We start from the raw sequence: 56,455 nt of genomic DNA, 5'->3' as shown, positions 1-56,455 counted from the left end.
CCGCCTGTCCTCCCCTTCCGTTCCTCTCCTCCTCAAGGAGTTCCGATCCTCATGGCCCGCCCCTTCACCGGACGCCGTACCGCCGTCGCCGCGCTCACCGCCGCCCTGCTCGTCCCGCTCGCGGCCTGCTCGTCCGGCGATTCCGGTGCTTCCGGCGATTCCGGCGACGGCGCGAAGAAGGACACCGCGGGCTCCACGCCCTCCGGGGCGGCGAGCGCCGTGCCGCAGGCGAACCTGACGGTCCTCGCCGCCGCCTCGCTCACCGACGTCTTCAAGACCGCGGGCGCCGCGTACGAGCAGTCCCACCCCGGCACGAAGATCACGTTCTCCTTCGCCGGCTCGCAGGAGCTCGTCGCCCAGGTCTCGCAGGGCGCGCCCGCCGACGTCCTGGTCACCGCCGACACCAAGAGCATGGACAAGGCGAGGGCCGACACCGGCACCCCGGCGATCATCGCGAAGAACCGGCTGGTCATCGCCACCGGCGAGGGCAACCCCTTCAAGATCGACGACCTGAAGGACCTGGCCGACACCAAGCTGAAGGTCGTCCTGGCCGCGCCCGAGGTACCGGCCGGCAAGTACAGCCGCCAGATCCTCGACACGCAGGGCGTCACCGTGAGGGCCGTCTCCCAGGAGCCCAACGTGCGCGCGGTGCTCAGCAAGGTCGAGATGGGCGAGGCCGACGCCGGTCTCGTCTACAGGACCGACGCCGAGAGCGCGAAGGACAAGGTCGACGCCGTCGAGATCCCCGACGGCCGGAACGCGGTCGCGCAGTACCCGGCCGCCACGCTCAAGGACTCGAAGAACGCCGAGGCCGCCGCCGCGTTCGTCGCCTGGCTGTCCGCGCCCGAGGGCCAGAAGATCCTCCAGGACGCGGGCTTCCAGAAGCCGTGACCGCCCCGATCACCCCCAGATCGTGAGGCGCTGTCCGCATCGGGGGACCCGACAGCCCCTCCGCCCCACGTCCTCACCTCTCCAGGATCTCCGATGAAACGAGCAGGCGTACGAACTCCGGGGGCGCGTCCACCCCTCGCACTGGCCGTGCCCGCGCTCCTCGCGGTGGCCTTCCTGGCCCTCCCGCTGATCGGCATCCTCGTCCGCACCGAATGGGCCGGGCTCGCCGACCACCTGACCTCGCCCGGCACCGTCGAGGCGCTGAAGCTGTCGCTGGTCGTGTCCTTCTGGTCGCTCGGGCTGTCGCTGCTGCTCGGTGTCCCCCTGGCCTGGCTGCTGGCCCGGGTGCCGTTCCCCGGCAAGGCGTTCGTCCGCTCGCTCGTCCTGCTCCCGATGGTGCTGCCGCCGACCGTCGGCGGCGTCGCGCTGCTGCTCGCGTTCGGCCGGCGCGGGCTCCTCGGGCCCTGGCTGGAGTCCACCTTCGGGATCACGTTCCCCTTCCACACCTCCGGTGCCGTCCTCGCCGCGACCTTCGTCGCCATGCCGTTCCTCGTCATCAGCCTGGAAGGCGCGCTCGGCGGACTGCGGCCCCGGTACGAGGAGACGGCCGCCTCGCTCGGCGCCTCCCCGGTGCGGGTCTTCCTCACCGTGACCCTGCCGATGGTGGCGCCCGGCGTCCTGGCCGGCGCGGCGCTCACCTGGGCGCGGGCGCTCGGCGAGTTCGGCGCCACGATCACCTTCGCCGGGAACCTGCCCGGCACCACCCAGACCCTGCCGCTCCAGGTCTACCTCCTCCTCCAGGACGAACCCGAGGCCGCGACCTCCGTCTCGCTGCTGCTCCTCGCCATCGCCATGGGCGTCCTCATCGCCCTGCGGGGGCGGTGGACCGGGACTCCGCACGAGCGCGCGCGTGCGCGTGCGCGCGCTCGTGCCGCCGTGGTACCCGTCCCGGACGGTACGGACCCGGCCCCCGTCCCGCCGCCGGAGCAGGCCGCCCCTCCGGGCCCCTCCGGCGGACGCTGGTCGCTGCACGCCGAGGTCACGGGATTCACCGAGCTCGACCTGGACGCCGGCCCCGGCACCACCATCGCCGTCGTCGGCCCGAACGGCGCCGGGAAGACCACCCTGCTGCGCGCCCTCCTCGGCCTCACCCCCCGCGCCCACGCCGACCTCACCCTCGGCGACGAGGACGTCACCGCCCTGCCCCCGCACCGCCGCCGCGTCGCCTGGGTGCCGCAGGACGGCGCCCTCTTCCCCCACCTGTCGGCCCTCGCCAACACCGCGTACGGGCTCCGCGCCCAGGGCGTCCCGCGCGCCGAGGCCCGCCGCGAGGCGCAGTCCTGGCTCGACCGCCTCGGCGTCGGCCACCTGGGGCACCGCAGGCCCGCGCAGCTCTCCGGCGGCCAGGCCCAGCGGGTGGCGCTCGCCCGCGCGCTCGCCGCCCGGCCCCGGCTGCTCGTCCTCGACGAACCGCTCGCCGCCCTCGACCAGACCACCCGCGCGCACGTCCGCCACACCCTGCGGACCCACCTGGCGGGCTTCGGCGGGGTCTGCCTCATCGTCACCCACGACCCGGTCGAGGCCGTCTCGCTCGCCGACCGCGTCCTCGTCCTCGACGGCGGCCGCGCCCTCCAGGACGCCGCCCCCACCGAGGTCACCCGCCACCCCCGCTCCCCCTGGGTGGCCCGCATGCTCGGCCGCAACGCCTGGCCCGGCACCGCCACCCCCGACGGCCTCGCCCTCGACGCGGGCGGCACCCTCGTCGCCGCCGAACCCCCGGCGTCCGGCACTCCGGCGCTCGCGATCGTCGCACCCGAGGCGGTCTCGGTGCACCGCGAGAAGCCCGCGGGCAGCCCCCGTAACGTCTGGCCCGGCACCGTACGCGAGATCACGAGCAGCGGCAGCCGCCTCCGCGTCCTGGTCACCTCGGCCGAGGCACCGGACCTTGTCGCCGAGATCACTCCGCAGGCCGCCGCCGAACTCGGCCTCGCCGACGGGGTGTCCGTCTGGACCAGCGTCAAGGCCACCGAGACCACGATCGTCCCCCTCTGATCCTCTGGATCCCCTGATGCCCTGATCCCATGGTCCCCTGGTCCCCGGGGAGAACCCCCGTGCCGGAAACGGACCCCTCGGCCGTACGCGACCGGCTGCACGGCACCGAGGTCTTCGCCCGCCCGGTGCCCGTCTTCGACCCCGAACGGGCACCGGCCGAGCCCTCCGCGCTGTTCCCGGAGTGGCTGACGGAGGCGGTCGACGCCGGTGTCCCCGACCCGCACAGCATGACCCTGTCCACCGTCGACGAGGCCGGGGACCCGATGCCCGCGTCCTGATCCTCAAGAACGCGGACGCGTCCGGCTTCCGGCTCGCCGCCCACGCTGCAGGCCCGAAGGGCGTGCACCTCGCGGGTGTGCCCCGGAGCGCCCGGCCGCCGACTTCCTCGCCCGCGGGGCCACCGCGAGGGCGGAGGCCCTCCTCGCCCGGCACAGCAGGCCACCTCACCGACCCCGAGGCGGGCGCCCTCGCCCTGCGGGAGAGCCTCGCCCGCGTCGAGGCCGACCCGGGCCTCGTCACCCCTGACCGGACGCTCTACACCGTGGCACCCGGCGTCGTGGAGTTCCGGCAGGCCGCCGCCGACCCGGCCCGCGAGTGCCGCCTGGCACGGCAGCACCGTCGCGAGCCCTCCGCCCTCCCTCCTTCGGAGGCCGGGACGCCACCGCCGTCCGGCGCGCCGCCGGCACCTCCTGGGGACCGGCGGACGCGGCTGCATTTCGATGGACGCCGGGTCGAGCGCGGTGATCTACTTCGCGCCATGGCGACTCTGACGAAGCTTCAGCCCGGTCCTGTCGTCGACGAGACCGTCCGGCTCCTGACCGGGCACTACGTCTTCCCCGAGGTGGCCGGGCAGCTCGCCGACCTGCTGCGACGGCGCCGCGCCGAGGGCGCCTACGCCGTTGACGACGCCGAGGAGCTCGCCCGGCTGGTCACCGCCGACCTGCAGTCCGTCAACGGCGACCCGCACCTGAGCCTGAAGTACCACGCGGACCGGGTGCCCGAGAAGCGGGGGGCGGCGGTTCTGGAGTCCATCCGCAGGGACTTCGACACCTCGATGGGCGGTGCGCCCCGGGTGGAACTGCTTCACGGCGGAGTCGCCGTACTGGAGCTGGGACCGATGCTGTTTCCGCTGGAGTGGGCCGCCGAACCGCTGACCGCCGCGCTCACCCTGGTCTCCCGCGCCCAGGCGCTGATCGTGGACCTCAGGGCCAACCGGGGTGGCGACCCGGACACGGTCGCCTTCGTCTGCAGCCACCTGCTGGACGAGCGGACCCACCTCAACACCATGTACTGGCGCGACGGCGAACGCACCGAGCAGTCCTGGAGCCAGCCGCACGTCCCCGGCGCCCGCTTCGGGGGCAGCAAGCCGGTGTACGTGCTGACCGGCAACCACACCTTCTCCGCCGCCGAGGAGCTGGCGTACGACCTGCAGCAGCTCGGCCGTGCGGTGGTCGTCGGCGAGCGCACCCGCGGTGGCGCGCATCCTCGCGAGGGCTGGACGGTGCACCCGCACCTGGAAGCCTCGATCCCCATCGGCCGTGCCATCAACCCCGTCTCCGGCACGAACTGGGAGGGAACCGGCGTGCAGCCGGACATCTCGTGCGCTGCCGCCGACGCCCTGGACCGCGCGCACGCTGCGGCCCTCGCCCAGCCGGCGGGCTGACCACCGAGGCGTTCGAGGAGCCCGCGGACCCCGGGGGCACCGCCGTCCTGGAGGCCGTACTCGCCGACGCGGTCGGTGCGGCCTCCTGAGCGCCCGGCTCAGCGGCGGGCGGCCCGTCGGCGGGCGATGAAGAGGCCGAGGACGACGCCGACGAGCAGCGTCACGGTGAGCACGCTCCACAGCGGGAGCGTGACCGTCGGGATCCACAGGCGGATCGTGACGGAGCCGGTGTTCGCGGCGATGAACCACACGGCGAGCGCGGCGACCAGCAGGAACGCGATGTTCCGCAGTCGCATGTCCCGCCCCTTGACCGTGACGGTCGCGGGCCCGTGCGGCTCCCTGGCGGTCTTCCGGGACATGGGCCGGTTCCTCTCTCGCGGAGGGAGGTGGTGCCCTTCCCAGTATCGAGGCGGCGGGAGCCCCTGTCCCGGCGGGAGCCAGGGGGACAGGGTCGTCCGGGAAGTTGTCCACAGGCTGCGGCGGGCGGCCCGGGGGAGCGGCGCGGGCGGCTAGGCTCTTCGGGTGGCCCTCATCGACGCTTCTTCCGACGCCTCCTCCTCACCCGGTCCCGACGGTTCCTCCGACGCCCTGGAAGTGCTCCACCGGGTCTTCGGCTACGGCTCCTTCCGGGGCGAGCAGCAGGAGATCATCGAGCACGTGGTGGCCGGCGGCGACGCCCTCGTGCTCATGCCGACCGGCGGCGGCAAGTCGCTGTGCTACCAGATCCCGGCGCTGGTGCGGCCCGGCACGGGCGTGGTGATCTCGCCGCTGATCGCGCTGATGCAGGACCAGGTGGACGCGCTGAACGCGCTCGGGGTCCGCGCCGGCTTCCTCAACTCGACGCAGGACCCGTACGAGCGGCAGACCGTCGAGCAGGCCTTCCTCGCCGGCGAGCTCGACCTCCTGTACCTCGCCCCCGAGCGGCTGCGCACCGAGGGCGCGCAGCGACTGCTCGACCGGGGCACGGTCTCCGTCTTCGCCATCGACGAGGCCCACTGCGTCTCCCAGTGGGGCCACGACTTCCGGCCCGACTACCTCGCGCTCTCCATGCTCCACGAGCGCTGGCCCAAGGTGCCGCGGATCGCGCTGACCGCGACGGCCACCGAGGCCACCCACGGCGAGATCGCCACCCGGCTCGGCCTCGACGAGGCCCGGCACTTCGTCGCCAGCTTCGACCGGCCCAACATCCAGTACCGGATCGCGGCCAAGAACAACCCGACCCGGCAGCTCCTCGACCTCATCCGCACCGAGCACGCGGGCGACGCCGGAGTCGTCTACTGCCTGTCGCGCTCCTCCGTGGAGAAGACCGCCGCCTTCCTCGCCGAGAACGGCGTCGACGCCATCCCGTACCACGCGGGCATGGACGCGGCGACGCGCGCCGCCAACCAGGCGCGCTTCCTCCGCGAGGACGGCGTCGTGGTCGTGGCGACGATCGCCTTCGGCATGGGCATCGACAAGCCCGACGTCCGCTTCGTCGCCCACCTCGACCTGCCCAAGTCCGTCGAGGGCTACTACCAGGAGACCGGCCGCGCCGGCCGTGACGGCGAGCCCGCCACCGCCTGGCTCGCGTACGGCCTCCAGGACGTCGTCCAGCAGCGCAAGATGATCGACGGCTCCGAGGGCGACGAGAACCACCGGCGCGCCCTCGCCGCCCACCTCGACGCCATGCTCGCCCTCTGCGAGACCGTCGAGTGCCGGCGCGTCCGGCTGCTCGCCTACTTCGGCCAGGAGTCCGGGCCCTGCGGCAACTGCGACACCTGTCTGACCCCCGCCGAGTCCTGGGACGGCACGGTCGCCGCGCAGAAGCTCCTCTCCACGGTGTGGCGGCTGGCCCGCGAGCGGCGCCAGAAGTTCGGCGCCGGCCAGATCATCGACATCCTCCAGGGCAAGAAGACCGCCAAGGTCCTCCAGTTCGACCACGACACCCTCTCCGTCTTCGGCATCGGCGCCGACCTCGGCACGCCCGAGTGGCGGGGCGTGATCCGCCAGCTCCTCGCCCAGGGCCTGCTCGCCGTGGAGGGCGACTACGGCACCCTCGTCCTCACCGAGGCCAGTGGCGACGTCCTCGGCGGCCGCCGGCAGGTCCCGATGCGCAAGGAGGCCGCCAAGGCCGCCGCGCCCCGCAAGGAGAGCGGCGGCAAGTCCGGCAAGTCCCGCGTCCCCGTCGACCTGCCCGCCGCCGCCGTGCCCGTCTTCGAGGCCCTCCGGGCCTGGCGCGCGGCCACCGCGCGCGAGCAGGGCGTGCCCGCGTACGTCGTCTTCCACGACGCCACGCTGCGTGAGATCGCGACCACCCTGCCGGGATCCGTCGCCGAGCTCGGCACCGTCGGCGGCGTCGGCGAGGCCAAGCTCGCCAAGTACGGCGAGGGCGTCCTGGAGGCCCTCGCCGAGTTCGCGGGAGCGGCGGACGGCGGGGCCGCCCCGGCGTCCGAGGCGGAGGAGACTCCGGCCGGTCCGGCGCCCGAGGCGGACGCGACTCCCGCCGGCGCGCCGACTGCGGCGGCTGACCAGCGGGCGGCCCGTGCCGCCGGTACGCCGCGTACCTCCGGGACCACGCGTGCCTCCGGGACGGCCGGGCGCTCCGCCCAGGCCGCCGCCCGTCCGGCCGCCGCGACCGCGCCTCCCGAGGACGAGCCGCTCTTCTTCGGTGACGACGAGCCCGAGCCGTCCTGGGACGAGTGGGAGTGACACGCGTCGGGCCCGGCCGGACGGAAGTCCGGCCGGGCCCGCGGGCGCACGGCGGCCGTGGCCGCCGGCCGTCTCACGCCTCGGCGGCGGCCGAGGCCTCCTCCTTGCCCGGTACGCGCCCCGGATCCGGCGCCGCGTCCCGCGTCGGGCGGTCGAGCCGGGCGAGGCCCCGGATGGCCGGCACGCAGAGCATCGCGGCCAGCAGGACGAACGAGACCGCCGAGGAGAAGAGCAGCACCCGGTCCGCGCCGAAGGACTCCGCCGCGGGACCGGCCAGCGCCCGGCCCAGCGGGATCACCATGATCGATCCGGCGATGTCGTACGCGGAGACCCGGCTCAGCACGGCCAGCGGAATGTGGGACTGCACGCTGGTCGCCCACATCACGCCCCAGAACGCGAAGCCGCAGCCGGCCACCACGCCCGTCACCGCCGTGAGGGCGAAGTTCCAGCCGAGAGCCGGGGCCAGCGGGTTGAGCGCGAAGAAGAACATCGCGCAGGCGCCCGCCACCAGCGGCCGGCGCGGCCTGACCCGCATGCCGAGCAGGCCGCCGATGATCGTGCCGAGTCCGTCGGCCGAGGCGATCCAGCCGTAGCCGGTGGCGCCGTGCTGCTCGGTGAGCAGCGCCGCGCCCAGCGGCAGCGACGGCCCGAAGACGAACAGGCCGTACACCGCCCACAGCGAGATCACGCCCCACAGCCAGGTGCGGGACCGGAACTCGTGCCAGCCGGTGGCGAGCCGCCGCCACATCGGATCGTCGCTCTCGTCGACCGCGCCACCCGCGTCCGCGCCGCTCCTGTCCGCGCCGTCCTTGTCCCGGCCGGCCCCGTCCGCTCCGCCGGAGGCGAGCCGACGCAGCGGCAGCAGTCCGCCCGCGCTGACGGCGTACGCCGCCGCGATCACCACGAACGAACCGGCGAGGTCCCAGTACGCCACCAGGAAACCGGCGAGGCCGGGGCCGATGAGCGTGGCCATCGACTCGGAGATGCGCAGCAGCGCGTTCGCCCGCTGGATGTCCTCGGCGACCCGGGGCACGATGCTCGCGAGCCCCGGCTGGAACATCGCGGTCGCCGCGCCGCTCACCCCCATCAGGGCCATGATCTGCCAGAGCCGTACCCCGCCGCCGGCGAAGAGAGCGGCCATGACGAGCATCGTCACCACCCGCACCGCGTCCGCGCCGACCATCATCACCTGCGGGGTGAACCGGTCGGCGAGCACACCGCCGAAGAGGATGAGCACCACGATCGGCGCCATCCACGCGGCGAGCGCGTACCCCACGCCGGTCGCCCCGAAGCCGGCGCCGAGGACCGAGGTGGTCACGGAGACCATCAGCATGCCGTCGGCGAGCAGCGAGGCGCTGCGCGCGGTGAAGAACAGCCGGAAGCGAGGCGACCGCCAGGGGCTGGGCGGTGCCGCCGCCCTGCCCTCCGCCGCGACGGTGTCATCCGTGGTCATTGGCATCTCCCGGCTCCCGGCCGGTCCCTTCCCTGAGAATCCGCCGCGCCGCGGCGGGCTGCCGCGGCGGGCCCTCGACGAACACGTACCGGTGCGGGGCCAGGACCCCGGGCCTGCCCGGCAGGACGTCCATCAGCGCGGCGTGCGCCCGCCGCGGCGTCCACTCCTCCTCCGGCCAGGCCCGCTCGTCCGCGACGATGTACGCGACGAGGCGGCGACCGCTCCCGCCGGCGGCTCCGGCCCCCTCCTCCCCCTCCTCGTCCCTCTCCACCACGACCTCGACCGGCCGTCCCCGCAGCGCCTCGGTCAGGGCGGCGGCGACGGCGGCGGGGGAGACCCAGCAGCCGTCCACCCGCGTCCACTCCGGCCCGCGCGTCACCGGACGGACCCCCGTCACCTCGGTGAGCGGCCCCGGCGTGTCCAGCGGTACGTCGGCCTCCGCGACGGCCTCCAGGAGCCGCACCAGTCCGGTGACCAGTTCCTCGGCCGCCGCCCGGGGGAAGAGCGCCGGGTCGGCCCAGGTCGCCAGGCGCAGGACCGGCTCCGTCTCGTACACGAAGGTCAGCAGCCGGGTCGGCAGCGACTGGCCGTCGCCCCAGGCGAGTTCGAGCTCGGGGGCGTCCCCGTCGGGCGCCGCCGCGCCGGCGAGCGTGCTCGGCAGGGCGCTGATGTCGTTGAAGACGGCGTCGCGCGTGAACCGGCTGCCCCGCTCGGTGGTGACCCGGCCGATCAGCTCCCACAGGTCGAGCGCGTCGAACCGGCTGTGGCGGTACGCGTTCATCGCCGCACCCCACGCCTTGGCGAGCAGCGCGTCGAAGGACGGCGCGCGCACGTCGAGGGCGAGCAGGGCGTCCTGGGAGAGGGTGCTCACCGAGCGGGCGAGCTTCGGCTGGAAGCGGTTCGCGGTGGGCACGGCCGCCACGCACACGGACTGGCCCGCCCGGTGGGCGGTGAGCAGGCACCAGGCGGTGAGCAGCACCGTGCCGGGCAGGGCGCCGGTGCGCCGGGCGGCGGCGGCCAGCGCGCGGGCGCCGCGCGCCGAACGGAGGGTGAGCCCCGGGGTGTCGGTCTCCGCGCCGGTGGCGCCGTCCTCGGCGAACATCGCCTGCGGGCCGGTGCGCAGGATCCGCTCCCAATGGGCCAGGCAGGCGGCAGACTTGCGCCGGCCGGCCGGGCTCCGCTCCTCGGCGGCGAGGTCGAGGGGGGTGAGCGCGGTGACCGGCGGGAGGGGTTCGCCCGCCAGGAGCGCGAGCCAGTCGTCACGGAGGACGCCGAGGGCGCTGCCGTCGGCGACGGCGTGGCTGGCGGCCAGGGCGACGCGCACGGGCCGTCCGGCGCGGGCGAGGATGCGCAGCCGCAGCGGGAAGTCGAGGTCGAGGCGGAAGCGGGTGTCGCGGGCCGCGCGGGCCACCGCCTCGGCGTAGGCGTCGGTGTCCTCGGGGAGTTCGTCGTGGTCGAGGACGGTGACGGTGAACTCGCCTGCCGCTGCCACTACTTGCTCTGCGGGTACGGCGAGCCGGGAAGAGTCGTCGCCCGCCTCGTGCGGGAAGGTGGTGCGCAGGGCCTCGTGCCGGACGGCGAGTTCCGCGAGGGCGCCGAGTGCGCGGTCCATCCCGGTGCCGTCGGGGACCGGCCACACGTCGTGGATGTTGATGGACGCCGGTTCGTCCCGCAGGATGCAGCGGATCATGTTGGTCTGGCCCATGGTGACCGGGCCCCGGCGCGCACCGCCGCCCGCGTAGGCCACGGTCACGGTACGGGCCTCGGTGACGCCGTCGACGGCGGGGGAGGCCGTCATGGCGTGACGGCCGGGGCGGGCGGGGACCCCGGGGTCGGGAGGTGGTTCACGGCGGTGCCTTTCGCGTGCGCGGTCAGGGCGGCCCAGGCGCCGACGAGCAGGGCGAAGTCCGCCATGTCGGCCCGGGCTTCGGCGAGGAACCGCGCGCGCCGCTCGGCGAAGCGGCCTGCGGCGGTCGCGTACCGGCCGCCGAGGGAGCGGTAGCGGCGGTCCAGGACGTCGAGCCGGGCCGCGTTGCCGGCCGGGTCGATCAGGGCGCTCTCCCGGGCGAGGGCGGCGACCGCGGCGGGCCGCACCCGGCCGCGCTCGTCGAGGAGCCCGTCCCCGATGGCCGCCAGGCCCGCGTACACCGCTTCGAGGTGGGCGGCGGCGAGCAGGTACTTGGCGAAGCGGAGCTGGTACGCGAGGAAGCCCTCGTCCGAACGTCGCTCGCCCGTGTAGTAGTTGACGATGTGCCGGTTGTGCAGGACGCCGGGGAGTCCGGCGGCGTGGACCAGGTGCAGGAGGAAGTAGTCGGTCCCGATGGTGTCGGTGGCGGGCGGCAGCGGGACCCGGCCGTACACCTCCCGGCCGAGCGCCACGTTGCACATGTCGACCCGGGTGGGGCCGACCAGGGTCAGGGTCGTCAGGTCGGTGATGAAGGGGGTGGTGCCGGCGCCCCGGAACGCCTCGTCGACGAGGTGCCGGCGCCAGAGCTCCGGATGGCCCGAGGGTACGGAGAGGCCGACGACCTCGCGGTACGCCTCGGGGTCGAGGGCGCGGAGTTCGGCGAGGTCCACGGAGGGCTCGCCGATGAACGAGGCCCCGGCGAGGGCGACGGTCCGGTCGGCGAGGCGCGGGTCGAGCCGGCTGCGGGTCACCGTGCCGGCCACGTCCGCCGCCCGCCGCCCGAGGGCGGCGAGTTCATGGCGGATCGGGAAGACCGGTTCTCCGTCGAGGAGTTGGTAGCGGCTGTCGGAGTCGCGGCGGTGCACGGAGGCACAGCCCAGCGCCTCCGCCAGCAGGAAGGCGCGGTTGGTGCAGGCGCCGTACGACACCCCGGCCGGGAGCATCAGGTCGAGCAGCCGGTCCGGTCCCGCGAGTCCCGCCGCCGCGACGACCTCCCGCAGGAAGGCGCGCTGCCGGTCCTCGTCGAGGTGGTGGACGACGACACCGGGCGCCGGCGGCAGGGCGGCGACCGCGGCCCGGTGCGCGGCGAGGTCGGCGGGCGCCGACGAGTCGAGGATCAGCAGATGCACCTCGACGTCGAACTCCCGTGCACCGTACGCCGCTTCCTCGGCGACCGCCGCGATCGTCGCCGTACAGGCGCGGTTGGTGGGCAGGGTCAGGCAGACGCGGCGCACGAAGGCTCCCCGGTGGGCGCGGTGGGCGCGGCCGGCGCGGCCGGGACGGCGTCGCCGCGAAGGGCGGTCTCGGTGTCCTCCGCCTTCTCGTGCCAGGAGGTGAGGCCGAGCAACCGGGCGCCGAGCGGGGTCAGTTCGGCGGTCGGGTAGCGCTTGGACTCGTGCAGGACCGGGTCGCCGACGAGGGTGCGGTTCCAGCGCGGGGTGCGCAGGTGGCGCCAGGACTCGACGCGGGAGCGGCGCAGCTTCGCGTGCTCCTCCAGGGCGGGCATCATCGACAGGTACTGGACGGCGCGGACCCCGTCGGCGGAGGTGTTGCGGGCGACCCCGTGGGCGAGCAGGCCGTTCCAGATCAGCAGGTCGCCGGGGTGTAGGTCGGGGCGGACGACGGGGAACTCGGCGCGGTCCACGTCGGGGCGGAGGGGGTCGCGGTCCTCGGGCTGGGCGGGCTTCCACTCCTCGAAGCGGCGGAAGAGCTCGGGGTCGCACTGGAAGCCGCCGGTCTCGGCGGTGGTGTCGTTGAGCGCGATGATGCCCTGGACGCGCTGGGGCGGCACGCCGAGCGTGGTGTCGATGTCCCAGTGCAGCTCGATGTCGAAGCCCCGGTCGGTGGGTTCGATGAGGGCGCGGTCGCGGTTGCGGACGTTGGGCGGGTTGAGGTTGAGCCGGTCGAGGGTCACCCACAGTTCCTCGCAGTCCCAGACGTCGACGAACGCGTCGTAGACCCGCTGGGACTGGCGGCTGTCCCAGAGCAGTTGGTGGTGGTAGGCCTCGACGAAGCCGTAGATGTGCAGCTGCTGGTCCAGCTCGGAGCGGAACGGCCGGTCCTCGTACCAGCTTTCCGGCCGCTCGGGGTCGAGCCCCTGGAAGTCCCAGGTGAAGTCGAGGAGCCGGCGGGCCGCCTCGGCCGGGATCGCCTCGCGCACGATCACGTAGCCGTACGTCTGCCAGTGCGCGAAGTCCGCCTCGGAGAGCACCCGCAGCGGCCGGGTCTTCTTCAGCTCCCGCAAGGTCGTCGCGGCGAGATAGGACTCGCCGTCGTCGCTGAAGTACGGGCGCTCGGTGGCCGCGCGGTGCAGGTAGGGGGTGCGCGGGCGGCGCGGGGCGGGTGCGGGTACGGGGGTGGGCGCGGGGGCGGGTGTCGTGGTCACAGGTCCCTCCAGGCGGGAGTCGGACGGCGTGCGGGCTTGGGGGGATGCGGGGGCACGGCGGGACGGGGCTCGGACCCGGCGACGGGGGAGGAGCCACGGGGGGACGAGGGACAGAATTGGTGTAGACCATCCTCGGTGTCAAGTGACCCGCCGGTATGCCCCGCGTGTCGGCCGCATGCCCGAAAGTCGCGCTCGGGAAGGCCTGTTGGGAGGTGATCTTTGGTCTAGACAACCTGTGGCCGACTGGCCTACTGTCCCCCTTGCGCAGAGCCGGCGCCGACCCGACCAGTCGAGCCCGGCGCGACCGCTGCGCCCCGGTCGACGGCGACCGTGAGCGGGGCCCGCTCCGGAGGGCCTGCGCCCCTCACCGAGACCTTCGGCCGACACCTTGGGCCGACGCCTTCGGACGACGCCCTCGACCGACCGCCCATGCCGAGAGGGAACGGTTCCATGAGCACACCCAGCGCCACGACCCCGCCCGCCACCGGCCTCAAGAGCCCCGGACCGGGCCTGATCACGCTGGACCCGGTGCACACCGCCCTGCTGGAGGCCCTCGACAGCCTCCTCTGCGGCCTCGCCGCCCGGCTCTCCGCGCCCGAGGTCACCGGCCCGCCGCTGCTCGCCGCCGACGGCCTCGCCCGCCTCGACTACTTCCGCAACTTCCCCCATCTCGGCGTCGCCGCAGGCCGGTTCGCCCCCGACGCCCACGACCTCCTCGCCGCCGGACAGGCCCCCGGCGACCGGCACCTCGAACCCACCGGCTACCTCCTGCCCTCCGCCACCTGCTACGGCCTGCTGCTCTCCCTGGAGGGCTCCGACGTCGGCGAGGACGGCCTCCGGCTCTCCGCCGCAGGACGCTGCTTCCGCAACGAGACCCACTACGACGGCCTGCGCCGCCTCTGGGGCTTCCACATGCGCGAGGTCGTCTACCTCGGCACCAAGGAAGGCGCCCTCCACCACCTGGAGCAGGGAGGCGAGTTCGTCCAGGAGACCGCCGCACTCCTCGGCCTCGACCTCACCCGCGCCACCGCCGACGACCCCTTCTACGACAAGGGCGGCTCCCGGGCCCGCCTGATGGCCCTCGACCCCGTCAAGCACGAGTACAGCGCACCCGACGGCACCGCCATCGCCTCCGTCAACCGCCACCGCAACTTCTTCGGCGAGCGCCTCGACATCCGCGCCGGCAGCCATGGCCCCGCCTACAGCGCCTGCGTCGCCTTCGGCCTCGAACGCTGGATGCACGCCATGCTCCAGGCCCACGGCGGCCCCGAGGCGGCCCTCGACCGCGTCCGCACCGCCACCGCTTGACGAACCGTCACCGACAACCCCGTACGGAGAACCGCACCATGGACCGCGTCACCGCCTGGATCCAGGACAAGAACCCCGGCCTCGAAGGCCCCGTCGACGCCCACGAGGACCTCATCGAGGCCAGGCTCATCGACTCCATGGACTTCCTGGAGTTCATCGACCTCCTGGAGGACATCTCCGGCACGTCGATCGACCTCCAGGAGGTCACCATCGACGACTTCCGCACCCTCGCCCGCGTCCAGGAACGCTTCCTCGCCCCCATCGCGTGACCCCCGGCGCCCTCGTGGTCGTGGCGACCACCCGGGAGGTCCTCGACGCCCCCGGCCTCGGGCCGCACCTCCTCGCCCCCTGGGAGCTGCGCCGGCTCGCCGCCATCCGCGTCCCCGCCCGCGCGGACGACGTCCTGGCCGCCCGGCTCCTGCTCCGCCTCTGCGCCGCCCGCGCCACCGGCCGCCCGCCCGCCGCGCTCGGCCTCGCCCAGCGCTGCCCCGACTGCGGCCGGGCCGGCCACGGCCGCCCGTACCTCCCCGCGCACCCCGGGCTCGGTGTGAGCGTCAGCCACGCCGACGGCCTGGTCGCGGCGGCCGCCGCCCCCGGCCCGGTCGGCGTCGACGTGGAACCGGCCGCCCGGCGCCCCGGCCCCCTCCCCGTCCTCCGCCGCGTCCTTCCCGGACCCGACCTCCGCGAGGCCCTGGCCGCCCCCGACCCGGGCCCCGCGCTCCTGCGCGCCTGGGTCCGCGCGGAGGCCCGCTTCAAGGCGGGCCGCCCACCCCCGGAGGACGTACATCTCAAGGAGTGGACGGACCGCCACCGTGCCGCCGTGGTCGCGGCGGCGGTGGCGGCGACCGCCGAACCGGTCCTCCTGCCGCCCTCGGCGCTCCTCGCCGGCCGGACCTGATCAGGATCGGGCCCACGGGGGTCAGGCGCCGACACGGGATCAGGCGCGGACGCGGGGTCAGGCGCCGACGTACTGCGCCAGATGCTCGCCCGTCAGCGTCGAGCGGGCGGCGACCAGGTCGGCGGGGGTGCCCTCGAAGACGATCTGACCGCCGTCGTGGCCCGCGCCCGGGCCGAGGTCCACGATCCAGTCGGCGTGCGCCATCACGGCCTGGTGGTGCTCGACCACGATCACCGACTTCCCGGAGTCGACCAGCCGGTCGAGCAGCGCGAGCAGCTGCTCCACATCGGCGAGGTGGAGGCCGGTGGTCGGCTCGTCGAGCACGTACACCCCGCCCTTGTCGCCCATGTGCGTGGCCAGTTTCAGACGCTGCCGCTCGCCGCCCGAGAGCGTCGTCAGCGGCTGGCCCAGCGTGAGGTAGCCGAGGCCGACGTCCACCAGCCGCTCCAGGATCCGGTGCGCCGCCGGCGTACGGGCCTCGCCCGCGCCGAAGTACTCCTCCGCCTCCGACACCGGCATCGCCAGCACCTCGCTGATGTCCCGCCCGCCGAGCTTGTACTCCAGGACCGAGGCCATGAACCGGCGGCCCTCGCACTCCTCGCAGGTGGTCGCCACGCCCGCCATCATCGCCAGGTCGGTGTACGTGACCCCGGCGCCGTTGCACGTCGGGCAGGCGCCCTCCGAATTGGCGCTGAACAGCGCCGGCTTGACGCCGTTGGCCTTGGCGAAGGCCTTGCGGATCGGGTCGAGCACACCCGTGTACGTCGCCGGGTTGCTGCGCCGCGAGCCGCGGATCGGGGTCTGGTCGACCGAGATCACCCCGGCGTCCGCCGGGATCGAGCCGTGCACCAGCGAGCTCTTGCCGGAGCCGGCCACGCCGGTGACCACGGCGAGCACGCCGAGCGGCAGGTCGACGTCGACCTTCCGCAGGTTGTTCGCGGTCGCGCCGCGGATCGCCAGGGCACCGGTCGGCGTGCGCACCGCGTCCTTCACCGAGGCCCGGTCGTCCAGGTGACGGCCCGTCACCGTGCCGCTGCCGCGCAGCCCTTCGAGCGTCCCCTCGTACGAGATCGTGCCGCCGCCCGTGCCCGCGCCGGGTCCCAGGTCGACGACGTGGTCGGCGATCGCGATCGTCTCCGGCTTGTGCTCCACGACCAGGACCGTGTTGCCCTTGTCCCGCAGCCGCAGCAGGAGTTCGTTCATCCGCTGGATGTCGTGCGGGTGCAGACCGGCCGTCGGCTCGTCGAAGACGTAGGTGACGTCGGTGAGCGAGGAGCCCAGGTGCCGGATCATCTTCACGCGCTGCGCCTCGCCGCCCGACAGGGTGCCCGCGGGCCGGTCGAGCGCCAGGTAGCCGAGCCCGATCTCCACGAACGAGTCCAGCGTCCGCCGCAGCGACTCCAGCAGCGGCGCCACCGAGGAATCGTCCAACTCGCCCACCCACACGGCGAGATCGCTGATCTGCATCGCGCAGGCGTCCGCGATGCTGATCCCCTTGATCTTCGAGGAACGGGCCCCTTCGTTGAGCCGGGTGCCGTCGCACTCCGGACACACCTGGGTGGTGGTGGCCCGCTCCACGAAGGCCCGGATGTGCGGCTGGAGCGACTCGACGTCCTTGGCAAGGAAGGACTTCTGCAGCTTGGGGATCAGGCCCTCGTACGTGACGTTGACCCCCTCGACCTTGACCCGGGTCGCCTCCTTGTAGAGCAGGGTCTCCAGCTCCCGCTTGTTGTACTTCCGGATCGGCTTCGCCGGGTCGAGCAGCCCGGAGAGGCGGTAGGTGCGGCCGTACCAGCTGTCCGCCGTGTACCCGGGGATGGTGAGCGCGCCCTCGTCGAGCGACTTGGTGTCGTCGTACAGCTCCGCCAGGTCGATGTCCGAGACCCGGCCGCGACCCTCGCAACGCGGGCACATGCCGCCGGTGATCTGGAAGCTCGCCTTCTCCTTCACCGTCCGGCCGCCGCGCTCCACGGTGACCGAGCCCGCGCCGCTCACCGAGGGGACGTTGAAGGAGAAGGCCCGGGACGAGCCGATGTGCGGGGTGCCGAGCCGGCTGAAGAGGATGCGCAGCATCGCGTTGGCGTCGGTGGCGGTGCCGACGGTGGAGCGCGGGTCGGCGCCCATCCGCTGCTGGTCGACGATGATCGCGGTGGTCAGGCCGTCGAGCACGTCGACGTCCGGGCGCGCCAGCGTCGGCATGAACCCCTGGACGAAGGCGCTGTACGTCTCGTTGATCAGCCGCTGGGACTCGGCGGCGATCGTGTCGAAGACCAGCGAGCTCTTGCCGGAGCCGGAGACTCCGGTGAAGACCGTCAGCCGCCGCTTGGGGATCTCGACGCTGACGTCCTTGAGGTTGTTCTCGCGCGCGCCGACCACCCGGATCAGCTCGTGGCTGTCGGCGACGTGTGCCGTGGGCGGGGTCGCGGCGCCGCTCCGCTTGGCCGTGCTCAAAGGTTTCTCCCTCGTCAGGGGTGGGCGGGTATGCGACCACCTTAGGCGGGCTTCGCGCGGCGGGCAGAGCTGATCGAGGAGCGGCCCGTCGACTTGATAGGCAAGTGCATGCTTGCCTATGGTGGCGGCATGGAGGAGGATCTGTTCAAGGCGCTGGCCGACCCGACGCGCCGGGTGATCCTCGACGAGCTGACCGAACGCAACGGGCAGTCGCTCTTCGAGATATGCGCCCGCCTCGCGACCCGGCACGGCCTCGCCATCTCCCGGCAGGCGGTCAGCCAGCACCTCGCGGTGCTGGAGACCGCCGGACTGGTCACGCCCCGTCGCGAGGGCCGCTACAAGTTCCACGACCTCGACCCCCGCCCCCTTGAGCACATCGTCACGCGATGGCTCACCCCCGCACCCCCCGAGGACACCCCATGAGGATCAACATCACCAGCGTCTTCGTCGACGACCAGGAGACGGCGCTCCGCTTCTACACCGACGTGCTCGGCTTCGCGACCAAGCACGACGTGCCGCTCGGCGAGGACCGCTGGATCACCGTCGTCTCCCCCGAGGACCCCGAAGGCACCGAACTCCTCCTGGAACCGTCCGGCCACCCCGCCGTCCCGCCCTACAAGGCCGCCCTCGTCGCCGACGGCATCCCCGCGACCTCCTTCGCCGTCGACGACGTCCACGCCGAACACACCCGCCTCACCGCACTGGGCGTCCGCTTCACCCAGCCCCCCGTGGACATGGGCCCCGTCACCACCGCCATCCTCGACGACACCTGCGGCAACCTGATCCAGCTCACCCAGTACAAGTAGTCCGCCCACGCCCTTCCCGGGGGCGCTCCACCCGTTCCCGCGTGGAGCGGATATCCCGGATCCCGAATCTTGGATCCCGGATTCCGAATCTTGGATCCAGAATCTTGGATCCAACGTCCTGGATCCAACGTCCTGGATCCGAAATCCTCGATCCGAAATCCTGGAGGGGAAATCCGGGGGCGTCCGGCCCGCCCCGACCGGCAGAATGCCGGTCGTGTACGCACTCCTGCACGGACTCGCCGCGAATCCGGCCCTGCCCTCCGCGTTGCTCGACCGGCTCATAGCCCTCGCGGACGACGAACTCGCGGGCGCCCTGGCCCGCCGGACCGACCTCGACCGCGGTCGGGCGCTCGCCCTGGCCCGGCGAGTCGGGGACGCGGCCGCGGTGTCCCTCGCGTACGAGGGGAGGCTGGCCGCTGCCGACGTCGATCCCGCGGAGTGGCCGGAGGCCGCCCTCGCGCTGCTGGACCGGGGTGCGGCGCCCGCCGCGTGGGCGCGGGCGTTCGCGGGGGACCCGGACCCCGGGCGCCGGGAGCGGCTGGCGGCCTGCCCTGGGCTCCCGCCCGACGTGACCGAACGGCTGGCGCGGGACCCGGTCCCGAGCGTGGTCGCCGAGTCGGCCTGGCTGGGGCCCGCCGACATGGCCGCCCGCCTCGCGGCCCACCCCCACCTCTCGGTGCGCCGCGCGGTGGCGGAGAACGACACGACCCCGCCCGCCGTCCTGGCTTCCCTCCTGACCGGCGAGGGCCTGCCACCGGCCCGCCGATGCCGGGTCTGCGCCGTCGAGGGGGAGACGACGGGGCCCGTCCTGCCGCCCGGTGAGCGCTGCGGCGGCGACCACGAGTCCGCTGTCGTCCACCTGCGCGAGTCCCTCCTGCGCAACCCGGCCACTCCGCCGCAGGCCGCCGCCCGCTTCGCCGACGACCCCCACCCGCTGCTGCGCTGGGCGGTGGCCGGGAGAGCGGACCTGTCACGGGACGCCTGCGTACGGCTCGCCGCGGACCCGCTTCCCCTGGTCCGCGCCGCCCTCGCCGAGAACCCCGCCCTCGACGGCGACCTCGTACGGAGCCTGGCGGACGACCCCGATCCCGAGATACGCCGTGCGGTCGCCCGGCACCCCCGCGTCCCGCTCGACGTGCTCGTCCCGCTGGCCCGTACCACCGCGCTCGGCACCGTCCTCCTCCCGCGGATCGCCACCGCGTCGGCCGACGAGACCGGGGAACTGGTCGCCTCCGCCGAGCCGGCCGCCCGGCGGCTCGTCGCCCTCCGGCGCGATCTGCCGACAGGGGCGCGGGACCGGCTGGCCGACGACCCCGACGCGAAGGTGGCGGCGGCCGTCGCCCCGCACCCGGGTCTCTCCGAGGCGCGGCTGCGGGCCATGGTCGTACGGCACGGGCGCCAGGTGATGGCCGGGGTGGCGGCCAACCCGGACACGCCCGCGGCCCTGCTGGAGGAACTCGCCCGGCACCAGCCGCCGGTGCGCGGAGCGCTCCGCGAGATCGACCGGCACCGCGCCGTCACGCCCCCGGCGCTCCTCGTCTGCCTGGCGGACGCCCGGGCGCGCCCCTTCGCCGCCGGTCATCCGGCGCTCCCGCCGGCGGTACTCCGCGGACTGCTCGCGGACGCGGACGCGGACGAGGCCGTGCGGGAGGCGGCAGCGGCCCATCCGTCCCTGCCGCCCACCGAGATGGCGAGGCTCCTGCCGGAGCCGTGAGCGGCCGCCCGGCCGACCGGGCGCGTCGGCCGCCGCCCGGCCCCGTCCGTCAGTCGCTGACCGCGAGCCGTACCGCGAACGCGCCGATCACCGTGCCCGTGACCCGGTCCAGGACGCGCCGGGCCCGCGCGCCGCGCAGCCAGGTGCCGAGGGCGGAGGCGGAGGCGATCAGGACCGTCGACCAGACCACGCCGAGGACGACGTGGACGGACGTCAGCGCGAGGCCCATCGCGAAGTGCGGGGCCTCGGCTGGGATGAACTGCGGAAGCACGGCGACGTAGAAGACGCCGACCTTGGGGTTCAGCAGATTGGTCAGCGTGCCCTGGTGCCACCCGCCCGTGAGCGTGTCCGCGCCGCCGACCTCCACCTCCGCGCTCGCGTCCGCCCCACGGCGCCGGAACGTTTCGGCGATCATGCGCCCCGCCATCCACAGCAGATAGGCCGCGCCCGCCCACCGGAGGATCTCGTACGCGAGGTGCGAGGCGGTCAGCAGCGCCGTCACGCCCAGCGAGGTCAGCGCGCCCCAGATCAGCGTGCCGGTCTGGATGCCGAGGACGACACCCCAGGCGCGGGTGCGGCGGCCGAGCGCGGCCGTCCGCAGGATGAGGGCCGTGTCGAGGCCCGGAGTGAGAGTGAGGAGTCCCACGACGAGAGCGAAGGACCAGAACGCGGTGCTCGATGCCATGGAAGGCCACCGTAGCGCAGCGCCCCGCGCTCGCAGCACCTCCCTTCCGCCGTCCGTGCCCCGCCGCACACTCGCGCCCCGCCGCGGAGTCTCACAGCCCTCGCGCCACCCCACGCCCCAGCGCCCGCACAACCCCCACCGCCACCCCCCACCCCCTTCGTAGGCTGCCCCCATGAGAGAACTCTTCCTGGCGGACCGTCAGGCCCACCTGCGCTGGATCGACCTTCCGGGGGAGGGGCCCGTGCGGGTCTTTCTTCATGGGCTCGGGTGTACCGCCGCCTCCGACTTCGCGCACATCGCGACGCACCCCGCGCTGGGAGGCGGGCGGGCGCTGCTCGTCGATCTGCTGGGGCACGGGCTGAGCGACCGGCCGGGGGACTTCGACTACCGGCCCGAGGGGCAGGCGGCGGCGGTGGCCGCGCTGCTCGACCATCTCGACCTGCGTGGCGTCGAGTTGGTCGGGCACTCGATGGGCGGTGCCGTCGCGATCCACCTGGCGGCGGCCCGGCCCGGGCGGGTCGCCCGGCTGGTGGTCGCGGAGCCCAACCTGTACGGGGGCGGCGGCGCGTTCAGCGGGCCGGTGGCGCGGCAGCCGGAGGAGGCCTTCGTCCGGAGCGGGTACGCGAAGCTGCTGGCCCTCGCCGAACGGGCCGACTACGCGGCGCGGTTGAGGCTCGCCGACGCGCGGGCCGTGCACCGGTGCGCGGTCGCGCTCGTCGAGGGCGGCGACCCGGAGGCCGGCGAGGTGCTGCGGGCGCTGACGCTGCCCCGGGCGTTCCTGGTGGGGGAGAAGAGCCTGCCGGACCGGGCCGCCGAGCAGGCGGCGGAGATGGGCGTGCCCGTCCTGGAGGTGCCCGCCGCCGGGCACAACCTGATGCTCGACAACCCCGACGGCTTCGCCTCCGCCCTCGCCCGCGCCCTGACGCTGCCGGGGTGATTCCCGGCCATCCACCGACCCGGCCGGGCCCAGGGTCTTGCGCGGGCTCCCCGCCACTCTCTACGCTCGGCCCGCCGATAATTAGGAACCTTTCCTAACGAGCGATCGCCCTGGAGAGAAAGGGAGTTGTCATGCGCCGACGAAGCGCCATCCCGCTCGGACTCGCCGCTCTGCTGGCCCTGCCCGCACTCACCGTCCTGCCCGCGAGCGAGGCCGAGGCCGTCGACGCCCTCGTCTCCGCGGGCAAGCCGGCGACGTCCTCGTCCGTGGAGGGCTCGGGCTTCGCCCCCGGCCTCGCCGTGGACGGCAGCCGCGCCACCCGCTGGGCCAGCCTGGAGGGCGTCGATCCGCAGTGGATCCGGATCGACCTCGGGGCGAACCACACGCTCTCCCGGATCAAGCTCGACTGGGAAGCCGCCTACGCGAAGACGTACCGCCTCCAGACCTCGGCCGACGGCTCCACCTGGACCGACGTCTACGCGACCACGAGCGGCGACGGCGCCGTCGACGACCTCGCCGTCTCCGGCACCGGCCGGTACGTCCGCATGTACGGGACCGGCCGCGGCACCCCGTACGGCTACTCGCTCTACGAGTTCGAGGTCTACGGCTCCCCGACCGGCGGCGGAGGCGGCACCGGCCCCGGCGTCCCCTTCGGCAGCCACCTCAAGCCCTACGCCGCCGGCATGCTCAAGCCCTCCGGCACCCAGTCCGGCATCGACCAGAAGGTCGTCGACTACTACAACCGCTGGAAGTCCGCCTTCGTCCGGCAGAACTGCGGCAACGGCTGGTACCAGGTCATCTCGCCCGACGCCGACCACCCCTACGTCGCCGAGGCCCAGGGCTACGGCATGGTCATCGCCGCCACCATGGCGGGCGCCGACCCCGACGCCAAGAAGATCTTCGACGGCCTCGTCAAGTGGAAGCTCGACCACCCCTCGTCCATCAACCCCGACCTCCTCGCCGCCGAACAGGACGTCGACTGCCGCAGCGTCAACGGCGGCGACGGCGCCACCGACGGCGACATGGACGTCGCCTACGGCCTGCTCCTCGCCGACAAGCAGTGGGGCAGCGCCGGCACGTACGACTACAAGGCGCTCGCCCTCAAGCACATCGCCGCCATCAAGAAGGACGAGCTGAACCCCACCACCAAGCTCCTCAAGCTCGGCGACTGGTCCAGCTCGGGCGACCAGTACTACTACATCTCCCGCACCTCCGACTGGATGGTCGACCACTTCCGCGCCTTCCGCGCGGCCACCGGCGACACCACCTGGGACGCGGCCCGCACCGCCCACCAGACCCAGATCGCCAACCTCCAGTCCGGCTACGCCCCGGGCACCGGCCTGCTCCCCGACTTCGTCGTCAACACGAACACCAGCCCCAAGCCGGCCCCGGGCGAGGTCCTGGAGGACCCGAACGACGGCCAGTACTGGTGGAACGCCTGCCGCACCCCGTGGCGCATCGCCGACGACGCCGTCACCAGCGGCGACGCCAAGTCCCTCGCCGCCGCACGGAAGCTGAACGGCTGGATCAAGAGCAAGACCGGCGGCGACCCCAACAAGATCGCCATGGGCTACAAGCTCAACGGCACCCAGATCTCCGCGGGCAGCGAGGCGGCCTTCTTCGCCCCCTTCGCCGTCGCCGCCATGACCGACTCCGGCAGCCAGGCCTGGCTCGACGCCCTCTGGAACAAGATGACCGCCACCCCGATCGACACCGGCAGCTACTTCTCCGCCAGCATCCAGCTCCAGGTGATGATCACGGTCTCCGGCAATCACTGGGTCCCGTAGCGGCCCACGACTCTCACCCGTAGCGGCCGCCCCTCTCACCCGGGGCTGACCAGGCCCTTCCGAGGATCGACGCGGACCCCCGCCTGCCAGACGGCGGGTCCGCACCCCTCGCCGTTCGGGGTCGACCCGCTCAGCGTGACCCTCGCCGAGGACTCGCGGACGATCCGGCCGCCTTCGGCCGGGTCCCGTCCCCGCCCGCCGGCTCGTCGTCGGCCGGTTCGCCGTCGGGTTCGCCGTACGGGGCGATGACCGCGAAGCGCACCGTCACCTCCCGCGGCCCGTCCTCCTCCGGCAGCGGCACCTGGAGGAAGGTGGTGGAGCCGTCGCCCGCCCGCCGGCTCCTCGCGCTCTCGGCACTCGGCGTCGGCGCAGATCCTGTAGCGCGAGCCCGCGGGGAAGTCCGCCGGGCTCCAGGTCGCCGTCACGCCCGACTCCGCGCCGACCAGCGTGCACCGGTGCACGCCCTGGCAGCCCGCCGTCAGGAGGGCCGCGGCGGACGCCACCAGGGCGAGTGCGGCGCGGCGGGCGAGGGGGCGGGGTGCGGTCCCCGCGGACGTGCGAAGCATGACCAAGCAAGTACCCGGATCGGAGCGGAAGTTCCAGACGCCTTCACGCTCCTCCCACCGGAAATCCCGCCGCGATCACCGGAACTCCCGGCCCTGATCACCGGAACTCCCGGCCGTGATCACCTGAACGAGTGAGCGCGGCTCGGGAACGCCCCCGCCCATGCCCGATGCTGGCCCGGTACCCACCTCGATCCCCCTCTCTCCCCCCGAGGAGCCGGCCGGCATGACGCACCCCACGCCCCCGGGCGAACGCCCCGACGAGAAGGCCCTGTTGATGGCCGCGGGCCTCGCCGACCTGGTCGTGGAGACGATCGGCACCGCCGCCGGTTCGCTCCGCTCGCTCCTCGGCCGCGCCGACTCCGCCGACCTCGCCCAGGACGCCGCCGCCGACCTCCGCGCCCGGGGCCGGCTGGCCCTCGACCGCCTCGCCGCCGACCGCGACGGCCCCCGTTCCGTGCCGCACATGGAGCTCCTCGCCCGCGAGGCCGCCGCCCGCCGGGCCGCCGCGCAGGCCCCCGCCGCCGATCCGGACACCCGACAGGCCCGGCAGGTCCGTACCGAGGCGGCCCCCGATGCCTGACGTCTGGGTGCCGGAGGAGTTCAAGGCGCGTACGGACGCGGTCCTCGCCGGTTTCCTCGACGACGAGGCCACCGCACTCCTCGCCGTCGACGACGCGCTGGACCCGCTCGCCGAGGCCCTGCGCACCACCGCCCGCCACGGCAAACGCCTCCGCGCCGCGTTCTGCTACTGGGGCTGGCGGGCCGCGGGGCAGCCCGACAGCGACGCCCTGATGCGGGCCGCGGCCGCCATGGAACTCGTCCACGCCGCCGCCGTCGTCCACGACGACCTCATCGACGACAGCCCCCTGCGGCACGGCAGACCCACCGCCCACCACCACTTCGCGGCCCTGCCGCACCTCGGCCGAAGGCCCCGTGCGGCGGCCCGCGCGCTCGCCCTGCTCCTCGGCGACCACCTGATGGCCCTCGCCGGCCGCCTCTACGCGGAGTCCGGGCTGCCCGCCGCGTACCTCTCCCGGGGCCGGCCCCTCTGGGCCGCCCTCGCGCGCGAACTCGTCGCCGGCGAGGCCCTGGAGATCCTGCACACCGGCGGCCCGCCGGACACCGGGACCTCCCTCAAGGTGATCTGCTACAAGACCGCCAAGTACACCGTCGAACACCCCCTCCTCCTCGGCGGGCTCCTCGCCGGCGCCCCCGCCGCCCTCCGCGAGGGGTTCTCCCGCTACGGGCTGCCGCTCGGCGAGGCGTTCCAGCTCCGCGACGACCTCCTCGGCCTCTTCGGCGACCCCGCCCGCACCGGCAAGGCGCCCCTCGACGACCTCCGCGCCGCCCGGCCCACCGTCCTCCTCGCCGAGACCTGGAACGCCGCGGATCCCGCGCAGCGCGAGCTGCTCCGCCGGACCCTCGCCGGGGACCGGCGGCCCGACGACGGCGAACTGCGCGAGGTCCGCGCCCTCATGGCCGGACTCGGCGCGCCCGCACGGGTCGAGCGCATGATCACCGGCCGCGTCGAGGAGGCCGTCCGCACCCTCGACGAGCTCGACCTGCCGGCCGCCGCCCACCGCGCCCTCACGGACCTCGCCCACCGCGCCGCCGTCCGCCACCACTGACCTCCCCACCGCCCCCTGGAGCGCCCGCCGTGCCCGGCACCCACAGCACAGCCACCCACACCACAGCCACCCTCACCCCCACCCCGTACACCGACGCCTCCCTCGACGCCCTCCGCCACAGCGGCGACGAGCTCGCCGACGCCGTCGTCGCCACCCTCTTCGAACGCGGTGAGGTCGGCCTCTTCAACTCGCTCATGCGGTACGTCTCCGTCTCCGGCCAGGAGCTCCCCGCCGGCCTGCCCGACGTGGCCCGGGAGTACCTGGAGGCGACGGCCGTCCCGCCCGCCTGGGTCGACTGGAACGAGATGGAGAAGGCCCGGCTCTTCTTCACCGACAACAACGTCCACATCAACACCGCCCTCTCCTTCGCCTCCATGCCCGCCTGCTACGTCGTCCCGCGCGTCGCCCGGCTGCTCTCCGCCACCCACGGCCTGCACTACCCGAGCAAGCGCATGGCGGAGACCGGCCAGTTCACGACGTACCTCATGCGGCCCGACGCCTTCGAGGCCGGCGGCCGGTTCGTCCCCGCCGCGCAGAAGGTGCGGCTCCTGCACGCCTCCATCCGCCACCACCTGATCCGCGCCGACCGCTGGGACACGGCCGCCGACGGCGTGCCGATCTGCCAGGAGGACATGATCGGCGGGCAGATGTTCTTCTCGATGCTCGTCCTCGACAGCCTCCACCGGCTCGGCGTCCACATGTCCACCGAGGGAGCGGAGGCGTACTCCTACGCCTGGCGGGTGGTCGGGGCGATCCTCGGCGTGGACCAGACGGTCGTACCGAAGACCCTCGACGAGGCGCGCGCCTTCCTCGACCTCTACCTCCTCCGCCACATGGGCCCCTCGGAGGAGGGCGTGGTGCTGACCCGGCAGCTGATCGACCTGTACGAGGACGTCGTGCCCGGCACCTTCTTCGACCCGGTGGTCTCCGCCCTGATCCGCCACCTCGTCGGCGACACGGTCGGCGACTGGCTCGACGTGCCCCGCAGCCGCTGGGACACCGCGGTGAAGGCGCTGCCGCCGCTGCTCGGAGTCCTGGAGTCGGTGGAGGACGCGTCGCCGTTCGCGGCCTGGGCGCTGGACCGGATCGGCCACCTGACCTCGGTCTTCGAACTGTCCACGCTCACCCGGGGCCGGGTGATGCACTACGCGGTCCCGGAGCACCTGAGGAAGGAGTACGGCGTCGACACGGGCGTCGCCCGCCACCACCGCTGGACGCCGCCCCCGTCCACCGTCTGAGCCGCCGCCCCGGCCCTCTGCTCGCAGGGCGGGGCGTACTGGCCGAAAATGGACTCACCCGGTGAAGGTGAGGTGTGCATGGACGGCGGGGAAGGCCAGGAGGGTGCGCCCGGCAGCGGTCCGCCGACGGGTCGGCCGGGCCGCCTCAGGGTGGACGTACGGTTCGACCGGGGCGGGGAGACCGTCGTCGTGGCACCGCTCGGCGAACTCGACCACGACACGGCCGAACCGCTCGGCACCGCCCTGGAGAAGCACGCCGACGCGGCACGGCTCGTCGTCGACTGCGCCGGGCTCGACTTCTGCGACTCCACCGGCCTGAACCTGCTGCTCAGGGCCCGCGCCCGGGCCCTGGAGGCGGGCGCCCGCCTCGACCTGGCCGGACTGCGCCCCCCGGTGGACCGGATGTTCGAGATCACCGGCGCGCTGCACGTCTTCCGGGTGTACGCGGACGCCCACGAGGCCCTCGCGGACGACCCGCCCGACGGCCGGGGCCCGGCAGCCGACGGCCCCGGTGACGCTTCGGCCCCCCGGGCGGGCGGTGCCCGCCCCAGGGATCCGGACGGCCGTCCCGGGAAGCCGGACGGCCGTCCCGGGGATCCGGTCTGACGGGCCGCCGGTCATCATGCGCGAGCGCGAGAGCGACGAGACCCGAGGCGGCGGCACACCCGTGGCGCAGACCCGCCGCCTGCTGCTGCGCGGCAGCGTGGGCGCGGTCTCCCGCTGCCGCGACTTCACCGCGGAGGCGCTCGCCGAATGGGGCTGGACCCCCGCCGAGAGCGCCCTGGCCCGGGAGCGGGTCGAGGACGTCCTGCTCCTGGTCTCCGAGGTGGTGACCAACGCCTGTCTGCACGGCGGCGGCCCCGAGGAGTTCGTGCTCCGGCACGCGGACGGGCTGCTCCGGGTCGAGGTCGCCGACCGCAGCCCCGACCATCCCCGCCGACTCGCCCCCCGTTCGCCGTCCCTGCCCGGCGGACACGGGCTGATGGTCCTGGACCGGCTGGCGACCGACTGGGGATCCTCGGACCGGGGGCCCGGGGCGGCGGGCAAGGTGGTGTGGCTGGAGGTCAGCAGGCCGTCGCGTCCTCCGTGGCGTCGTCGTCCAGCAGACCGTCCCTGAGCTCGCCGAGGATGCGGGCGAGCAGCCGGGAGACGTGCATCTGGGAGAGTCCGATCCGCCTGCCGATCTCGGCCTGTGTCAGCTCCTCGCCGAAGCGCAGCGACAGGATCAGCCGGTCGCGGGGGCACAGCCGGTCGAGCAGCGGTCGCAGCGAGCTCAGGTCGTCTATCAGCTCGTAGGCGGGTTCGTCGACGGCGGTGCGCCGTCCGGCCGTCCCCTGGGGGGCCTGCGACTCGGCGTCGCCGACGGGGGCGTCGAGGGAGTGGGCGGTGTAGCCGTTGGCGGCGAGTTCCCCCTCCGCCACCTCCTCCGGGGTGAGGTGCAGCCGTTCGGCGAGCTCGGCGCGGTCGGGCCGGTGCCCGTCGCGCTGTTCCAGGGCGTCGGAGGCCTTGGCCAGGTCGATCCGCAGCTCCTGGAGCCGGCGCGGCACGCGTACCGCCCAGCCGGTGTCCCGGAAGAATCGTTTCATCTCGCCGACGATCGTCGGCAGCGCGAAGGCGGAGAACTCGACCCCGCGGTCCGGGTCGAACCGGTCGATCGCCTTGATCAGCCCGATCGTCCCCACCTGCACGATGTCCTCCACCGGCTCCGGACGGCCCCGGAACCGCCGGGCGCCGAACTTCACCAGGCTCAGGTTCAGCTCGACCAGGGTGTTGCGCACGTACGCGTGCTCGGGGCTGCCCTCGTCGAGCTCCCGGAGCCGTACGAACATCGCCGCGGAGAGGGTCCGCGCGTCGTCGGTGGAGGACGAGAGCGGATTCTCCGGCTCCGGCAGCCCCCCGAGTGCCCGCCGGCGCGTGGCGGCGGACGTCGACGTCGCTTCGCGTGCGGGCGACGGAAGCGGGGGTGCGTCTACGACTCGACCCGTGGCCATGACATTCCTCCTTGTAAAGAGGATTCCCACTCGGCACATTTTGACCCTTTTGGCCCTTGAGTAAAAGGTCGGGTGGACCGTGCGCCGTGAGAAGCCGTGAGAACTCGGGTGGCCCCGCTCCGCCCCCGACCGCTCCGCGCCCGACCGCTCCGCCCCCGACCGTTCCGGCGGGTCTGAAGCCGTCCCGGGCGGGTAGCCGCTCGGGGGAGCGACCCCGCCGTCGCGCGCGGGATCCCGGACCGGAGGAGGTGTCCGCGATGGACGAGGCCCGGCTCTCCGCGCACGAGCGGCGCGTACTGGCCGAGATCGAGGCGGACCTGAGCGCCGACGACCGCCTGGCCAGCCGCATGGGGGAACACCGGCAGGTCCCCCGGCTGCCCCGGATCGCGGGGCGCGGCGGAGTGGGCGCCGTGGCTCTCGGGGCCCTGACGCTCACCCTGCTCGTCCTCGCCGTGGCGACCTCGACACCGGCCCTGATCTGGGCCTTCGCCGCCGCGTGGGTGGTGACGCTGATCCTGCTCCTGCGCATGGTGGTCCGCTGGACCCGGCGCCGGGCCGGCGGCGGACGGCACGACGACTGATCCGGCCGGTCCCGGAGGGACGGGGCCGACCGGGACGGGGACTCGGTCACGGCCCGCCCGGAGGCGTCAGGTGTCAGCCGTCCGCGCCGCCCCGGTCCGGCGCGGGCCGGGCGCCGACCACGCCCCGTACGACCCCCAGGGCGACCAGGTCGTCCGGGCGCAGGCGCAGGTCGTCGGCGGTGGCGTCCGCGTCCTCCGGGGCGCGCTTCAGGATGGCGGTGGCGAGTTCGGGGGCGATGACGGAGAAGTACGAGTCCGGGGTCGCCCAGGTGTTGCCGGGCGCCGCCAGCGCCAGTGCGCCGCCCGAGCCGCCCTCGCCCACGAGCAGCGCGGTCACCGGGACGGGGGCCTCCGCGACGGCGCCGAAGAGCTCCGCGATCGCCGGGCCCGCGCCCGCGCGCTCCGCCTCGGCGTCGTTCGCGGCGCCCGGGGTGTCGATCAGCGTCAGGACCGGGATCCCGAGGCGGCCCGCGAGCCGTACCAGCCGGGCGGCCGTGCGGAAGCCGGCCGGCCGGGTCGCCGTCCCGCACTGCGCCGCGTACGCGGCCGTACGCCCGTCCGGCAGGCGGCCGAAGCCGCACCGGGTCCCCGGATCGGTGCCGCCGACGCGGTCGCCGGACAGCTCCGCCCGCTCGGTGAACACCTCGGCGAGGTAGCGGTCGGCGCGGGGCCGCTCCGGGTGGCGGGCGCGGGCCACCGCGTCGCGCCCGCTCGCGGCCGGGTCCGTGGCGCCGAGCGCGTACGGCGGCGGGACCGGCCCCTCGGCCGGCCGGGTGAGCAGCGACAGCCAGCGGCCCAGCACCTCCCGCAGCTCCGCCGCGGGGACGACCGCGTCGACGTGTCCGTGCGCGAGCTGGGACTCCGCCGTGTACGCGGCCGGGTCGGCGTCCCCGGGCCGGACCCGGGAGCCGGCGAAGCCGACCTGCGCGCCCGGCAGCGCGAGGACCACGTCCGAGCCGGCCCCGAGGGTGGCCCAGCCGCCGCCGGTCGTCGGATCGCGCAGGACGGCCAGCTGCGGCAGCCCGGCGGCCCGGGTGAGCGCCGACTCCCCGGCCAGCCGCTGGAGCTGGACCAGCGCCCGCATGCCCTCGTGCATCCGGCTGCCGCCGGTCGCCAGGAGGACGGTCACGGGCAGCCGGTGGGCGCGGGCGTGCGCGTGCGCGGCGGCGACCCGGTCCCCGGTGCCCTCGCCGATGGAACCGCCCAGGTAGCCGAACTCGAAGGAGACGAGCACCGTACGCGTGCCGCCGACCGTGCCGGTGCCGCAGACCACGGACTCGTCCTCGCCGGACCGGGCGGCCGCCGCGGCCCGCGCCCGTCCGTACCCCGGCCAGTCGATCGGCCCGTCGCCGCCGGGCCCCGCGGCGGAGGGGAGCTCGGTGAAGTCGTCGGTGACGAGGGCCAGTGCCTCGCGCGCGCTCGGAGCTGCTGTCATCGGGGGCCTCCCGCCCGTAGGGCCTGTCTGACGATTCCCGCCGGGTCCGACGCGAATGATCCGACTGATCCGACGCGAATGATCGGACAGGCACTGGCCGGGTACGCCGGGTCACGCCGCCGGGTGCCGTCACCGTACCGCCGAGTAGCCGGCCGGGAAGGCCCCGCACTCCCGGTGCGGCGAAGATCACTCCGCCCGGCCCGCCGACCGTCCCGCGGCCCGTCCTCCCTCTCTCCAGCCCAGCGCCAGCGCCCCGCCCAGGCGAGCGAGGCGAGCACGCCGACGGTTCCGTACAGCCGCCGTCGGCGCGCGGATCGCCCAGGACCAGCAGGCCGCAGCCGGCCGTCGTCAGCGGCACCACGTACCGGACCTCGCCCGTGGCGAGCGCGCCCGGACCGGCCCGCCGCACCAGCAGGATCTCGGCTCCGGCCGGCGTGAGCGTCCGCCCGGCGGGCGGGGCCATGCGGTGCTCCTGACGTCGGCGGCGGAGCGGTACGGCGGGAAGGCCGCCCGGACCGTACGGCCCGCGCCCCGAGAGGCCGACGCACGTGCGCGGCGAGAGGCCGACGCCCGCGCGCGGGGCGCGTCAGCGCGTCAGCGCGTCTGCGCGTCAGGCCATGATGCCGCTGCCGTGCGGCGCGTACAGGTCGAGCAGCCGCACCCGCGTCACCTGGAGCCGGTGCGCCAGGATCGACCCGACCCAGTAGTAGACCGCCGACCCGAACTCCACGTCCGTGTGGCACATCGCCCGTACCGCCGTCGCGTCGAACTCGTACGCCCTGACGGGGGTCATCGCCTCCGCCCCCGACTGGCACAGATACGGCGGGAACAGCCAGGACAGGCCCACCAGCTCGCCGTGGCGCAGCGTCTCGATCACCGGCGCCCCCCGCCCCGGCACCTTGGCGTCCAGATTCACCGCGCCCGTCTTCACGATCCAGAACCGGTCCGCGTGCCGCTGCTCCTCGAAGAGCCGGTCACCGGAATCGAAGTAGACGTCCTCGGCGAAGGCCATCAGCCGCTCGCGGTGCTCCGCCGGCAGCGAACCGACCTTGGGTGCGGCACTCCTCATGACGGGCCCTCCTCCTCGCGCGTACGCCTCCGATTCCCAGTCTCCGCCCACCGCGCCCGGAACGCAGGCGGCGCGGGCGCGGGCTCACCCCACCGGCGGCAGACGCCGCCGGGGTCCCCCACCCGTCCCGGCGTGCGCCGGCACCCGGGGAGGCGGAGCATGAGACCGAGGAGGAAGCGGCACGAGGGGGCGTGAGCCAGGAGGGCGACAGGAGGGTGACATGCCCGTCCCGGAGGTCCCCGTCACCGAGCACGACCCCGTCGCGGGCGACGGCGACGCGCTCGTCGTGCTGCGCGGGGTCGACAAGTACTTCGGGACGCTGCACGTCCTCCAGTCCATCGACCTCACCATCCGGCGCGGCGAGGTCGTCGTCGTCATCGGCCCGTCCGGCTCGGGGAAGTCCACCCTCTGCCGCGCGATCAACCGCCTGGAGACCATCGACAGCGGCGAGATCCGGGTCGACGGCCGGCCGCTGCCCGCAGAGGGCAGGGAACTCGCCCGCCTCCGGGCCGACGTCGGCATGGTCTTCCAGTCGTTCAACCTCTTCGCCCACAAGACCGTCCTGGACAACGTCACCCTGGGACAGATCAAGGTCCGCAAGAAGGACCGGAAGGCCGCGGAGGAGAGGGCCCGTTCGCTCCTCGACCGCGTCGGCGTCGCCGCGCAGGCCGCGAAGTACCCGGCTCAGCTCTCCGGCGGCCAGCAGCAGCGGGTCGCCATCGCCCGGGCCCTCGCGATGGACCCGAAGGTGATGCTCTTCGACGAGCCGACCTCCGCCCTCGACCCGGAGATGATCAACGAGGTCCTGGAGGTCATGCGGCAGCTCGCCCGGGACGGGATGACCATGGTCGTCGTGACCCACGAGATGGGCTTCGCCCGCTCCGCCGCCAACCGCGTCGTCTTCATGTCCGACGGGCGGATCGTCGAGGAGGCCACCCCCGAGGAGTTCTTCGGCAACCCGCGCAGCGCCCGCGCCCGCGACTTCCTCTCCAAGATCCTCCACCACTGAGCCCCCACGGGGTGATCACATGAACCCGCTCAGGACCACCCGGACCCTCGTCGCCTCCGCGACGGCCGTCGTCCTCGCCCTCGGCACCGCCTCGGTCGCCCAGGGAGCCGTACCGGCGGACCACGACGACGACGATCAGATCACCATCGGCATCAAGTTCGACCAGCCGGGCATCGGCCTGAAGACCCCGGACGGCACCTACACCGGCTTCGACGTCGACGTGGCCACCTACATCGCGAAGCAACTCGGCCACGAGCCCGACCAGATCGTCTGGAAGGAGGCGAAGAGCGCCGACCGCGAGACCATGCTCCAGCGCGGCGACGTCGACTTCATCGCCGCCTCCTACTCGATCAACGACGAGCGCGCCGAGAAGGTCGACTTCGCCGGCCCCTACCTCCTCGCCCACCAGGACGTCCTGATCCGCGCCGACGACGACTCCATCAAGCAGCCGTCCGACCTGAACGACAAGCGGCTCTGCTCCGTCACCGGCTCCACCTCCGCGCAGAACGTCAAGGAGGAGATCGCCCCCGACGCCCAGCTCCAGGAGTACGGCGGCTACTCCGAGTGCCTGACCGGCCTGGAGAACGGCGTCATCGACGCCCTCACCACCGACGACTCGATCCTCGCCGGCTACGCCGCCCAGGAGGGGTTCAAGGGCAAGTTCAAGCTCGGCGGCTTCGAGCTGAGCAACGAGAACTACGGCATCGGCGTCCAGAAGGGCAGCGACCTCAAGGGCGAGATCAACACCGCTCTGGAGAAGATGGTCGAGGACGGCTCCTGGGACGAGGCCGTCGAGAAGAACTTCGGTCCGGCGAACTACCAGAACGAACCGGCCCCGAAGATCGGCGTGATCGTCGAGTAGGCCGGCCGCCGTGTTCGACTTCCTCGAAGGCTACGACCTCCTGGGTGCCTTCTGGGTGACCGTCCAGCTCACCTTCTGGTCCGCCCTGGGCTCCCTCGTCTGGGGGACGCTGCTCGCCGCCATGCGCGTCGGCCCCGTCCCCCTCATGCGGGGCTTCGGCACCGCCTACGTCACCATCGTCCGCAACATCCCCCTCACCGTCATCATCGTGTTCACCTCCCTCGGCCTCTTCCAGACCCTCGGGATCAGCCTCGGCGCCGACCGCTTCACCACCATCAACTTCCGGCTCGCGGTCCTCGGCCTCACCGCCTACACCAGCGCCTTCGTCTGCGAGGCGCTGCGCTCCGGCATCAACACCGTCCCCCTCGGCCAGGTCGAGGCCGCCCGGGCGATCGGCCTCAGCTTCCCCCAGATCCTCCGGATCATCGTGCTTCCGCAGGCGTTCCGGTCGGTCGTCGGCCCGCTCACCAACGTCCTCATCGCGCTCACCAAGAACACCACCGTCGCCGCCGCGATCGGCGTCGCCGAAGCCGCCCTGCTCATGCGGGAGATGATCGAGAACGAGGCCCAGCTGATCCTCATCTCGGCGATCTTCGCCTTCGGCTTCATCTGCCTCACCCTGCCCACCGGCCTCCTCCTCGGCCGGCTCGCGAAGAAAGTCGCGGTCAAACGGTGAAGCGCGCCTCCAAGCCCGCCAAGCCCGCCAAGCCCGCCAAGCCCGCCTCCAGGCCCCGGACGAAGGCGAAGGACGAATCCGCCACCGTCCTCTACGACGTCCCCGGCCCCCGCGCCCGCCGCCGCAACCTCCTCTGGACGCTGCTCTTCCTCGCCGCCCTCGCCGCCGTCGTCTGGTGGGTGATCGCCGGACTCGACGCCAAGAACCAGCTGGAGGCGGAGAAATGGGAGCCGTTCTTCACCGACGGCCGCGTCTGGGAGACGTATCTGCTGCCCGCCCTGAAGAACACCGTCATCGCCGCCGCCCTCGCCATGGTCCTCGCCCTGCCGCTCGGCGCCTTCCTCGGCATCGCCCGCCTCTCCGACCACCGCGCCGTCCGCGGCGTCGCCGGCACCGTCGTCGAGTTCTTCCGCGCGATCCCCGTCCTCATCCTGATGCTCTTCGCCAACGCCGCCTACGCCGAGTTCACCGACATCAGCCCCGAGACCCGCCCCCTGTACGCGGTCGTCACCGGACTCGTCCTCTACAACGCCTCCGTCCTCGCCGAAGTCGTCCGCGCCGGCATCCTCGCCCTCCCCGCCGGCCAGACCGACGCGGCCAAGGCCATCGGCATGCGCAAGGGCCAGACCATGGCGTACGTCCTCCTGCCCCAGTCCGTCACCGCCATGCTGCCCGCCCTCGTCAGCCAGCTCGTCGTCATCGTCAAGGACACCGCCCTCGGCGGCGCCATGCTCGGCTTCGCCGAACTCCTCGCCTCCGTCCGCCCCCTGAGCGCCAACTACGGCGCCAACACCATCGCCTGCTTCACCGTCGTCGCCGTCCTCTTCGTCCTCCTCAACGTCGCCCTCACCACCTTCGCCTCCTGGCTCGAACGCCGCCTGCGCCGAGGCAAGCGCACCACCGGAGCCGTCGTCACCGCCGAAGCCGTCGAGGACCTCGCCACACCCGGAGAACCCACCGGCCCCAAGCCGTGACCACACCGTGGGCCCGCCGCCACCCGGGCGTGCGACACCGCGCCCGACACGGCACAGCGTCCTGACCCTGGACCGCGAGTCGACCCGGGAGGAGTTCGAGGACGCGGCCCGCGACGCCTGCTGACCCCGCCTCCCGATCCGTGACGAACCGACGTCACGGGAGCATTCGGGCCGGACATGAGGGACACTGCTCCCGTGCGTGGACATCTACCGGACGAGAACCCGGGTTTCACAGGCCGCCGCACGGAACTGACGCGCATCACCGCCGCGTTGGCGGAGCACCGCCTCGTCACCGTGACCGGCGTCGGCGGCGTCGGCAAGACCCGGCTCGCGCTGCGCGCCGCCCACCGCGTGCGCCACCGCCACCCGGACGGCGCCTGGTGGACCGACCTCGGACAGCTCGACGGCGAACGCCTCCTCGTCGCCCTCGTCTCCGACTCCGTCGACCTCGCCGACCACACCCCCGGCACCGACACCGGCGCCCTCCGCCGACGGCTCGCCGAATCCCGCCTCCTCCTCGTCCTCGACTGCTGCGACCACCTCGCCGACGCCTGCGGCCGGCTCGTCGGCGAACTCCTCGACGCCGCCCCCGGCCTCACCGTCCTCGCCACCTCCCGCCGCCCCCTCGGCGTCACCGGCGAGCACACCGTCCTCCTCGACCCGCTGCCGCCCGCCGGCGACGACGCCCTCGCCCTCCTGACCACCGCCACCGGCGAGGAACTCCCCGCCGGACCCGCCGCGGAGATCTGCGTCCGCCTCGAAGGCATACCCCTCGCCCTGGAGCTCGCCGCCGCCCAGATCCGGCTCCAGGGCGCCGAAGCCGTCCGCGACCAGCTCGGCAGCCGCCTCACCGCACCCCACGGGGCCCGCTTCGACCTCCTCGCCCACCCCGGACGCGTCTGGCCCGCCCGCCACCGCACCCTGCGCGCCGCCATCGGCTGGAGCCACGAACTCGCCGACCCCCTCGAACGGCTCCTCTGGGCCCGCCTCTCCGTCTTCCGCGGCCCCTTCGACCTCGCCACCGCCACCGCCGTCTGCACCGGCGGCCCCCTCACCCCCGACACCCTCCCCACCGCCCTCGCCGGCCTCGTCCGCGCCTCCGTCGTCCGCCCCGCCGACGGCGCGGGCCGCCACCGCCTCCTCGACACCATCCGCGCCTACGGCGCCGGCTGGCTCGACCGGCTCGGCGAGACCGGCACCGTCGCCGACCGGCACGCCGCCCACTTCGGCGCCCTCGCCGCCCAGGGCCGTACCGCCTGGCACGGCCCCCGCCAGCTCCCCTGGCACCACGCCGTCGACACCCACCACACCGACCTGCGCACCGCCCTCGACCACCTCCTGCGCACCGACCCCGACGCCGCCCTCGACCTCATCGGCTCCGTCGCCTTCGCCTGGTCCTGCCGAGGCCGACTCCGCGAAGCCCGCGCCGGCCTCGAACAGGCCCTCCGGCTCAGCGAGGCACGCGGCCGCGCCCGCACCCGCGCCCTGTGGGCCCTCGGCTTCACCCTCGTCCTCCAGGGCGACCTCGGCCCCGCCCAGGACGCCGGCGAACGCTGCGCCCGCGAAGCCCGCCACACCGAGCACCCGCCCGAACGCCCCTGGGCGCCCTCGGAGCCGTACGGCCCCGGCGAGCTCACCCTCGACGCCGCCGCCCTCGCCGGCCTCCTCGCCCTCACCACCGGCCGCGCCCGCGCCGCCCTCGTCGTCGTCGACCAGGTCCTCGGCTCGGCGCACGGCAGCACCGCCGGCTCCGCCGCCACCCTCCGCTGCCGGCTCGTCCGCGTCTTCGCCCTCACCGGCCTCGGCCGCCTCGCCGAGGCCCGCACCGACGCCCTCGCCCTGCGCGCCCTCTGCGACACCCTCGACGAGCACTGGACCCGCACCGCCCTGGAGTACCAGCTCGCCCTCGCCGGCCTCCTCGAAGGCGACCCCGCCACCGCCGCCGACCACGCCCGCGCCATGCTCGCCGGCACCCGCGCCCTCGGCGCCGGCCTCGCCACCGCCCTCGGCCTCGACGTCCTCGCCACCGCCCACGCCGCCGCCGGCGACGGCGAACGCGCCGCCGACGTCTCCGGCACCGGCGAGGCCCACTGGCGGGCCACCGGCCAGCCCCGCCGCGGCCTCCCCGGCCTGCGTGCCCTCCACGCCCACCACACCGCCGGCGTCCGCGCCGCCTTCGGCGAACCCGCCTACGAGGAGATCTTCCTCCGCGCCCTCACCGACCGCCCCCAGGCAGGCCTCGACCGCGCCCTCCGCACGACCTGACCGCCCACCGGGCGGACCCGCCCCGCACGGCGCACCATGAGGACATGGACCGCACGCCGGGCGACCTCGGTGCCGTCAGCGGACCGGCACGCCTCGCCGGACCCGACGAGGGCCTCACCCCGCAGGAACTGGCCCTCGCCACCCGCAACCACGGACTCCCGCTGGAAGCCCTCCGGTACGACGTCACCCCGCCCGGCCTCCACTATGTCCTCGTCCACTACGACATCCCCGCCACCGCCCCCGACGACTGGCGGCTCACCCTCGGCGGCCGGGTCCTCCGCCCGCTCGACCTGGACCTCGACGCCCTCCGCGCCCGCCCCGCCACCACCCGCCGCGTCACCCTGGAGTGCGCCGGGAACGGCCGCGCCCGGCTCAGCCCCCGCCCCGTCAGCCAGCCCTGGCTCGTCGAGGCCGTCGGCACCGCAGACTGGACCGGCGTCCCCCTCGCCGCCCTCCTCGCCGAGGCAGGCCCCGCCGAGGACGCCGCCGAGGCCGTCTTCACCGGCGCCGACCACGGCGTCGAACGCGGCGTCGAGCAGGACTACCGCCGCTCCCTGCCGCTCGCCACCGCCGCCGACCCCGCCCGCGACGTCCTCGTCGCCTACGCCATGAACGGCGCCCCGCTGCCGCCCCAGCACGGCAGCCCGCTCCGGCTCGTCGTCCCCGGCTGGTACGGCATGGCCCACGTGAAGTGGCTCCGCGACATCACCCTCACCGCCACCCCCTACACCGGCTTCCAGCAGACGGCCGCCTACCGGCTCCGCCAGGAACCCGACGAGCCGGGCGAACCCGTCACCCTCATCGCACCCCGCGCCCTCATGGCCCCGCCCGGCTTCCCCGACTTCCTCTCCCGCGCCCGCGTCGTCCGCCCCGGGCCCGTCCCCCTCACCGGCCGCGCCTGGTCCGGCCACGGCCCCGTCACCCGCGTCCAGGTCAGCGAGGACGGCGGCGCCGCCTGGACCGACGCCGAGGTCGCCCACGACCCCGCCCACCCCTGGGCCTGGGCCGCCTGGCACACCACCTGGAACGCCACCCCGGGCCTGCGCCACCTCACCGTCCGCGCCACCGACGCCACCGGCCGCGTCCAGCCCCTCGCCGCACCCTGGAACCGCGGCGGCTTCGCCAACAACCTCGTCCAGCGCGTCGAGGTGCTCTGCGCCCCGGGCCCCTGACCAGGCACGCGCACCGCACCCCGTAAAGTCGGAACCGTCGCCCGCACCCCTTCCGACGACGAGGAGCCCTCCGTGACCGACCCGGCGCCCATCGCCCGCCAGCAGCAGATCGCCCGGGAGCTCCAGGTCCCCGAGATCTTCGACCCGCTCGTCGAGATCGAGCGCCGGGTGGCCTTCCTCGCCGAGCGCCTCACCACCACCGGACTGCGCTCCCTCGTCCTCGGCATCAGCGGCGGCGTGGACTCCACCACCGCCGGCCGGCTCTGCCAGCTCGCCGTCGAGCGCGCCCGCGCCGCCGGCCACGAGGCGACCTTCTACGCCATGCGCCTGCCGTACGGCGTCCAGGCCGACGAGCAGGACGCCCAGACCGCCCTCGACTTCATCCGCGCCGACCAGGTCCTCACCGTCGACGTCAAGGCGGCCAGCGACGCTGCCCTCGACGCCGCCAGGACCGCCGGCGTCACCTTCCGCGACGCCCACCACGAGGACTTCGTGCACGGCAACATCAAGGCCCGCCAGCGCATGATCGCCCAGTACGCGGTCGCCGGCGCCCACGACGGCCTGGTCGTCGGCACCGACCACGCCGCCGAGGCCGTCTCCGGCTTCTTCACCAAGTTCGGCGACGGCGCCGCCGACCTCGTCCCGCTCACCGGCCTCACCAAGCGCCGCGTCCGCGCCGTCGCCGCCGAGCTCGGCGCCCCCGCCTCCCTGGTCTGGAAGGTCCCGACCGCCGACCTGGAGACCCTCGACCCGGGCAAGCCCGACGAGGACGCCCTCGGCGTCACGTACGACGACATCGACGACTTCCTGGAGGGCAAGCCGGTCGCCGAGGCCGCCCACGCCTCCATCGTCCGCCGCTACGAGCTCACCGAGCACAAGCGGCAGCTGCCGATCGCGCCCTGAGCCGTCCCGAGCGTCCCTCGCCGAACAGGCGGATCCTGGAAGGGGAGCCCCGTCACCCGGGGCCCCGGAAGGGAGCACCATGTTCGGCGAGACGACGGCGTACAGCAGCTTCTCGGTGGACGACCTGGACGCCGCCCGGCAGTTCTACGGCGACCGGCTCGGCCTGGCCGTGGAGGACACCGGGACCGGCGACATGCGGATGCTGTTCCTGACCCTGCCCGGCGGGGCCCGGGTCTTCGTCTACCCCAAGGAGAACCACACGCCGGCCTCCTTCACCGTCCTCAACTTCGAGGTCGACGACATCGACCGGGCCGTCGACGACCTGGTCGCCCGGGGCGCCACCTTCGAGCGCTACCCGGAGTTCGAGGCCGACGAGAAGGGCGTCGTCCGGGGCCCGGGCGAGGGCGGCCCGGCGGGCATCGCCTGGTTCACCGACCCGGCCGGCAACGTCATCGCGGTGATGCAGGCCTCCTGAGCCCGCCACGCCGGTCCGTGATCCACTAGGGGTGACCGCGCAGGAACACCCGCAGGAGCACCGTTGACCACCTACCGTCAGCCCGGCGTCGTCGTCACCGACCACCACTTCCCCGTCCCCCTCGACCACACCCGCCCCGACGGCGAGCAGATCGAGGTGTACGGCCGCGAGGTCGTCGCCTCGGGTCTCGGCGACCGGGACCGCGAGCGGCTCCCCTGGCTGGTCTACCTGGAGGGCGGCCCCGGCTTCGGCGCCCGCCGGTTCATCGGCCGGCAGGCGTGGCTCGGCCGGGCCGTCCGCGAGTTCCGGGTCCTCCTGCTCGACCAGCGCGGCACCGGCCGCTCCACGCCCGCCAACCGCCAGACCCTCCCGCTGCGCGGCGACGCCGCCGCGCAGGCCGACTACCTCGCGCACTTCCGCGCCGACGCCATCGTCCGGGACTGCGAGCTGATCCGCCGCCGCCTCACCGGCGGCGCCCCCTGGACGGTCCTCGGCCAGAGCTTCGGCGGCTTCTGCGCCGTCCACTACCTGTCCACCGCCCCCGAGGGCCTGGAGCGGGTCCTGATCACCGGCGGCCTGCCGTCCCTCGACGCCACCGCCGACGAGGTCTACGCCGCCGCCTATCCGCGCGTCCGCCGCAAGAACGAGGCCCACTTCGCCCGCTACCCGCGCGACGCCGAACGCGTCCGCGCCGTCGCCGCCCACCTCCTGGAGCGCGAGGTCACCCTCCCCGGCGGCGGCCTCCTCACCGTCGAGGCCTTCCAGTCCCTCGGCATCCTCCTCGGCTCCGGCGAGGGCACCCACCAGCTCCACCACCTCCTGGAGGGCGCCTTCGTGCCGACGCCCACCGGGCCCGCCCTCGCCGACGCCTTCCTGGAACAGGTCCAGGCCCACCTCTCGTACGCCGGCCACCCGCTGTACGCCGTCCTCCACGAGGCCATCTACGCCCAGGGCCAGGGCCCCACCGACTGGGCCGCCGAGCGGGTCCGCGCCGACTTCCCCGAGTTCGACGCCGCCGGCGCGCTCGCCTCCGGCGCCCCCGTCCTCCTCACCGGCGAGACCGTCCACCCCTGGCACTTCACCACCGACCCGGCCCTCCGCCCGCTGCGCGAGACCGCCGCGCTCCTCGCCGGACGGGACGACTGGACACCGCTGTACGACCCCGAGCGGCTGGCCGCCAACCGGGTGCCGGTGGCCGCAGCCGTCTACCACGACGACATGTACGTCGACACCGCCCACTCCCTGGAGACCGCCCGGGCGATCCGCGGGCTGCGCACCTGGGTGACCGACGAGTTCGAGCACGACGGCGTCCGTGCGGGCGGCCCGCGCGTCCTCGACCGCCTCCTCGCCCTCTCCCGCGACGAACTCTGACGGGCGGGCGTACGGGTACGGCCCCGGGTCCGGCGCGCGCGAAAGTCCCAGCGCCGGACCCCGATCGCCCATGGTCCCGGCCCGTCACGGGCGGCTAGAACTCGGTGCATGAGCGCACACGTCACCGCCGAGATCGCCGGCCAGCCCGACTGCTGGCGCCGCGCCGCCGCCCTCGCGGGCCCGGTCGCCGACCGGCTGCCCAAGCCCGGCGAGCGAAGCGAGATGGGGGTCCCCCGGACGGAGTCTGGGGGAGGGTCGCCGTCGTCGGCTGCGGCACCTCGTACCTGATCGCCCGCGCCTACGCGGCCCTGCGGGAGTCCCTCGGCGCGGGCGAGACCGACGCCTTCCCGGCCTCCGAGCGGACCCCGCTCGGCCGGGGGTACGACCGGATCGTGGCCCTCACCCGCTCCGGTACCACTACCGAGGTCGTCGACCTCCTCGGCGGTGCGGCGGGCCGCCTGCCGGCCCTCGTCCTCACCGGCGTCCCGGACAGCCCCGCCGCCCGCCTCGCCGACCACGTGGTCGACCTCTCCTTCGCCGACGAACGCTCCGTCGTCCAGACCCGGTTCGCGACCACGGCCCTCCAACTCCTGCGCGCCGGGCTCGGGGTGGACCTCGCCCCCTCCCTCGCCGACGCCGAGCTCGCCCTGTACGAGCCGCTGCCCGAACACTGGCTGAGGCGCGTCCAGTTCACCTTCCTCGGCACCGGCTGGACCGTCGGCCTCGCCGACGAGGCGGCGCTCAAGATCCGTGAGGTGGCCCGCGCCTGGACGGAGTCGTACCCGGCGATGGAGTACCGCCACGGCCCGATCAGCGTCAGTGACCGGACCAGCCTCGTCTGGTGCCTCGGCCCCGTCCCGGCCGGGCTGCGCGAGGAAGTCGAGTCCACCGGCGCCCTGTTCACCGCCGACGCCGTCGACCCGGTCGCCGCCCTCGTCCGCGCCCAGCGGCTCGCCGTCGCCCTCGCCGCCCGGCGCGGACTCAACCCCGACCGCCCCCGCCACGTCTCCCGCTCCGTCATCCTCGCCGGAGCGTTCCGCCCGACCGCGGCCGACGCGGCCCGTATCCTGCGGGCATGATCGACACCGAAGCCACCGACCCGCCGGAGCTGCCGGAGCTGCCGGGCGACTGGCGGCGCGCCCTCGCCGTCGTCGCCCACCCCGACGACCTGGAGTACGGCTGCGCGGCGGCCGTGGCGAGCTGGACCGACGCCGGCAAGGAGGTCGTCTACCTGCTGGTCAGCCGGGGCGAGGCCGGCATCGACACGCTCGCCCCGGACGTGTGCGGCCCGCTGCGCGAACGGGAGCAGCGGGCGAGCGCCGCCGTCGTCGGCGTGGACACCGTCGAGTTCCTCGACCACCGCGACGGCGTCATCGAGTACGGCATCGCGCTGCGCCGCGACATCGCCGCCGCGATCCGCCGCCACCGCCCCGACCTCGTGGTGACCCTCAACCACCGCGACACCTGGGGCGACGGTCCCGGCGCGCCCCGGAACACCCCCGACCACGTGGCCGTGGGCCGCGCCACCCTCGACGCGGCGTCGGACGCGGGCAACCGCTGGATCTTCCCCGAGCTGACGGAGCGGGGTCTGGAGCCCTGGGACGGCGTCCGCCACGTCGCCGTCGCCGCCTCCAGCACCCCGACCCACGCCGTCGACGCGGGTCCCGGCCTGGAACGCGCCGTCGAGTCCCTGCTCTGCCACCGCGCCTACATCGAGGCCCTGACGGACCAGGAACCGGAGGAGTACGTCGGGGAGTTCATGACGTCCGCCACCGCCCGGGACGCCGCCCGCTTCGGCGGCCGCCCGGCGGTGACCTTCGAGGTCTTCCCCCGCTAGGCCGTGTCTTCCGGATCATGCCGGGCCCGCGGCGCCTGGCACCGCGCCTCGCCGCGTTGTCGTCAGTTGCCGATGTCCCCCAGCTACCGCTGGGAGGTGCCCCCACCGCATGGACTCCCTCCTCCGCCTTGCGACGCACGGCACCGGACGCCGCGAGCTGATCCGGCCTGATCCGAAAGACACGGCCCAGGGCCGGACAGGCCTCAGGCGGGGCCTGTGGGCCGGTCGGCCGTCGGCGCCGGCGTCAGGACGGCGAACTCGGCGCCGGAGGGGTCGGCGAACCAGGCGAGGCGGCCGACGTCGGGGATGTCGGCCGGCGGGAGCAGCACCGTGCCGCCGGAGGCGGTCACCGCGCCCGCCGTCGCGTCGGCGTCCTCGACCGCGAAGTAGGGGATCCAGCGGGACCGTTCGGCGGAGTCCCGGAGTTCTGCCGCGCCGCCGAAGGAGGCGTCCTGCTGGTCGCCGTCGGCGGTGGAGATCACCCGGTACGTCATGCCGGGCGCCGCCATCTCCGCCCACCGCCATTCGAAGAGCGAGCGGTAGAAGTCGAGCGCGGCCTCCGGGTCGGGCGTGTGGAGCTCCACCCACACCAGCGTGTTGGTGGACGAGGTGCGGTCCAGGCCCTTCACCGAGCCCTGCTGCCAGACGGCGAACTCGGCCCCGGCGGGGTCGGTGAGCGCGGCCATCCGCCCGGCGTCCATCACGTCCATGGCGCGGACGCGGATCCTGCCGCCCTCGGCGGCGGCCACCATCTGCGTCGTCTCCGCGTCCGTCGTCCGGAAGTACACGGTCCACGCACTGCGGGCCCCGTCCTCGGTGAGCGGTCCGAGGGCGGCCACGGTGGCTCCGTCCTGCTGGAAGAAGCCGTACCCGCCGCCCTCCGGGCCCGCCGAACGGTACTCCCAGCCGAGCACGGCGGCGTAGAACTCCGCCGCGGCGGTGGTGTCCGGGCTGCCGAGGTCGATCCAGCAGGGGGAACCGTGGGTGTACCGGGTGTCGAGCATGGGCGGGTGCCGTCCTTCCGTCGTCCTGCCTCCGGGCCGGGTTCCGGCCACCATGGCCGATCCTGAGCCCCCTGCCGGAGCGACGCGACCGCTGCCGGTCCGGTTCATCCGACCGGCGCACGGCCGCGGCCCCGGGCTCACCGGACCGGCCCGACCGACACGACGCCCCTGGCACCGCTCAGCCGTCGCGTCCGTCCGCCTTCGCCGCGAGGTCGTCCATCAGCAGCTCCCCGTTGATCACCGTGCCGGCCCGGTAGCCGAGGCTCGCCGCGTTGACGACCTGCTCGGTCGGGCCCGTCACGTTGCCCGCCGCCCACACGCCGGGCACGCTCGTCCGGCCGGTCTCGTCCACCTTCACGAAGGAGCCGAAGGGGGTCTCGTACAGTTCCGCGCCGAGCTGTCGGAGCACTCCGTCGCGGGCGACGAGCCGGGTCGCCGCCGCGAAGACGACCTCGCAGGCGACGGTCCGGCCGTCGGCGAGCCGGACCCCGGTCAGCCGGTCGTCCGCGACCGCGATCCTCTCGACCGCGCCCTCCACGGTCCTGACGCCCGCCGCGTCGAGCAGCCGGGCGTCCTGCTCCGTGAGCGCGGCGCCGTCCAGGAAGAGGGTGACGTCGGGGGACCAGTGCGAGACCATCAGCGCCTGGTGGGCGGGCATGGCCGCGTGCGCGATGACCCCGAAGGACCGGTCGCGGACCTCCCAGCCGTGGCAGTACGGGCAGTGCAGCGCGTCCCGGCCCCACCGCCCGGCCAGGCCCTCGATCTCCGGCAGCACGTCGACGAGACCGGTCGCGACGACCAGCCGCCGGGCCGACAGCGCGGTGCCGTCGGCGAGCGTCAGGGCGAAGCCGTCACCGTCCCGGACGGCTCCCGTCACCTCCCCGGGCCTGACCTCGACCCCGTACGCGCCCAGCTCGCGGCGGCCGGCCGCGAGGAACTCCGCCGGGCTCATCCCGTCCCGCGAGAGGTATCCCTGCATGTGTGCGCTGGGCGCGTTGCGCGGCTCGCCCGCGTCGACGACCAGGGTGCGGCGCCGCGACCGGCCGAGGATCAGCGCGGCGCTCAGCCCGGCCGCGCCGCCGCCGACCACCACGACCTCGTACCTGTTGTCATCCGTGAGTGCGTTCATGCCGCGAGCCTCGACCCGGCACCGCCTCGGTGGCAAGGAAACTTGCCGTTCCTGCAACACTGGACGCATGACCGAAGACGACCGCATCGACGCCGTCCTCACCGAGGTCGGCCCCCGGCTGCGCCGGGTCCGCCGCGACCGCGGGGTGACCCTGGCCGAGCTCTCCACCGCCACCGGCATCTCCGTCTCCACCCTCTCCCGCCTGGAGTCCGGGCAGCGCAGGCCCAGCCTCGAACTGCTCCTGCCGCTCGCCCGCGCCCACCAGGTCCCGCTGGACGAGCTGGTCGGCGCCCCGCCGGTGGGCGACCCCCGGGTGCGGGCCCGCCCGATCGTCCGGCACGGCCGCACCATGTACCCGCTGACCCGCCAGCCCGGCGGCCTCCAGGCGTACAAGGTGGTCCAGGAGAAGGCCTCGGAGCAGCCGGACCCGCGGGTCCACGAGGGATACGAGTGGCTGTACGTGCTCTCCGGGCGGCTCCGGCTCGTCCTGGGGGAGCACGACGTGGTGCTGGCCGCCGGCGAGGCCGCCGAGTTCGACACCCGTGTGCCGCACTGGTTCGGCCCGACCGCCGACGGGCCGGTGGAGTTCCTCAGCCTGTTCGGGCCGCAGGGCGAGCGGATGCACGTACGGGCGCGGCCGAAGAAGTCCGGCTGAGTGGTTCCCCCAAGGCCAAGCGACCGCTTAGTATGCGACCGACCGCTCGGTACGGACGGAGGCTCGACGGATGCAGGCATGGCGAGTGCACGAGAACGGCGAACCCGGCGCGGTGATGCGCCGCGAGGAGGTGGACGTCCCCGAGCCCGGCCCCGGCCAGGTCCTCCTCAGGGTCCGCGCCGCCAACGTCAACTTCCCCGACGCGCTGCTCTGCCGCGGCCACTACCAGGTCCGCCCCCCGCTGCCCTTCACCCCCGGCGTCGAGCTCTGCGGCGAGACCCGGGACGGGCGCCGGGTCATCGCCACCGCCGCCCTCCCGCACGGCGGCTTCGCCGACCACGCCCTCGCGGACGCCGCCACCCTCCTCCCGGCCCCCGACGCCCTCGACGACGCCGAGGCCGCCGCCCTCCACATCGGCTACCAGACCGGCTGGTTCGGCCTCCACCGCCGCGCCGCCCTCAAGCCGGGCGAGACCCTCCTCGTGCACGCCGCGGCCGGCGGTGTCGGCAGCGCCGCCGTCCAGCTCGGCAAGGCCGCCGGCGCCACCGTCATCGGCGTGGTCGGCGGCCCCGCCAAGGCCGCCGTCGCCCGCGACCTCGGCTGCGACGTGGTGATCGACCGCCGCGCCGAGGACGTCGTCGCCGCCGTCAAGGCCGCCACCGGCGGCCGCGGCGCCGACGTGATCTACGACCCCGTCGGCGGCGACGCCTACCAGCAGTCCGCCAAATGCGTCGCCTTCGAGGGCCGGATCGTCGTCGTCGGCTTCGCGAGCGGCACCATCCCCACCCCCGCCCTCAACCACGCCCTGGTGAAGAACTACTCGATCCTGGGCCTCCACTGGGGCCTCTACGCCCGGCTCGACCCGGCCGCCGTGCTCCAGTGCCACGACACCCTCACCACCCTCGCCACCAAGGGCACCGTCAAGCCGCTCGTCGCCGAACGCGTCCCCTTCGCCGGCGCCGCCGACGCCGTCCAGCGCGTCGCCGACGGCACCACCACCGGCCGCCTGGTCGTCCTCCCGGAAGGAGCCCGCGCATGACCGACGCCGCCGAACTCCAGGCGCGCACCCGGGCTTTGCTCGCCGAGCACCCGCCCGCCGACACCGACCGCCTCGACTTCCTCCGCGCCCGCTTCGACGCCGGCCTCGCCTGGGTCCACTACCCCGTCGGCCTCGGCGGACTCGACGCGCCCCGCTCCCTCCAGGCCGTCGTCGACGCCGAACTCGCCGCCGCCGGCGCCCCCGACAACGACCCCCGCCGCATCGGCATCGGCCTCGGCATGGCCGCCCCCACCCTCCTCGCGTACGGCTCCGAAGAGGTCAAGTCCCGCTTCCTCAAGCCCCTGTGGACCGGCGAGGAGGTCTGGTGCCAGCTCTTCAGCGAGCCCGGCGCCGGCTCCGACCTCGCCGCCCTCGGCACCCGCGCGGTCCGGGACGACGGGGGAGACTGGGTGGTCGACGGCCAGAAGGTGTGGACCTCCAGCGCCCACACCGCCCGCTGGGCCATCCTCATCGCCCGCACCGACCCCGACCTCCCCAAGCACCGCGGCATCACCTACTTCGTCTGCGACATGACCGACCCCGGCGTCGAGGTCAGGCCGCTGCGCCAGATCACCGGCGAGGCCGAGTTCAACGAGGTCTTCCTCACCGGCGTCCGCATCCCCGACGCCCACCGCCTCGGCGAGGTCGGCGACGGCTGGCGGGTCGCCCAGACCACCCTCATGAACGAGCGGGTCTCCATCGGCGGCGCCCGCATCCCCCGCGAGGGCGGCATGATCGGCAAGGCCGCCGGCGCCTGGCGCGACCGCCCCGACCTGCGCACCCACGCCCTCCACCGCCGCCTCCTCGACCTCTGGGTCGACGCCGAGGTCGCCCGCCTCACCGGCGAGCGGCTGCGCCAGCAGCTCGTCGCCGGCCAGCCCGGCCCCGAGGGCAGCGCCATGAAGCTCGGCTTCGCCCGCCTCAACCAGGCCATCAGCGGCCTGGAGGTCGAACTCCTCGCCGACGAGGGCCTGTTGTACGGGGACTGGACGATGGTCCGGCCCGACCTGGTCGACTTCACCGGCCGCGACGCGGGCTACCGCTACCTGCGCTCCAAGGGCAACTCCATCGAGGGCGGGACGACCGAGGTGCTCCTCAACATCGTCGCCGAACGCGTCCTCGGCCTGCCGCCCGAGCCCCGCAACGACAAGGACGTCCCCTGGAAGGACCTCGCCCGATGACCCGACAGCCGGATCTGCTCTACTCCGACACCGAGGACGACCTGCGGGCCGCCGTCCGCTCCCTGCTCACCGACCGCGCGGACACCCGGACCGTCCTCGGCCGCGTCGAGGAGCCGAGCCCGTACCTCCCCGGCCTGTGGGAGGCCCTCGCGGGCGGGATCGGCGCCGCCGGACTGCTCGTGCCGGAGAAGCTCGGCGGCCAGGGCGCGAGCCACCGCGAGGCGGCCGTCGTCCTGGAGGAGCTCGGCCGGGCCGTCACCCCGGCCCCGTACCTCACCAGCGCGGTGGTGGCGACCGAGACGCTGCTCGCCCTCGCCGCCGACAGCGGCCCGGCGGCCGACCTGCTCGCCGCACTGGCGAGCGGCGACCGCGTCGCCGTCCTCGCGCTGCCGTTCTCCACCGCACCGCGGAAGACGGTCGACCCCGAACGCCGCGTGCCCGCCGTCGCGGACGCCGTCGCCGCCGACGTCCTCCTCGTCCCGCGCCCCGACGGCCTGTACGCCGTCGACGCCACGGACGCCACGGTCACCCGCCAGTCCTCGCTCGACCTGACCCGGCCGCTCGCCGTCGTCGACACCCGCGACGCCGGGGGCGTCCGCCTCGCGGACACCGGGGCAGGGCGCGCCGCGGTCCGCCGCGGGCTCCTCGCCGGCGCCGGCCTGCTCGCCTCCGAACAGCTCGGACTCGCCGAGTGGTGCCTGGAGGAGACCGTCCGCCACACCAAGGAGCGCTACCAGTTCAACCGGCCGATCGGCTCCTTCCAGGCGCTCAAGCACCGCATGGCCCACCTCTGGCTGGACCTCGTCGGAGCCCGCGCGGCGGCCCGCGCCGCCGCCGACGCCCTCGCCACCGGCGCACCCGACACCGAACTGACGGTGGCCGTGGCCCAGGCGTACTGCTCCGGAGTCGCCGTCCGCGCCGCCGAGGAGTGCGTCCAGCTGCACGGCGGCCTCGGCATGACCTGGGAACACCCCGCCCACCTGGCACTCAAGCGCGCCAAGGCCGACCAGCTCGCCCTCGGCTCCACCGGCCACCACCAGGACGCGATCGCCGCCCTGGCGGACCTCCCCGCCCCGGCCTGACCCCCGTCGCGCGGCCGGGGCCCACGAACCCCGGCCGCCGCGCCTCACCCGCCGCGCCTCATCCGCCCGCGCCCGCCCCGCGGCACGCGTAACAGAACAGGTGCTCCTCGGGCTCGCCGCCCGGCACCTCGGGCGTGAAGACCGACAGCTCCTGGTGGAGCACCTCCAGACCGCACTCCTCCCGCAGCAGTCCCAGGTACGCCTCGGCCGAGAAGCTGGAGACCCGCGCCCGCCGCCCCATCCAGGTGATCTCCAGGCCCTCGACGTCCGCCGGGACCGTCGCCGACACCAGCAGCCCGCCCGGCACCAGCCACGACGCCATCCGGCGCACCGCCAGGACCTGGTCCTTCCGGTCCATCATCAGCAGCGGGAAGAAGGCGCACACCGCGTCGTACCCGCCCTCCGGAGGGGTGTGCTCCCGGACGTCGACCTGCTCGAACCGTGCCCCGGGCACCTGCTCCCGGGCCAGCTCGACCATCGTCCGGGAGACGTCGATCCCGGTCACCTCGTGCCCGGCGGCGGCGAGCAGCGCGGCGACCGGCCGTCCCGTGCCGCTGCCGACATCGAGCACGCGGGAGCCGGCCGGGAGCCGCCCGGTCAGCCACTCGACCGCCGCGAGCTGCGCGGGCAGCCGCCCGAACGCCCGCTCGTAGTCGAGCCCCACCTCGTCGAACAGCTCGGCGGCCCCCAGCGCGTCCCCGTACCCGTCGTCCATCGTCTGCTCCCGGTGTCGTCGATGTCCGGGGGCGGCCTACCCCACCAGGGGTCCCCTCGCACCCATGCGGTTTAATTGCAAGCTGTTCGCAATAACAGTTGATCTTCAAAAAGGGGTGTGGGCACGATGGCCGCCCGAACCGTCCGCCGCGCGACCGCCGCGACCGTCACCGGAGCCCTCGCCCTGGCGACCGCGGCCTGCACGAACCCCGGCGCCGCCACCGCCGGACCCGCCGGACCCAAGGACTCCGCCGTCGTCGGCATCGCCTACGAGCCCGACACCCTCAGCCCCCTCCTCGGCTACGGCAAGGACGGCAACTCCAAGATCTTCGACGGGCTCCTCGCCCTCGACGCCGACATGAAGCTCAAGCCGGCCCTCGCCCGCACCCTCCCGCACATCAGCGACGGCGGCCGCACCTACACCTACACGCTCCGCGACGACGTCACCTTCAGCGACGGCGCGCCCTTCACCGCCAAGGACGTCGTCTTCACCTACCGGACGATCCTCGACCCGAAGACCAACAACCCCTCCCGCACGGAACTCGACGCCCTCGACAGCGTCGAGGCCGTCGGCGACGACACCGTGGTCTTCCGCCTCAAGTACCCCTACGCGCCCTTCGCCGAGCGCACCGTCCACGCCATCGCCCCCGAACACGTCGCCGCGAAGCAGGACGTCAACACCGGCGCCTTCACCACCCGGCCCATAGGCACCGGTCCCTACGTCCTCACCGGCTGGTCCAAGGGCGAGAAGCTCACCTTCAAGGCCAACCCGACGTACTGGAACGGCGCCCCCGCGGTGAAGAAGTTCACCATGGCGGTCATCAAGGACGACGACGTCCGCGCCACCCGCCTGCGCGCAGGCGACCTCGACGGCGCCATCCTCCCGCCCAACCTCGCCGCCGGCTTCGCCGACGACAAGGCCAAGCGCACCTACACCGCCAAGACCTACGATTACCGCACGGTCACCCTCCCCACCCACAACCCCGTCGCCGGCGACACCGCCGTCCGCCGCGCCCTCGACATCGCCGTCGACCGCCGGACCATGGTCGACAAGATCCTCGAAGGCGCCGGCAAGCCCGCCTACGGCCCCGTCCCCACCGACAGCCCCTGGTTCGCCCAGGGCACCGAACGCCGCCACGACCTCGCCGGCGCCCAGAAGATCCTCGACGAGGCCGGCTGGAAGCCCGGCACCGACGGCGTCCGTACCAGGAACGGCGTCCGCGCCTCCTTCCCCCTCTGGTACCTCTCCGGCGACAAGCTCCGTCAGGACCACGCCCTCGCCTACGCCTCCGACGCCCGCAAGGCCGGCATCGAGATCAAGACCCAGGCCGGCACCTGGGAGGTCATCGAACCCCGCATGAAGACCGACGCCGTCCTCGCCGGCGGCGGCGCCCCCGGCGACCCCGACTTCGACCAGTACCTCCTGCTCAAGTCCACCCTCGCCGGCGACGGCTTCAACAACATGGCCTGGTACGCCGACGACACCGTCGACCGCGCCCTCGAAGACGGCCGCCGCACGAACGACCAGGCCAAGCGCAAGGCCGCGTACGACACCGTCCAGCGCGAACTCGCCAAGAACCCCGCGTACACCTTCCTCACCCACATCGATCACCTCTACGTCGTGAACGACGCCTGGGACGGCCTCGGCACCCAGGTCGAACCCCACGACCACGGCCTCGCCGCCGGCCCCTGGTGGAACGTCGAGACCTGGAAGCCCAAGAAGAACACCGGAGACACGAAGAACACCGGAGACACCGAGAAGTGAGCCGCCGCCTCCCCTGGGGGGCCATGGCCCGGATGACGGGACGGCGCGCCCTCGCCGCCGTCCCCGTCCTCCTCGGCGTCACCCTCGCCGTCTTCGCGGTCGCCGAAGCCTCCCCCTTCGACCCCGTCAAGGCCTACGCGGGCACCGCCGGCCTCACCGCCTCACAGGACAACCTCGACCAGCTCCGCCACAACCTCGGCGTCGACCAGCCCCTCCTCACCCGCTGGTGGGGCTGGCTCACCTCCGCCCTCACCGGAGACCTCGGCGACTCCTCCGTCATGCGCCGCCCCGTCGCCGACGTCATCACCGAACGCCTCGGCTGGTCCGTCCTCCTCGCCGCCACCGCCTTCGCCGTCGCCCTCGCCCTCGGCACCCTCCTCGGCGTCCTCGCCGGACGCCGCCGCGGCGGCCTCCTCGACCGGACCGTCAGCTCCCTCGCCTACACCCTGGAAGCCGCCCCCGCCTTCTGGCTCGGCCTCCTCGCCATCTGGTTCTTCTCCCTCGAACTCGGCGTCCTGCCCGCCGGCGGCCTCACCGACACCGCCAGCGACACCGTCACCCCCGACCAGGTCGCCCGCCACCTCGTCCTCCCCGCCCTCGTCCTCGGCCTCACCCAGCTGCCCTGGTTCTTCCTCTACGTCCGCCAGGGCGTCGGCGACGCCCTCGACGAGGACCCGGTCCGCGGCGCCCGCGCCCGCGGCCTCGCCGAACGCACCGTCCTCACCGGCCACGCCCTGCGCTCCGGCATGCTCCCGATGCTCACCCTCATCGGCTCCCGCGTCCCCGAGCTCATCACCGGAGCCCTCCTCGTGGAGACCGTCTTCAGCTGGCCCGGCATTGCCGCCGCCACCGTCCAGGCCGCCACCGCCGTCGACTTCCCGCTGCTCGCCGCCCTCACCGTGCTCGCCACCGCGGCCGTCCTCCTCGGCAACCTCCTCTCCGACCTCCTGTACGGCCTCGCCGACCCGAGGGTGGGCTTCGATGGCTGACCCCCGCACCCACCGCCTCCGCCTCTGGACGTCCGCGGCCGTCGTCGGCGCCGTCGCCCTCGCCGTCCTCCTCGTCCCCCCGCTCGTCCACCTCGACGAACAGGCCGTCGACCTCTCCCAGAAGCTCCTCCCGCCCTCCTGGGTCCACCCCTTCGGCACCGACGACGTCGGCCGCGACCTCCTCCTCCGCTGCGTCTACGGCCTGCGGATCTCCCTCCTCGTCGGCCTCGTCGCCGCCCTCGTCGCCACCGTCCTCGGCACCGCCGTCGGCGCCGCGGCCGGCGCCCTCGGCGGCTGGACCGACCGCACCCTCATGCGCCTCGTCGACGCCTTCTCCTCCGTGCCGCACCTGCTCCTCGGCATCTTCGTCGTCGCCCTCTTCCGCCCCGGCGTCTGGCCCGTCATCGCCTCCGTCGCGGTCACCCACTGGCTCTCCACCGCCCGCATCGTCCGCTCCGAAGTCCTCTCCCTCCGCACCCGCCCCCACATCGAGGCCGCCATCTCCGGCGGCGCCTCCCGCCGCCGCGTCGCCACCCGCCACCTCCTGCCGGCGGTCCTCCCGCAGGCCGGCCTCGCCGCCGTCCTGATGGTCCCGCACGCCATGTGGCACGAGTCCGCCCTCTCCTTCCTCGGCCTCGGCCTCCCCAGCCACCAGGCCAGCCTCGGCAACCTCGTCCAGTCCGCCCGCTCCTCCCTCCTCGCCGGCGACTGGTGGCCCACCCTCTTCCCCGGCCTCTTCCTGATCGTCCCCACCCTCGCCATCGCCGGCCTCGCCGGCGCCTGGCGCGACCGCCTCAACCCCCGCCGCCGATCGGAGCTCATGCTGTGAACGCCCGCGTCGCGCGCGCCCTCGACGCCGTCACCGCCGAACGCGCCGAGGACGCCCTCCTCAGCGTCCGCGGCCTCACCGTCCGCTTCCGCCTGCGCGGCGGCCGCACCGTCGCCGCCGTCACCGACGCCGACTTCGACCTGGCACCGGGGGAGTGCCTCGCCCTCGTCGGCGAGTCCGGCTGCGGCAAGTCCGTCCTCGCCTCCGCCCTCCTCGGCCTCCTCCCCGCCAACGCCGAGACCAGCGGTACGGCCCTGATCGCCGGCACCGACCTCCTCGCCGCCGACGAGAAGACCCTCGCCCGCTCCGTACGCGGCCGGCGCATCGGCCTCGTCCCCCAGAGCCCCGCCGCCCACCTCACCCCGGTCCGCACCGTCCGCGCCCACCTGGAGGAGACCGTCCGGGCGCTCACCGACACCCCGCGCTCCGGCCGCCGCAAGGCCGCCGAGGGCGCCGCGGACCGCGCCGCGTTCCCCGCCACCCACCTCGACTCCCACCCCCACGAGCTCTCCGGCGGCCTCGCCCAGCGCGCCGCCACCGCCCTCGCCCTCATCGGCGACGCCCCCCTCCTCCTCGCCGACGAACCCACCACCGGCCTCGACCGCGACCTCGTCGAACGCACCGCCGACGAACTCCGCCGCCACGCCGACGACGGCCGCGGCCTCCTCCTCATCACCCACGACCTCACCGCCGCCGCCCGCATCGCCGACCGCGTCGCCGTCATGTACGCCGGCCGGATCGTCGAGCTCGCCCCCGCCCACCGCTTCTTCGGCACCACAGGACCCGCCCACCCCTACGCCCGCGGCCTCCTCGACGCCCTCCCCGACCGCGCCTTCACCCCCATCCCCGGCATGCCCCCGGAACTCTCCGACCTCCCCGAAGGCTGCGCCTTCGCCCCGCGCTGCCCGCGCGCCACCGACCTCTGCGCCACCGTCCCGGCCCTCCGCGCCGGCGTCGCCTGCCACCACCCGGAGCGCCCCCGTGCTTGAACTCGACTCCGTCACCGCCGGCTACCACCCCCGCACCCCGGTCTTCCGCGACGCCTCCCTCACCCTCGCCCCCGGCGAGTCCGTCGGCCTCCTCGGCCCCAGCGGCTGCGGCAAGTCCACCCTCGCCCGCGTCGCCGCCCTCCTCCACCGCCCCGACGCCGGCCGCCTCGTCCTCGACGGCACCGAGGTCACCTCCTGGCGCCACCGCGCCCCCCGCGCCCAGCGCACCGCCGTCGGCGTCGTCTTCCAGCAGCCCCGCACCGCCGCCGACCCCCGGCTCACCCTCGCCGACCTCATCGCCGAACCCCTGCGCGCCACCGGCCGCAAGGCGGAGGCCGCCGACCGCGTCGCCGAGCTCGCCCCCGCCGTCGGCCTCACCCCCGAACTCCTCACCCGCCGCCCCCACGCGGTCAGCGACGGCCAGCTCCAGCGCGCCTGCCTCGCCCGCGCCCTCACCCTGCGCCCCCGCTGGCTGGTCTGCGACGAGATGACCGCCATGCTCGACGCCTCCACGACGGCCGCCCTCGTCGCCGCCGTCGAGACCTACCGCGCACAGACCGGCGCCGGCCTCCTCGCCGTAGGCCACGACCGCGTCCTCCTGAACCGCTGGTGCGACCGGACGGTGGAGTGGAAGGACTGCCTCCGGCCCCCGGGCGCATGATCCTTTCGCTTGTCACCCGAATGGCCGCCCCGTCGTTCCTCCGGACGGATCGCCCATTCCGCCACACTGTCCGCCGAACGCCGCAATTCCGGTGCGGCAGAAGAAGGACGTGAGAGCGATGGCCGTTTCCGTTTCCGTCGTGGTGCTGCTCCTCGTACTGGCCGTGGTCTTCATGCGCAGCGGAGGCCTCAAGGTCACCCACGCCGTGGTCTGCGCCCTGCTCGGCTTCTTCCTGGCCGGCACGAGCATGGCCCCCACCATCCAGAACGGCGTGGCCGCCACCGCCGAGGTCGTGTCCAGCCTCCGCCCATGATCACCCGCAGGGGTCGTCCCGCCTGCGGAGTTGACACGGGCCTGACCGATCCGTAATGTCTTCCGAGCTGTTCGACGTGAGTACCGACTCCGGTCGGCCCCGGACAGTCATTCCGCAAGAACCAACGAGCCTTTCGACCGACGTTCGTCGTGTCGTTCTGCTTTCCGTTCGTTTTTGCGAAATGGGGATTCGAAACCCTCGATTCGCGTCGGGGGCGGGGAATCCGCTAAAGTCTCACTCGTCGGAACGGCCCAGCGGCCGGAAAGACAAACCCCTCTGACTGGGAATCAGACGCCGAAAGGATCTGATAGAGTCGGAAACGAAGGAAGCGCCCGGAGGGCCTGGAAACAGGAACGAAGGAAGCGTCCGCACCTTGAGAACTCAACAGCGTGCCAAAAATCAACGCCAGATTAGTTGATACCCCGTCC

The 56,455-nt window shown here is 74.3% G+C and carries 51 protein-coding genes and 2 pseudogenes; 40 read left to right on the top strand and 13 right to left on the bottom strand.

The window, feature by feature from the left end:
* The first annotated feature begins 51 nt into the window (after positions 1–51).
* The 4 genes from modA (at position 52) to HHL19_RS19330 (ending at position 4,606) form a co-directional block, all read left to right on the top strand.
* Positions 52–891, top strand: a complete 840-nt coding sequence (gene modA / locus HHL19_RS19345; protein ID WP_169091320.1) for a molybdate ABC transporter substrate-binding protein — start codon at positions 52–54, stop codon at positions 889–891.
* Positions 892–984: 93 nt separating this feature from the next.
* A complete protein-coding gene (locus HHL19_RS19340) occupies positions 985–2,943 on the top strand; it encodes an ABC transporter permease (RefSeq protein WP_169091317.1) in 1,959 nt (652 codons plus the stop codon).
* A gap of 59 nt (positions 2,944–3,002) precedes the next feature.
* Positions 3,003–3,221 (top strand): hypothetical protein, encoded by a 219-nt coding sequence (locus tag HHL19_RS36820; RefSeq protein ID WP_206324889.1) that lies wholly within the window; start codon positions 3,003–3,005, stop codon positions 3,219–3,221.
* Positions 3,222–3,700: 479 nt separating this feature from the next.
* Positions 3,701–4,606: a S41 family peptidase gene (locus HHL19_RS19330; RefSeq protein WP_169091945.1), complete on the top strand. Its 906-nt coding sequence runs from the start codon at positions 3,701–3,703 to the stop codon at positions 4,604–4,606.
* Positions 4,607–4,704: 98 nt separating this feature from the next.
* Here the strand turns inward: HHL19_RS19330 and HHL19_RS19325 are convergent, their stop codons facing one another.
* On the bottom strand, positions 4,705–4,965 hold the full coding sequence (locus HHL19_RS19325; protein ID WP_169091315.1) for a LapA family protein: 261 nt from the start codon (positions 4,963–4,965) through the stop codon (positions 4,705–4,707).
* 163 nt (positions 4,966–5,128) lie between these two features.
* On the opposite strand from HHL19_RS19325, the gene recQ reads away from it, so the two are divergent.
* Complete coding sequence (recQ, locus tag HHL19_RS19320; RefSeq protein ID WP_169091313.1) at positions 5,129–7,294, top strand: DNA helicase RecQ; 2,166 nt, start codon at positions 5,129–5,131, stop codon at positions 7,292–7,294.
* Positions 7,295–7,367: 73 nt separating this feature from the next.
* On the opposite strand, the gene HHL19_RS19315 is transcribed toward recQ, so the two are convergent.
* From HHL19_RS19315 to HHL19_RS19300, 4 genes are read right to left on the bottom strand one after another with little or no spacing between them, the layout of a single operon-like run.
* Positions 7,368–8,747: an MFS transporter gene (locus tag HHL19_RS19315; RefSeq protein WP_169091311.1), complete on the bottom strand. Its 1,380-nt coding sequence runs from the start codon at positions 8,745–8,747 to the stop codon at positions 7,368–7,370.
* Positions 8,734–10,545: a condensation domain-containing protein gene (locus tag HHL19_RS19310; protein WP_169091309.1), complete on the bottom strand. Its 1,812-nt coding sequence runs from the start codon at positions 10,543–10,545 to the stop codon at positions 8,734–8,736. The genes HHL19_RS19315 and HHL19_RS19310 overlap by 14 nt, the downstream gene beginning before the upstream one ends.
* Positions 10,542–11,888 (bottom strand): DUF6271 family protein, encoded by a 1,347-nt coding sequence (locus HHL19_RS19305; RefSeq protein WP_169091307.1) that lies wholly within the window; start codon positions 11,886–11,888, stop codon positions 10,542–10,544. Before HHL19_RS19305 ends, HHL19_RS19310 begins: the two co-directional genes overlap by 4 nt.
* Positions 11,870–13,039: a phytanoyl-CoA dioxygenase family protein gene (locus HHL19_RS19300; RefSeq protein WP_169091305.1), complete on the bottom strand. Its 1,170-nt coding sequence runs from the start codon at positions 13,037–13,039 to the stop codon at positions 11,870–11,872. The genes HHL19_RS19305 and HHL19_RS19300 overlap by 19 nt, the downstream gene beginning before the upstream one ends.
* Before the next feature lie 450 nt (positions 13,040–13,489).
* Here HHL19_RS19300 and HHL19_RS19295 point away from each other — a divergent pair, with 450 nt between their 5' ends.
* Genes HHL19_RS19295 through HHL19_RS38170 form a run of 3 tightly spaced genes read left to right on the top strand, consistent with a single transcriptional unit; the run spans position 13,490 to position 15,245 of the window.
* The gene (locus HHL19_RS19295; RefSeq protein WP_169091303.1) at positions 13,490–14,347 is read left to right on the top strand and encodes a hypothetical protein; all 858 of its coding nucleotides are present in this window, start codon (positions 13,490–13,492) and stop codon (positions 14,345–14,347) included.
* A gap of 38 nt (positions 14,348–14,385) precedes the next feature.
* Positions 14,386–14,616 carry an acyl carrier protein gene (locus HHL19_RS19290; RefSeq protein WP_169091301.1) on the top strand — a complete coding sequence of 77 codons (231 nt, stop codon included), beginning with the start codon at positions 14,386–14,388 and terminating at the stop codon, positions 14,614–14,616.
* On the top strand, positions 14,613–15,245 hold the full coding sequence (locus HHL19_RS38170; protein ID WP_169091300.1) for a 4-phosphopantetheinyl transferase: 633 nt from the start codon (positions 14,613–14,615) through the stop codon (positions 15,243–15,245). The genes HHL19_RS19290 and HHL19_RS38170 overlap by 4 nt, the downstream gene beginning before the upstream one ends.
* Positions 15,246–15,302: 57 nt before the next feature.
* On the opposite strand, the gene HHL19_RS19280 is transcribed toward HHL19_RS38170, so the two are convergent.
* The gene (locus HHL19_RS19280; RefSeq protein WP_169091298.1) at positions 15,303–17,696 is read right to left on the bottom strand and encodes an excinuclease ABC subunit UvrA; all 2,394 of its coding nucleotides are present in this window, start codon (positions 17,694–17,696) and stop codon (positions 15,303–15,305) included.
* Positions 17,697–17,825: 129 nt separating this feature from the next.
* Here HHL19_RS19280 and HHL19_RS19275 point away from each other — a divergent pair, with 129 nt between their 5' ends.
* The 3 genes from HHL19_RS19275 (at position 17,826) to HHL19_RS19265 (ending at position 20,216) form a co-directional block, all read left to right on the top strand.
* On the top strand, positions 17,826–18,119 hold the full coding sequence (locus HHL19_RS19275; RefSeq protein WP_169091296.1) for a metalloregulator ArsR/SmtB family transcription factor: 294 nt from the start codon (positions 17,826–17,828) through the stop codon (positions 18,117–18,119).
* Positions 18,116–18,502 (top strand): VOC family protein, encoded by a 387-nt coding sequence (locus tag HHL19_RS19270; RefSeq protein WP_169091294.1) that lies wholly within the window; start codon positions 18,116–18,118, stop codon positions 18,500–18,502. The genes HHL19_RS19275 and HHL19_RS19270 overlap by 4 nt, the downstream gene beginning before the upstream one ends.
* Positions 18,503–18,716: 214 nt before the next feature.
* Positions 18,717–20,216, top strand: coding sequence for a hypothetical protein (locus HHL19_RS19265; protein WP_169091292.1), 1,500 nt, complete (start codon positions 18,717–18,719; stop codon positions 20,214–20,216).
* Between the two features lie 49 nt (positions 20,217–20,265).
* Here the strand turns inward: HHL19_RS19265 and HHL19_RS19260 are convergent, their stop codons facing one another.
* Positions 20,266–20,901 (bottom strand): LysE family translocator, encoded by a 636-nt coding sequence (locus tag HHL19_RS19260; protein ID WP_169091290.1) that lies wholly within the window; start codon positions 20,899–20,901, stop codon positions 20,266–20,268.
* Between the two features lie 172 nt (positions 20,902–21,073).
* Between HHL19_RS19260 and HHL19_RS19255 the strand changes: the two genes are divergently transcribed.
* The 7 genes and pseudogenes from HHL19_RS19255 (at position 21,074) to HHL19_RS19225 (ending at position 28,174) form a co-directional block, all read left to right on the top strand.
* Positions 21,074–21,838 (top strand): alpha/beta hydrolase, encoded by a 765-nt coding sequence (locus HHL19_RS19255; protein WP_169091288.1) that lies wholly within the window; start codon positions 21,074–21,076, stop codon positions 21,836–21,838.
* A gap of 131 nt (positions 21,839–21,969) precedes the next feature.
* On the top strand, positions 21,970–23,625 hold the full coding sequence (locus tag HHL19_RS19250; RefSeq protein WP_169091286.1) for a glycosyl hydrolase family 8: 1,656 nt from the start codon (positions 21,970–21,972) through the stop codon (positions 23,623–23,625).
* A gap of 789 nt (positions 23,626–24,414) precedes the next feature.
* Positions 24,415–24,771: a polyprenyl synthetase gene (locus HHL19_RS19245; protein ID WP_240981729.1), complete on the top strand. Its 357-nt coding sequence runs from the start codon at positions 24,415–24,417 to the stop codon at positions 24,769–24,771.
* Positions 24,764–25,819, top strand: a complete 1,056-nt coding sequence (locus HHL19_RS19240; RefSeq protein WP_169091284.1) for a polyprenyl synthetase family protein — start codon at positions 24,764–24,766, stop codon at positions 25,817–25,819. Before HHL19_RS19245 ends, HHL19_RS19240 begins: the two co-directional genes overlap by 8 nt.
* Positions 25,820–25,848: 29 nt before the next feature.
* Positions 25,849–27,057 carry an oxygenase MpaB family protein gene (locus HHL19_RS19235; RefSeq protein WP_169091282.1) on the top strand — a complete coding sequence of 403 codons (1,209 nt, stop codon included), beginning with the start codon at positions 25,849–25,851 and terminating at the stop codon, positions 27,055–27,057.
* A gap of 78 nt (positions 27,058–27,135) precedes the next feature.
* Positions 27,136–27,522: pseudogene (locus tag HHL19_RS19230) on the top strand (STAS domain-containing protein); the annotation flags it as partial.
* 157 nt (positions 27,523–27,679) lie between these two features.
* Positions 27,680–28,174, top strand: coding sequence for an ATP-binding protein (locus HHL19_RS19225; RefSeq protein WP_169091278.1), 495 nt, complete (start codon positions 27,680–27,682; stop codon positions 28,172–28,174).
* Here the strand turns inward: HHL19_RS19225 and HHL19_RS19220 are convergent.
* Positions 28,122–29,048, bottom strand: coding sequence for a SigB/SigF/SigG family RNA polymerase sigma factor (locus HHL19_RS19220; RefSeq protein WP_169091276.1), 927 nt, complete (start codon positions 29,046–29,048; stop codon positions 28,122–28,124). The genes HHL19_RS19225 and HHL19_RS19220 overlap by 53 nt on opposite strands.
* Positions 29,049–29,305: 257 nt before the next feature.
* On the opposite strand from HHL19_RS19220, the gene HHL19_RS19215 reads away from it, so the two are divergent.
* On the top strand, positions 29,306–29,629 hold the full coding sequence (locus HHL19_RS19215) for a DUF3040 domain-containing protein (RefSeq protein ID WP_169091274.1): 324 nt from the start codon (positions 29,306–29,308) through the stop codon (positions 29,627–29,629).
* A gap of 73 nt (positions 29,630–29,702) precedes the next feature.
* Here the strand turns inward: HHL19_RS19215 and HHL19_RS19210 are convergent, their stop codons facing one another.
* Positions 29,703–31,064 (bottom strand): carboxyl transferase domain-containing protein, encoded by a 1,362-nt coding sequence (locus HHL19_RS19210; RefSeq protein ID WP_169091272.1) that lies wholly within the window; start codon positions 31,062–31,064, stop codon positions 29,703–29,705.
* 610 nt (positions 31,065–31,674) lie between these two features.
* Positions 31,675–32,133: a cyclic nucleotide-binding domain-containing protein gene (locus HHL19_RS19205; protein WP_169091270.1), complete on the bottom strand. Its 459-nt coding sequence runs from the start codon at positions 32,131–32,133 to the stop codon at positions 31,675–31,677.
* Between the two features lie 220 nt (positions 32,134–32,353).
* Here HHL19_RS19205 and HHL19_RS19200 point away from each other — a divergent pair, with 220 nt between their 5' ends.
* The 11 genes and pseudogenes from HHL19_RS19200 to HHL19_RS19150 all read left to right on the top strand — a co-directional run bounded on the left by HHL19_RS19200 (position 32,354) and on the right by HHL19_RS19150 (position 43,677).
* The gene (locus HHL19_RS19200; RefSeq protein ID WP_169091268.1) at positions 32,354–33,142 is read left to right on the top strand and encodes an amino acid ABC transporter ATP-binding protein; all 789 of its coding nucleotides are present in this window, start codon (positions 32,354–32,356) and stop codon (positions 33,140–33,142) included.
* 19 nt (positions 33,143–33,161) lie between these two features.
* Positions 33,162–34,004 (top strand): glutamate ABC transporter substrate-binding protein, encoded by an 843-nt coding sequence (locus HHL19_RS19195; RefSeq protein WP_169091266.1) that lies wholly within the window; start codon positions 33,162–33,164, stop codon positions 34,002–34,004.
* A 10-nt stretch (positions 34,005–34,014) separates the two neighbouring features.
* On the top strand, positions 34,015–34,680 hold the full coding sequence (locus tag HHL19_RS19190; protein WP_169091264.1) for an ABC transporter permease subunit: 666 nt from the start codon (positions 34,015–34,017) through the stop codon (positions 34,678–34,680).
* Positions 34,677–35,654 carry an amino acid ABC transporter permease gene (locus HHL19_RS19185; protein WP_169091262.1) on the top strand — a complete coding sequence of 326 codons (978 nt, stop codon included), beginning with the start codon at positions 34,677–34,679 and terminating at the stop codon, positions 35,652–35,654. Before HHL19_RS19190 ends, HHL19_RS19185 begins: the two co-directional genes overlap by 4 nt.
* Before the next feature lie 195 nt (positions 35,655–35,849).
* Entirely contained in the window at positions 35,850–37,919 is a 2,070-nt protein-coding gene (locus HHL19_RS19180; protein ID WP_346768305.1) for an NB-ARC domain-containing protein, read from the top strand.
* Positions 37,920–37,963: 44 nt separating this feature from the next.
* Positions 37,964–39,091: a sulfite oxidase gene (locus tag HHL19_RS19175; RefSeq protein WP_169091258.1), complete on the top strand. Its 1,128-nt coding sequence runs from the start codon at positions 37,964–37,966 to the stop codon at positions 39,089–39,091.
* 72 nt (positions 39,092–39,163) lie between these two features.
* Entirely contained in the window at positions 39,164–39,994 is an 831-nt protein-coding gene (nadE, locus tag HHL19_RS19170; RefSeq protein ID WP_169091256.1) for an ammonia-dependent NAD(+) synthetase, read from the top strand.
* 79 nt (positions 39,995–40,073) lie between these two features.
* Complete coding sequence (locus HHL19_RS19165) at positions 40,074–40,469, top strand: VOC family protein (RefSeq protein WP_169091254.1); 396 nt, start codon at positions 40,074–40,076, stop codon at positions 40,467–40,469.
* A 63-nt stretch (positions 40,470–40,532) separates the two neighbouring features.
* Positions 40,533–41,840 (top strand): alpha/beta fold hydrolase, encoded by a 1,308-nt coding sequence (locus tag HHL19_RS19160; protein WP_169091252.1) that lies wholly within the window; start codon positions 40,533–40,535, stop codon positions 41,838–41,840.
* Between the two features lie 108 nt (positions 41,841–41,948).
* Positions 41,949–42,919, top strand: a pseudogene (locus tag HHL19_RS19155) (SIS domain-containing protein).
* Positions 42,916–43,677, top strand: coding sequence for a PIG-L deacetylase family protein (locus tag HHL19_RS19150; RefSeq protein WP_169091250.1), 762 nt, complete (start codon positions 42,916–42,918; stop codon positions 43,675–43,677). Before HHL19_RS19155 ends, HHL19_RS19150 begins: the two are co-directional and overlap by 4 nt.
* Positions 43,678–43,880: 203 nt before the next feature.
* Here the strand turns inward: HHL19_RS19150 and HHL19_RS19145 are convergent, their stop codons facing one another.
* Both HHL19_RS19145 and HHL19_RS19140 read right to left on the bottom strand, forming a co-directional pair.
* Entirely contained in the window at positions 43,881–44,681 is an 801-nt protein-coding gene (locus HHL19_RS19145) for a VOC family protein (protein ID WP_169091248.1), read from the bottom strand.
* Between the two features lie 178 nt (positions 44,682–44,859).
* The gene (locus HHL19_RS19140; RefSeq protein WP_169091247.1) at positions 44,860–45,810 is read right to left on the bottom strand and encodes an NAD(P)/FAD-dependent oxidoreductase; all 951 of its coding nucleotides are present in this window, start codon (positions 45,808–45,810) and stop codon (positions 44,860–44,862) included.
* 67 nt (positions 45,811–45,877) lie between these two features.
* Here HHL19_RS19140 and HHL19_RS19135 point away from each other — a divergent pair, with 67 nt between their 5' ends.
* The 4 genes from HHL19_RS19135 to HHL19_RS19120 all read left to right on the top strand — a co-directional run bounded on the left by HHL19_RS19135 (position 45,878) and on the right by HHL19_RS19120 (position 49,767).
* Complete coding sequence (locus HHL19_RS19135; protein ID WP_169091245.1) at positions 45,878–46,465, top strand: XRE family transcriptional regulator; 588 nt, start codon at positions 45,878–45,880, stop codon at positions 46,463–46,465.
* Between the two features lie 70 nt (positions 46,466–46,535).
* Entirely contained in the window at positions 46,536–47,504 is a 969-nt protein-coding gene (locus HHL19_RS19130; protein ID WP_169091243.1) for an NADPH:quinone oxidoreductase family protein, read from the top strand.
* Positions 47,501–48,685, top strand: a complete 1,185-nt coding sequence (locus tag HHL19_RS19125; RefSeq protein WP_169091241.1) for an acyl-CoA dehydrogenase family protein — start codon at positions 47,501–47,503, stop codon at positions 48,683–48,685. The genes HHL19_RS19130 and HHL19_RS19125 overlap by 4 nt, the downstream gene beginning before the upstream one ends.
* Positions 48,682–49,767 carry an acyl-CoA dehydrogenase family protein gene (locus HHL19_RS19120; protein WP_169091239.1) on the top strand — a complete coding sequence of 362 codons (1,086 nt, stop codon included), beginning with the start codon at positions 48,682–48,684 and terminating at the stop codon, positions 49,765–49,767. The genes HHL19_RS19125 and HHL19_RS19120 overlap by 4 nt, the downstream gene beginning before the upstream one ends.
* 58 nt (positions 49,768–49,825) lie before the next feature.
* On the opposite strand, the gene HHL19_RS19115 is transcribed toward HHL19_RS19120, so the two are convergent.
* Positions 49,826–50,482 (bottom strand): class I SAM-dependent methyltransferase, encoded by a 657-nt coding sequence (locus tag HHL19_RS19115; protein ID WP_169091237.1) that lies wholly within the window; start codon positions 50,480–50,482, stop codon positions 49,826–49,828.
* A 126-nt stretch (positions 50,483–50,608) separates the two neighbouring features.
* On the opposite strand from HHL19_RS19115, the gene HHL19_RS19110 reads away from it, so the two are divergent.
* From HHL19_RS19110 to HHL19_RS19085, 6 genes are all read left to right on the top strand, one after another.
* Positions 50,609–52,246 (top strand): ABC transporter substrate-binding protein, encoded by a 1,638-nt coding sequence (locus HHL19_RS19110; protein ID WP_169091235.1) that lies wholly within the window; start codon positions 50,609–50,611, stop codon positions 52,244–52,246.
* Positions 52,243–53,235: an ABC transporter permease gene (locus HHL19_RS19105; protein WP_169091233.1), complete on the top strand. Its 993-nt coding sequence runs from the start codon at positions 52,243–52,245 to the stop codon at positions 53,233–53,235. The genes HHL19_RS19110 and HHL19_RS19105 overlap by 4 nt, the downstream gene beginning before the upstream one ends.
* Positions 53,228–54,064, top strand: coding sequence for an ABC transporter permease (locus tag HHL19_RS37425; RefSeq protein ID WP_169091231.1), 837 nt, complete (start codon positions 53,228–53,230; stop codon positions 54,062–54,064). Before HHL19_RS19105 ends, HHL19_RS37425 begins: the two co-directional genes overlap by 8 nt.
* Entirely contained in the window at positions 54,061–55,053 is a 993-nt protein-coding gene (locus HHL19_RS19095) for an ABC transporter ATP-binding protein (protein WP_346768304.1), read from the top strand. Before HHL19_RS37425 ends, HHL19_RS19095 begins: the two co-directional genes overlap by 4 nt.
* The gene (locus HHL19_RS19090) at positions 55,046–55,714 is read left to right on the top strand and encodes an ATP-binding cassette domain-containing protein (protein WP_169091227.1); all 669 of its coding nucleotides are present in this window, start codon (positions 55,046–55,048) and stop codon (positions 55,712–55,714) included. The genes HHL19_RS19095 and HHL19_RS19090 overlap by 8 nt, the downstream gene beginning before the upstream one ends.
* A gap of 118 nt (positions 55,715–55,832) precedes the next feature.
* Positions 55,833–56,027, top strand: a complete 195-nt coding sequence (locus tag HHL19_RS19085) for a hypothetical protein (RefSeq protein ID WP_169091225.1) — start codon at positions 55,833–55,835, stop codon at positions 56,025–56,027.
* The last annotated feature ends 428 nt before the right edge of the window (positions 56,028–56,455 follow it).

The sequence above is a fragment of the Streptomyces sp. R302 genome, assembly GCF_012927245.1.
GTDB lineage: Bacteria > Actinomycetota > Actinomycetes > Streptomycetales > Streptomycetaceae > Streptomyces.
The sequence above is the reverse complement of the archived record's forward strand: the minus strand, read 5'-3'. Positions and strand labels throughout refer to the sequence as shown.

Coding starts and splice junctions, on each gene's coding strand:
- HHL19_RS19215 (WP_169091274.1), top strand. CDS start 29,306: ATGGACGAGGCCCGGCTCTCCGCGCACGAGCGGCGCGTACTGGCCGAG.
- HHL19_RS19125 (WP_169091241.1), top strand. CDS start 47,501: ATGACCGACGCCGCCGAACTCCAGGCGCGCACCCGGGCTTTGCTCGCC.
- HHL19_RS19085 (WP_169091225.1), top strand. CDS start 55,833: ATGGCCGTTTCCGTTTCCGTCGTGGTGCTGCTCCTCGTACTGGCCGTG.
- HHL19_RS19140 (WP_169091247.1), bottom strand. CDS start 45,810: ATGAACGCACTCACGGATGACAACAGGTACGAGGTCGTGGTGGTCGGC.
- HHL19_RS19115 (WP_169091237.1), bottom strand. CDS start 50,482: ATGGACGACGGGTACGGGGACGCGCTGGGGGCCGCCGAGCTGTTCGAC.
- HHL19_RS19110 (WP_169091235.1), top strand. CDS start 50,609: ATGGCCGCCCGAACCGTCCGCCGCGCGACCGCCGCGACCGTCACCGGA.
- HHL19_RS19205 (WP_169091270.1), bottom strand. CDS start 32,133: ATGAGGAGTGCCGCACCCAAGGTCGGTTCGCTGCCGGCGGAGCACCGC.
- HHL19_RS19135 (WP_169091245.1), top strand. CDS start 45,878: ATGACCGAAGACGACCGCATCGACGCCGTCCTCACCGAGGTCGGCCCC.
- HHL19_RS19245 (WP_240981729.1), top strand. CDS start 24,415: ATGACGCACCCCACGCCCCCGGGCGAACGCCCCGACGAGAAGGCCCTG.
- HHL19_RS19275 (WP_169091296.1), top strand. CDS start 17,826: ATGGAGGAGGATCTGTTCAAGGCGCTGGCCGACCCGACGCGCCGGGTG.
- HHL19_RS19315 (WP_169091311.1), bottom strand. CDS start 8,747: ATGACCACGGATGACACCGTCGCGGCGGAGGGCAGGGCGGCGGCACCG.
- HHL19_RS19220 (WP_169091276.1), bottom strand. CDS start 29,048: ATGGCCACGGGTCGAGTCGTAGACGCACCCCCGCTTCCGTCGCCCGCA.
- HHL19_RS19295 (WP_169091303.1), top strand. CDS start 13,490: ATGAGCACACCCAGCGCCACGACCCCGCCCGCCACCGGCCTCAAGAGC.
- HHL19_RS19145 (WP_169091248.1), bottom strand. CDS start 44,681: ATGCTCGACACCCGGTACACCCACGGTTCCCCCTGCTGGATCGACCTC.
- HHL19_RS19175 (WP_169091258.1), top strand. CDS start 37,964: ATGGACCGCACGCCGGGCGACCTCGGTGCCGTCAGCGGACCGGCACGC.
- HHL19_RS19290 (WP_169091301.1), top strand. CDS start 14,386: ATGGACCGCGTCACCGCCTGGATCCAGGACAAGAACCCCGGCCTCGAA.
- HHL19_RS19270 (WP_169091294.1), top strand. CDS start 18,116: ATGAGGATCAACATCACCAGCGTCTTCGTCGACGACCAGGAGACGGCG.
- HHL19_RS19195 (WP_169091266.1), top strand. CDS start 33,162: ATGAACCCGCTCAGGACCACCCGGACCCTCGTCGCCTCCGCGACGGCC.
- HHL19_RS19210 (WP_169091272.1), bottom strand. CDS start 31,064: ATGACAGCAGCTCCGAGCGCGCGCGAGGCACTGGCCCTCGTCACCGAC.
- HHL19_RS19120 (WP_169091239.1), top strand. CDS start 48,682: ATGACCCGACAGCCGGATCTGCTCTACTCCGACACCGAGGACGACCTG.
- HHL19_RS19225 (WP_169091278.1), top strand. CDS start 27,680: ATGCGCGAGCGCGAGAGCGACGAGACCCGAGGCGGCGGCACACCCGTG.
- HHL19_RS19255 (WP_169091288.1), top strand. CDS start 21,074: ATGAGAGAACTCTTCCTGGCGGACCGTCAGGCCCACCTGCGCTGGATC.
- HHL19_RS19150 (WP_169091250.1), top strand. CDS start 42,916: ATGATCGACACCGAAGCCACCGACCCGCCGGAGCTGCCGGAGCTGCCG.
- HHL19_RS19340 (WP_169091317.1), top strand. CDS start 985: ATGAAACGAGCAGGCGTACGAACTCCGGGGGCGCGTCCACCCCTCGCA.
- HHL19_RS19325 (WP_169091315.1), bottom strand. CDS start 4,965: ATGTCCCGGAAGACCGCCAGGGAGCCGCACGGGCCCGCGACCGTCACG.
- HHL19_RS19330 (WP_169091945.1), top strand. CDS start 3,701: ATGGCGACTCTGACGAAGCTTCAGCCCGGTCCTGTCGTCGACGAGACC.
- HHL19_RS19260 (WP_169091290.1), bottom strand. CDS start 20,901: ATGGCATCGAGCACCGCGTTCTGGTCCTTCGCTCTCGTCGTGGGACTC.
- modA (WP_169091320.1), top strand. CDS start 52: ATGGCCCGCCCCTTCACCGGACGCCGTACCGCCGTCGCCGCGCTCACC.
- HHL19_RS19165 (WP_169091254.1), top strand. CDS start 40,074: ATGTTCGGCGAGACGACGGCGTACAGCAGCTTCTCGGTGGACGACCTG.
- HHL19_RS19200 (WP_169091268.1), top strand. CDS start 32,354: ATGCCCGTCCCGGAGGTCCCCGTCACCGAGCACGACCCCGTCGCGGGC.
- HHL19_RS19130 (WP_169091243.1), top strand. CDS start 46,536: ATGCAGGCATGGCGAGTGCACGAGAACGGCGAACCCGGCGCGGTGATG.
- HHL19_RS37425 (WP_169091231.1), top strand. CDS start 53,228: ATGGCTGACCCCCGCACCCACCGCCTCCGCCTCTGGACGTCCGCGGCC.
- HHL19_RS19240 (WP_169091284.1), top strand. CDS start 24,764: ATGCCTGACGTCTGGGTGCCGGAGGAGTTCAAGGCGCGTACGGACGCG.
- HHL19_RS19250 (WP_169091286.1), top strand. CDS start 21,970: ATGCGCCGACGAAGCGCCATCCCGCTCGGACTCGCCGCTCTGCTGGCC.
- HHL19_RS19310 (WP_169091309.1), bottom strand. CDS start 10,545: ATGACGGCCTCCCCCGCCGTCGACGGCGTCACCGAGGCCCGTACCGTG.